The sequence below is a fragment of the Priestia taiwanensis genome (assembly GCF_014638355.1).
In the GTDB taxonomy this organism is placed as follows: Bacteria; Bacillota; Bacilli; order Bacillales; family Bacillaceae_G; genus Priestia_D; species Priestia_D taiwanensis.
The window spans coordinates 549847-606602 of the sequence record NZ_BMFK01000001.1 but is presented as its reverse complement, the minus strand read 5'-3'; the positions used below and the strand labels follow the sequence as shown (position 1 = coordinate 606602).

At 37.6% G+C, this 56756-nt stretch carries 72 protein-coding genes (2 of these 72 only partly in view); 13 read left to right on the top strand and 59 right to left on the bottom strand.

The genetic code is table 11. The features are described 5' to 3' along the window. Positions 1–67, top strand: partial view of a DUF3784 domain-containing protein gene (locus IEV41_RS03250; RefSeq protein ID WP_188387003.1) — the end only. The gene continues 254 nt to the left of window position 1, outside the view; 67 of the gene's 321 nt are visible here — the last part of the coding sequence; its start codon lies off the left edge, out of view; the stop codon is at positions 65–67. Positions 68–148: 81 nt separating this feature from the next. Here IEV41_RS03250 and IEV41_RS03245 read toward each other — a convergent pair whose 3' ends face one another. The 10 genes from IEV41_RS03245 to IEV41_RS03200 all read right to left on the bottom strand — a co-directional run bounded on the left by IEV41_RS03245 (position 149) and on the right by IEV41_RS03200 (position 10733). Further along, positions 149–706 (bottom strand): isochorismatase family protein, encoded by a 558-nt coding sequence (locus IEV41_RS03245; protein ID WP_188387002.1) that lies wholly within the window; start codon positions 704–706, stop codon positions 149–151. A gap of 49 nt (positions 707–755) precedes the next feature. Then, complete coding sequence (gene hutG / locus IEV41_RS03240; RefSeq protein WP_373284196.1) at positions 756–1694, bottom strand: formimidoylglutamase; 939 nt, start codon at positions 1692–1694, stop codon at positions 756–758. Between the two features lies 1 nt (position 1695). Next, a complete protein-coding gene (gene hutI, locus IEV41_RS03235; protein ID WP_188387000.1) occupies positions 1696–2949 on the bottom strand; it encodes an imidazolonepropionase in 1254 nt (417 codons plus the stop codon). 60 nt (positions 2950–3009) lie between these two features. Continuing rightward, positions 3010–4668 (bottom strand): urocanate hydratase, encoded by a 1659-nt coding sequence (gene hutU, locus IEV41_RS03230; protein WP_188386999.1) that lies wholly within the window; start codon positions 4666–4668, stop codon positions 3010–3012. Between the two features lie 5 nt (positions 4669–4673). After that, on the bottom strand, positions 4674–6182 hold the full coding sequence (hutH, locus tag IEV41_RS03225; RefSeq protein WP_188386998.1) for a histidine ammonia-lyase: 1509 nt from the start codon (positions 6180–6182) through the stop codon (positions 4674–4676). 120 nt (positions 6183–6302) lie between these two features. Beyond that, positions 6303–6719: a histidine utilization transcription antiterminator HutP gene (hutP, locus tag IEV41_RS03220; RefSeq protein ID WP_188386997.1), complete on the bottom strand. Its 417-nt coding sequence runs from the start codon at positions 6717–6719 to the stop codon at positions 6303–6305. Positions 6720–6954: 235 nt separating this feature from the next. Then, positions 6955–7914, bottom strand: coding sequence for an ABC transporter substrate-binding protein (locus IEV41_RS03215; protein WP_188386996.1), 960 nt, complete (start codon positions 7912–7914; stop codon positions 6955–6957). A gap of 97 nt (positions 7915–8011) precedes the next feature. Then, positions 8012–9025, bottom strand: coding sequence for a FecCD family ABC transporter permease (locus IEV41_RS03210; protein ID WP_229722132.1), 1014 nt, complete (start codon positions 9023–9025; stop codon positions 8012–8014). Next, positions 9022–10071, bottom strand: a complete 1050-nt coding sequence (locus IEV41_RS03205) for a FecCD family ABC transporter permease (protein WP_188386995.1) — start codon at positions 10069–10071, stop codon at positions 9022–9024. The genes IEV41_RS03210 and IEV41_RS03205 overlap by 4 nt, the downstream gene beginning before the upstream one ends. A 317-nt stretch (positions 10072–10388) precedes the next feature. Continuing rightward, on the bottom strand, positions 10389–10733 hold the full coding sequence (locus IEV41_RS03200) for a hypothetical protein (RefSeq protein ID WP_188386994.1): 345 nt from the start codon (positions 10731–10733) through the stop codon (positions 10389–10391). Positions 10734–11020: 287 nt separating this feature from the next. Between IEV41_RS03200 and IEV41_RS03195 the strand changes: the two genes are divergently transcribed. Continuing rightward, entirely contained in the window at positions 11021–12274 is a 1254-nt protein-coding gene (locus IEV41_RS03195; protein ID WP_188386993.1) for a serine hydrolase domain-containing protein, read from the top strand. Between the two features lie 45 nt (positions 12275–12319). On the opposite strand, the gene IEV41_RS03190 is transcribed toward IEV41_RS03195, so the two are convergent. Continuing rightward, a complete protein-coding gene (locus tag IEV41_RS03190) occupies positions 12320–12772 on the bottom strand; it encodes a DinB family protein (RefSeq protein WP_188386992.1) in 453 nt (150 codons plus the stop codon). 123 nt (positions 12773–12895) lie between these two features. Here IEV41_RS03190 and IEV41_RS03185 point away from each other — a divergent pair, with 123 nt between their 5' ends. Next, complete coding sequence (locus IEV41_RS03185) at positions 12896–13294, top strand: DUF3888 domain-containing protein (RefSeq protein WP_188386991.1); 399 nt, start codon at positions 12896–12898, stop codon at positions 13292–13294. Next, positions 13284–13556 carry a hypothetical protein gene (locus IEV41_RS03180; RefSeq protein WP_188386990.1) on the top strand — a complete coding sequence of 91 codons (273 nt, stop codon included), beginning with the start codon at positions 13284–13286 and terminating at the stop codon, positions 13554–13556. The genes IEV41_RS03185 and IEV41_RS03180 overlap by 11 nt, the downstream gene beginning before the upstream one ends. A 93-nt stretch (positions 13557–13649) precedes the next feature. On the opposite strand, the gene IEV41_RS03175 is transcribed toward IEV41_RS03180, so the two are convergent. From IEV41_RS03175 to IEV41_RS03135, 9 genes are all read right to left on the bottom strand, one after another. Further along, positions 13650–14624, bottom strand: a complete 975-nt coding sequence (locus IEV41_RS03175) for a phosphotransferase enzyme family protein (RefSeq protein WP_188386989.1) — start codon at positions 14622–14624, stop codon at positions 13650–13652. Between the two features lie 81 nt (positions 14625–14705). Beyond that, positions 14706–15302, bottom strand: a complete 597-nt coding sequence (locus IEV41_RS03170) for a GNAT family N-acetyltransferase (RefSeq protein ID WP_188386988.1) — start codon at positions 15300–15302, stop codon at positions 14706–14708. 672 nt (positions 15303–15974) lie between these two features. Continuing rightward, on the bottom strand, positions 15975–16439 hold the full coding sequence (locus IEV41_RS03165) for a GNAT family N-acetyltransferase (protein ID WP_188386987.1): 465 nt from the start codon (positions 16437–16439) through the stop codon (positions 15975–15977). A 455-nt stretch (positions 16440–16894) separates the two neighbouring features. Beyond that, entirely contained in the window at positions 16895–17740 is an 846-nt protein-coding gene (locus IEV41_RS03160; RefSeq protein ID WP_229722131.1) for a hypothetical protein, read from the bottom strand. 119 nt (positions 17741–17859) lie between these two features. Continuing rightward, on the bottom strand, positions 17860–18195 hold the full coding sequence (locus tag IEV41_RS03155) for a hypothetical protein (protein WP_188386986.1): 336 nt from the start codon (positions 18193–18195) through the stop codon (positions 17860–17862). A 135-nt stretch (positions 18196–18330) separates the two neighbouring features. Continuing rightward, positions 18331–19569, bottom strand: coding sequence for an MFS transporter (locus IEV41_RS03150; protein WP_188386985.1), 1239 nt, complete (start codon positions 19567–19569; stop codon positions 18331–18333). 224 nt (positions 19570–19793) lie between these two features. Beyond that, the gene (locus tag IEV41_RS03145) at positions 19794–21614 is read right to left on the bottom strand and encodes a monovalent cation:proton antiporter family protein (protein WP_188386984.1); all 1821 of its coding nucleotides are present in this window, start codon (positions 21612–21614) and stop codon (positions 19794–19796) included. Positions 21615–21789: 175 nt separating this feature from the next. Continuing rightward, positions 21790–23679: an ABC-F family ATP-binding cassette domain-containing protein gene (locus IEV41_RS03140; RefSeq protein ID WP_188386983.1), complete on the bottom strand. Its 1890-nt coding sequence runs from the start codon at positions 23677–23679 to the stop codon at positions 21790–21792. Beyond that, positions 23676–24320 (bottom strand): HD domain-containing protein, encoded by a 645-nt coding sequence (locus tag IEV41_RS03135; RefSeq protein ID WP_188386982.1) that lies wholly within the window; start codon positions 24318–24320, stop codon positions 23676–23678. The genes IEV41_RS03140 and IEV41_RS03135 overlap by 4 nt, the downstream gene beginning before the upstream one ends. 79 nt (positions 24321–24399) lie before the next feature. On the opposite strand from IEV41_RS03135, the gene IEV41_RS20325 reads away from it, so the two are divergent. Continuing rightward, on the top strand, positions 24400–24849 hold the full coding sequence (locus tag IEV41_RS20325) for a hypothetical protein (RefSeq protein WP_373284147.1): 450 nt from the start codon (positions 24400–24402) through the stop codon (positions 24847–24849). Between the two features lie 1072 nt (positions 24850–25921). On the opposite strand, the gene IEV41_RS03125 is transcribed toward IEV41_RS20325, so the two are convergent. From IEV41_RS03125 to IEV41_RS02990, 29 genes are all read right to left on the bottom strand, one after another. After that, the gene (locus IEV41_RS03125) at positions 25922–26704 is read right to left on the bottom strand and encodes an N-acetylmuramoyl-L-alanine amidase (protein ID WP_188386981.1); all 783 of its coding nucleotides are present in this window, start codon (positions 26702–26704) and stop codon (positions 25922–25924) included. Next, entirely contained in the window at positions 26704–26928 is a 225-nt protein-coding gene (locus IEV41_RS03120) for a hypothetical protein (protein WP_188386980.1), read from the bottom strand. The genes IEV41_RS03125 and IEV41_RS03120 overlap by 1 nt, the downstream gene beginning before the upstream one ends. A 10-nt stretch (positions 26929–26938) precedes the next feature. After that, positions 26939–27217 (bottom strand): hypothetical protein, encoded by a 279-nt coding sequence (locus IEV41_RS03115; RefSeq protein WP_188386979.1) that lies wholly within the window; start codon positions 27215–27217, stop codon positions 26939–26941. A 38-nt stretch (positions 27218–27255) separates the two neighbouring features. Further along, entirely contained in the window at positions 27256–27564 is a 309-nt protein-coding gene (locus tag IEV41_RS03110) for a YomQ N-terminal domain-containing protein (protein ID WP_188386978.1), read from the bottom strand. A gap of 20 nt (positions 27565–27584) precedes the next feature. After that, positions 27585–28877 (bottom strand): XkdV family phage structural protein, encoded by a 1293-nt coding sequence (locus IEV41_RS03105; RefSeq protein ID WP_188386977.1) that lies wholly within the window; start codon positions 28875–28877, stop codon positions 27585–27587. A gap of 62 nt (positions 28878–28939) precedes the next feature. After that, complete coding sequence (locus IEV41_RS03100) at positions 28940–30046, bottom strand: siphovirus ReqiPepy6 Gp37-like family protein (RefSeq protein WP_188386976.1); 1107 nt, start codon at positions 30044–30046, stop codon at positions 28940–28942. Position 30047: 1 nt separating this feature from the next. After that, complete coding sequence (locus IEV41_RS03095) at positions 30048–30935, bottom strand: phage tail family protein (protein ID WP_188386975.1); 888 nt, start codon at positions 30933–30935, stop codon at positions 30048–30050. 11 nt (positions 30936–30946) lie between these two features. Beyond that, positions 30947–33955, bottom strand: a complete 3009-nt coding sequence (locus tag IEV41_RS03090) for a phage tail tape measure protein (RefSeq protein WP_420850759.1) — start codon at positions 33953–33955, stop codon at positions 30947–30949. Positions 33956–34010: 55 nt separating this feature from the next. Beyond that, positions 34011–34229: a hypothetical protein gene (locus IEV41_RS03085; RefSeq protein WP_188388785.1), complete on the bottom strand. Its 219-nt coding sequence runs from the start codon at positions 34227–34229 to the stop codon at positions 34011–34013. 5 nt (positions 34230–34234) lie between these two features. Further along, complete coding sequence (locus IEV41_RS03080) at positions 34235–34621, bottom strand: hypothetical protein (protein ID WP_188386973.1); 387 nt, start codon at positions 34619–34621, stop codon at positions 34235–34237. A gap of 11 nt (positions 34622–34632) precedes the next feature. Continuing rightward, a complete protein-coding gene (locus tag IEV41_RS03075; RefSeq protein WP_229722130.1) occupies positions 34633–35265 on the bottom strand; it encodes a major tail protein in 633 nt (210 codons plus the stop codon). 5 nt (positions 35266–35270) lie between these two features. Further along, a complete protein-coding gene (locus IEV41_RS03070) occupies positions 35271–35651 on the bottom strand; it encodes an HK97-gp10 family putative phage morphogenesis protein (RefSeq protein WP_188386972.1) in 381 nt (126 codons plus the stop codon). Continuing rightward, a complete protein-coding gene (locus IEV41_RS03065) occupies positions 35644–35976 on the bottom strand; it encodes a hypothetical protein (protein WP_188386971.1) in 333 nt (110 codons plus the stop codon). Before IEV41_RS03065 ends, IEV41_RS03070 begins: the two co-directional genes overlap by 8 nt. Beyond that, entirely contained in the window at positions 35966–36301 is a 336-nt protein-coding gene (locus tag IEV41_RS03060) for a hypothetical protein (RefSeq protein ID WP_188386970.1), read from the bottom strand. The genes IEV41_RS03065 and IEV41_RS03060 overlap by 11 nt, the downstream gene beginning before the upstream one ends. 1 nt (position 36302) lies before the next feature. After that, positions 36303–36542 carry a head-tail connector protein gene (locus IEV41_RS03055; RefSeq protein ID WP_188386969.1) on the bottom strand — a complete coding sequence of 80 codons (240 nt, stop codon included), beginning with the start codon at positions 36540–36542 and terminating at the stop codon, positions 36303–36305. 14 nt (positions 36543–36556) lie between these two features. After that, positions 36557–37885, bottom strand: coding sequence for a phage major capsid protein (locus tag IEV41_RS03050; RefSeq protein ID WP_188386968.1), 1329 nt, complete (start codon positions 37883–37885; stop codon positions 36557–36559). Between the two features lies 1 nt (position 37886). Continuing rightward, positions 37887–38471 (bottom strand): HK97 family phage prohead protease, encoded by a 585-nt coding sequence (locus tag IEV41_RS03045; protein ID WP_188386967.1) that lies wholly within the window; start codon positions 38469–38471, stop codon positions 37887–37889. Beyond that, a complete protein-coding gene (locus IEV41_RS03040) occupies positions 38434–39645 on the bottom strand; it encodes a phage portal protein (protein WP_188386966.1) in 1212 nt (403 codons plus the stop codon). The genes IEV41_RS03045 and IEV41_RS03040 overlap by 38 nt, the downstream gene beginning before the upstream one ends. 30 nt (positions 39646–39675) lie before the next feature. Then, a complete protein-coding gene (locus IEV41_RS20135) occupies positions 39676–39810 on the bottom strand; it encodes a hypothetical protein (RefSeq protein ID WP_268235125.1) in 135 nt (44 codons plus the stop codon). Beyond that, positions 39807–40058 carry a hypothetical protein gene (locus IEV41_RS03035; RefSeq protein ID WP_188386965.1) on the bottom strand — a complete coding sequence of 84 codons (252 nt, stop codon included), beginning with the start codon at positions 40056–40058 and terminating at the stop codon, positions 39807–39809. Before IEV41_RS03035 ends, IEV41_RS20135 begins: the two co-directional genes overlap by 4 nt. Positions 40059–40073: 15 nt before the next feature. Continuing rightward, positions 40074–41795: a terminase large subunit gene (locus tag IEV41_RS03030; RefSeq protein WP_188386964.1), complete on the bottom strand. Its 1722-nt coding sequence runs from the start codon at positions 41793–41795 to the stop codon at positions 40074–40076. Further along, the gene (locus IEV41_RS03025) at positions 41792–42229 is read right to left on the bottom strand and encodes a P27 family phage terminase small subunit (RefSeq protein ID WP_188386963.1); all 438 of its coding nucleotides are present in this window, start codon (positions 42227–42229) and stop codon (positions 41792–41794) included. Before IEV41_RS03025 ends, IEV41_RS03030 begins: the two co-directional genes overlap by 4 nt. A gap of 106 nt (positions 42230–42335) precedes the next feature. Then, complete coding sequence (locus IEV41_RS03020) at positions 42336–42710, bottom strand: HNH endonuclease (RefSeq protein ID WP_188386962.1); 375 nt, start codon at positions 42708–42710, stop codon at positions 42336–42338. Continuing rightward, positions 42697–42993: a Rossmann-fold NAD(P)-binding domain-containing protein gene (locus IEV41_RS03015; RefSeq protein WP_188386961.1), complete on the bottom strand. Its 297-nt coding sequence runs from the start codon at positions 42991–42993 to the stop codon at positions 42697–42699. Before IEV41_RS03015 ends, IEV41_RS03020 begins: the two co-directional genes overlap by 14 nt. A gap of 304 nt (positions 42994–43297) precedes the next feature. Beyond that, positions 43298–43516: a hypothetical protein gene (locus tag IEV41_RS03010; protein WP_188386960.1), complete on the bottom strand. Its 219-nt coding sequence runs from the start codon at positions 43514–43516 to the stop codon at positions 43298–43300. A 101-nt stretch (positions 43517–43617) separates the two neighbouring features. Next, positions 43618–43782, bottom strand: coding sequence for a hypothetical protein (locus tag IEV41_RS03005; RefSeq protein WP_188386959.1), 165 nt, complete (start codon positions 43780–43782; stop codon positions 43618–43620). Positions 43783–43835: 53 nt separating this feature from the next. Next, complete coding sequence (locus IEV41_RS03000; protein ID WP_188386958.1) at positions 43836–44516, bottom strand: hypothetical protein; 681 nt, start codon at positions 44514–44516, stop codon at positions 43836–43838. Positions 44517–44925: 409 nt separating this feature from the next. Next, positions 44926–45468, bottom strand: a complete 543-nt coding sequence (locus IEV41_RS02995; RefSeq protein WP_188386957.1) for a site-specific integrase — start codon at positions 45466–45468, stop codon at positions 44926–44928. Next, complete coding sequence (locus IEV41_RS02990) at positions 45465–45950, bottom strand: ArpU family phage packaging/lysis transcriptional regulator (protein WP_188386956.1); 486 nt, start codon at positions 45948–45950, stop codon at positions 45465–45467. The genes IEV41_RS02995 and IEV41_RS02990 overlap by 4 nt, the downstream gene beginning before the upstream one ends. Before the next feature lie 313 nt (positions 45951–46263). Here IEV41_RS02990 and IEV41_RS02985 point away from each other — a divergent pair, with 313 nt between their 5' ends. Beyond that, positions 46264–46506: a hypothetical protein gene (locus tag IEV41_RS02985; RefSeq protein ID WP_188386955.1), complete on the top strand. Its 243-nt coding sequence runs from the start codon at positions 46264–46266 to the stop codon at positions 46504–46506. A 782-nt stretch (positions 46507–47288) separates the two neighbouring features. Then, positions 47289–47738 carry a hypothetical protein gene (locus tag IEV41_RS02980; protein WP_188386954.1) on the top strand — a complete coding sequence of 150 codons (450 nt, stop codon included), beginning with the start codon at positions 47289–47291 and terminating at the stop codon, positions 47736–47738. Positions 47739–47826: 88 nt separating this feature from the next. Here the strand turns inward: IEV41_RS02980 and IEV41_RS02975 are convergent, their stop codons facing one another. The 6 genes from IEV41_RS02975 to IEV41_RS02950 form a co-directional block, all read right to left on the bottom strand. After that, the gene (locus IEV41_RS02975; protein WP_229722129.1) at positions 47827–48018 is read right to left on the bottom strand and encodes a DUF3954 domain-containing protein; all 192 of its coding nucleotides are present in this window, start codon (positions 48016–48018) and stop codon (positions 47827–47829) included. Positions 48019–48217: 199 nt separating this feature from the next. After that, positions 48218–48541 carry a hypothetical protein gene (locus IEV41_RS02970; RefSeq protein ID WP_188386953.1) on the bottom strand — a complete coding sequence of 108 codons (324 nt, stop codon included), beginning with the start codon at positions 48539–48541 and terminating at the stop codon, positions 48218–48220. Next, a complete protein-coding gene (locus tag IEV41_RS02965) occupies positions 48534–48746 on the bottom strand; it encodes a hypothetical protein (protein WP_188386952.1) in 213 nt (70 codons plus the stop codon). The genes IEV41_RS02970 and IEV41_RS02965 overlap by 8 nt, the downstream gene beginning before the upstream one ends. A gap of 3 nt (positions 48747–48749) precedes the next feature. Then, positions 48750–50060: a replicative DNA helicase gene (gene dnaB / locus IEV41_RS02960; protein ID WP_188386951.1), complete on the bottom strand. Its 1311-nt coding sequence runs from the start codon at positions 50058–50060 to the stop codon at positions 48750–48752. Beyond that, on the bottom strand, positions 50057–50392 hold the full coding sequence (locus tag IEV41_RS02955; RefSeq protein WP_188386950.1) for a replicative helicase loader/inhibitor: 336 nt from the start codon (positions 50390–50392) through the stop codon (positions 50057–50059). Before IEV41_RS02955 ends, dnaB begins: the two co-directional genes overlap by 4 nt. After that, positions 50385–51191: a DNA replication protein DnaD gene (locus IEV41_RS02950; RefSeq protein ID WP_188386949.1), complete on the bottom strand. Its 807-nt coding sequence runs from the start codon at positions 51189–51191 to the stop codon at positions 50385–50387. Before IEV41_RS02950 ends, IEV41_RS02955 begins: the two co-directional genes overlap by 8 nt. A gap of 75 nt (positions 51192–51266) precedes the next feature. Between IEV41_RS02950 and IEV41_RS02945 the strand changes: the two genes are divergently transcribed. Next, the gene (locus IEV41_RS02945; protein WP_188386948.1) at positions 51267–51623 is read left to right on the top strand and encodes a hypothetical protein; all 357 of its coding nucleotides are present in this window, start codon (positions 51267–51269) and stop codon (positions 51621–51623) included. Here the strand turns inward: IEV41_RS02945 and IEV41_RS02940 are convergent, their stop codons facing one another. From IEV41_RS02940 to IEV41_RS02925, 4 genes are all read right to left on the bottom strand, one after another. After that, complete coding sequence (locus IEV41_RS02940) at positions 51624–52082, bottom strand: hypothetical protein (protein ID WP_188386947.1); 459 nt, start codon at positions 52080–52082, stop codon at positions 51624–51626. It abuts the gene before it with no gap. Positions 52083–52506: 424 nt separating this feature from the next. After that, the gene (locus IEV41_RS02935; protein WP_188386946.1) at positions 52507–53022 is read right to left on the bottom strand and encodes a helix-turn-helix domain-containing protein; all 516 of its coding nucleotides are present in this window, start codon (positions 53020–53022) and stop codon (positions 52507–52509) included. Between the two features lie 65 nt (positions 53023–53087). After that, complete coding sequence (locus tag IEV41_RS02930) at positions 53088–53387, bottom strand: helix-turn-helix domain-containing protein (RefSeq protein WP_188386945.1); 300 nt, start codon at positions 53385–53387, stop codon at positions 53088–53090. A 27-nt stretch (positions 53388–53414) separates the two neighbouring features. Continuing rightward, positions 53415–53633 carry a helix-turn-helix domain-containing protein gene (locus IEV41_RS02925; protein WP_308420332.1) on the bottom strand — a complete coding sequence of 73 codons (219 nt, stop codon included), beginning with the start codon at positions 53631–53633 and terminating at the stop codon, positions 53415–53417. Positions 53634–53783: 150 nt separating this feature from the next. Between IEV41_RS02925 and IEV41_RS02920 the strand changes: the two genes are divergently transcribed. The 5 genes from IEV41_RS02920 to IEV41_RS02900 all read left to right on the top strand — a co-directional run. After that, entirely contained in the window at positions 53784–54128 is a 345-nt protein-coding gene (locus tag IEV41_RS02920; RefSeq protein WP_188386943.1) for a helix-turn-helix domain-containing protein, read from the top strand. Next, positions 54125–54499: a helix-turn-helix domain-containing protein gene (locus IEV41_RS02915; RefSeq protein ID WP_188386942.1), complete on the top strand. Its 375-nt coding sequence runs from the start codon at positions 54125–54127 to the stop codon at positions 54497–54499. Before IEV41_RS02920 ends, IEV41_RS02915 begins: the two co-directional genes overlap by 4 nt. Positions 54500–54694: 195 nt before the next feature. Then, the gene (locus tag IEV41_RS02910; RefSeq protein ID WP_188386941.1) at positions 54695–55303 is read left to right on the top strand and encodes a hypothetical protein; all 609 of its coding nucleotides are present in this window, start codon (positions 54695–54697) and stop codon (positions 55301–55303) included. Positions 55304–55480: 177 nt separating this feature from the next. Continuing rightward, positions 55481–56650 (top strand): helix-turn-helix domain-containing protein, encoded by a 1170-nt coding sequence (locus tag IEV41_RS19925; RefSeq protein ID WP_229722128.1) that lies wholly within the window; start codon positions 55481–55483, stop codon positions 56648–56650. Positions 56651–56754: 104 nt separating this feature from the next. Continuing rightward, positions 56755–56756: a 2-nt sliver of a DEAD/DEAH box helicase gene (locus IEV41_RS02900; protein WP_188386940.1), read on the top strand. It continues 2008 nt past the right edge of the window; a 2-nt sliver of its 2010-nt coding sequence is all that appears in the window; its start codon straddles the right edge of the window (only 2 of its three bases are visible, at positions 56755–56756); its stop codon lies beyond the right edge, outside the window.

Below are 56756 nucleotides of genomic sequence, written 5' to 3'. Positions count from 1 at the left end.
AATTCTACTTATTTTCACATTCGTTTATCCTAATACAGGAAATAGATTTAAAAAGAAAGTGAAATGAGGACTTCATATGGTGAAGTCCTCCACTACATTTAAGTGCTTTAAGACATTTTCTTCGCATACACTTCTTCTAGAATTGATTTTACCGATACGTATCATGAGTCGGCTCGAATAAATCTTCTTCCACAGCACGTACCATAGAAAAATTATCAACATTATAATGGCCATGAAGTACTTCATTATGATGTGCGATTATTTGTTCTGCTGATAGATTAGTAGAATCAGTCGTAGAGTGACCGTCTTTTACTAACGTAACATCGAAATGATTTACCGTTGCAGTTCTCACCGCTGTATCAATACAATGCTCCGTTTTACATCCCATAATAACGAGATGTTTAATCTCATTTTCTTTTAGCACATCCATTAATGATGTTCCGTAAAATGAATTTGTCGCCAATTTATCTACTATTGTTGCGGTAGCTGGGACGTTTATTGCTTCGTGTATATGAAATCCTGGACCTTCACCACTAGCGATATCTTTGTCTCTTACAAGCACAATAAGAGCTTGTGCCGCCAATGCCTTCTTAATGGCTACATTAATGTTGTTGAGTAATACTTCCTTCCGAAAAACACTCTTCTGTTCATGATTTCCCTCAATTAATTCTTGCTGTGCATCAATAACTAGTAATGCTTGCTTCAATAGAAAGACTCCCTTCTTTTTCTACTAAAAGTCTTTATACAAAATATCTTCAACCTTTTTTATGCAACACAAACTCCATTATAATATGCGCCGCTAACCGACTCGTCATGTTTCGGAAATCGAGAGTTGGATCAATCTCAACGATATCCATACCCCCTACCATTTGTTCCGATGCTAGTAATCGAATTGCTTGGAGAAGATCATCACTCGTCATACCGCCTGGTCCAATAGCTGGACAACCTGGGGCAAATGCTTGGTCGAGTACGTCCATATCAACGGAAATGTAGACCGTATCTACTTTCTCTTTTAGATATGCGATGCTTTCTTCAATTATGTTATCTATCTTGCGTTCACGAACGTCTTTCATTGTATAGACCGTCACGCCGTGCTCTTTCGCGTAATCATGGTATGCTTTACTATTTGAAAAGTTACGTAGTCCGATTTGAACGAGATGTTCGCCTTTTATTACGCCAGACTCTAATAAACTACGAAATGGTGTGCCATTTGATGGACCGCCGTCTTCTAAGTTACGAAGGTCATGGTGCGCATCAAATTGAATGGCGCCGACTGTTTTCTTCGTTTTAGCGAAACCTGTGATGCTTGGATAGCTGATGGAATGGTCACCACCAAGTACAATTGGAATGCAGTTCGGATGTTTCTTCGTTACTTCTTCTAAGACATTTGCAATGCGTGTTTGGGATTCGAGTATATTTGTGACATGCATTTCGATATCACCTGCATCGTATATGTACGCATCCACGTCCCTCTCCTCTTCAATCGCATACGTCGAATACGCTTGAAGTTGTTGGCGAATCACACCCGGCGCGAACGTAGCGCCGGAGTGACTAATTGATGACTTTGATAACGGTGCACCGATGATAACGAATCCTTTCTCCTTTTGGCAACACCAATCATGAATAAGCTCCCCAAACTTTTTCACATGACGGTCGTTGAATGTTGCTTGCCCTGCTTTTTTTAAATATGGAATGTTAGATAAGTTGTTCACTTCGTTTCACCACTTTCTTTCCTGCTTTAAATACGGTATTTACATGGTTCACGCCGTAATGATACGGAATGTAGGCGTAGTTCGGTGCATCCCAGATGATGACGTCTGCTTTTCGGCCAACTCGTAATTTACCAGCTACGTCACCGCGCCCAATTGCATACGATGCATTCACCGTCACTGCGTTCCAAATTTCTTCTGGCGTCATTCTCAATTTCAACATCGCTACGCTCATAATGAATTGAAGATTCTCTGTCGGTGAGCTTCCAGGGTTAAAGTCCGTTGCAAGTGATACAGCTACACCACTATCAATCATCTTTCTTCCACGTGCGAACTCTTCTTTGTTTAAATAAAATGTCGTGCCCGGTAATAAAACCGCTACGGTATTTGATTCCGCTAACATACGAATACCTTCGTCCGATGCACCACAAAGATGATCTGCCGAGATACAGTCAATTTCTGCGGCTGCTTCTGTTCCACCTAATGAGTCAATCTCGTCTGCATGAATTTTCGTGCCAAAGCCTAACTCTTGTGCTTTTTGTAAATAACGTTTGGATTCTTCTACTGTAAATACATCTGTTTCACAGAAAATATCAACAAACTCCGCTAAGTTACGCTCTTTAATTGTCGGTAATAGGTCGAGCATTTCTTGTAAAAATGCTTCTTCTTTTCCTTTATAATCTTTCGGCACAGCATGTGCACCTAAGAATGTTGATACTAAGTCAATTGAGTGCGTTTCTTGTACGTGTTGCACTACTTCTAATTGCTTCATTTCTGTATCTACATCAAGGCCGTATCCACTCTTCGCTTCTGCCGTTGTGATGCCGTATGACAGCATGCGGTTGCAGTGGAAAATTGCCTTCTTTACGAGTTCTTCTGTCGTCGCTTGTTTTGTAGCGGAAACAGTTGAATGAATCCCACCACCACGACGTAAAATTTCTAAGTACGGTACACCTTGTAATTTCAAGGCAATTTCGTGTTCACGAGAGCCACCGAATACTAAGTGCGTATGCGGATCAACAAGCCCAGGTGTTACAAGCTTTCCTTCACAGTCGATTACTTCTTTTGCTTCTAGTTTCACATCGTCCATCGAACCGATGAATGTAATCGCACCATCTGTAAAACCAATTGCACCGTTTTCGATAACAGGTAACGTCTGCATTGCCTCTCCGCGAATAAGACCATCTTTATGATCCATCGTAACTAATTGACCGATATTAATGAGTAATGTATCGAACATATTAACTCCCCCTTTGTTCATTGTTGTAGCCTCAAGCGTCACTTGAGGCTACGTACATATTTAATCCATCATCGGAATGTTTACGCCTTTTTCTTTCGCTGTTTGGATTGCCAAATCGTATCCTGCATCAACGTGACGAACAACGCCCATACCAGGGTCTGACGTTAATACGCGCTCCAATCGTTTCGCAGCTTCTTCTGTACCATCTGCAACGATAACCATTCCAGCATGAAGCGAATAACCCATACCAACACCACCACCATGATGTACACTTACCCAACTTGCGCCGTTCACACTATTAATCAGCGCATTCAAAATTGGCCAGTCTGCTACTGCGTCACTACCGTCTTTCATGCTTTCTGTTTCACGATTTGGTGATGCGACAGAACCGCAGTCTAAATGATCGCGACCGATAACGATTGGTGCTGACAATTCCCCTTTTGCAACCATTTCATTAATGATACGACCGAACTTCGCACGCTCACCATATCCTAACCAACAAATACGTGACGGTAAGCCTTGGAACGCCACTTTCTCACGTGCCATCTTAATCCAATTACATAAATGTTTGTTATCCGCAAATTCACGTAAAATCACTTCGTCTGTTTTATAAATATCCTCCGGATTTCCAGATAACGCCACCCACCGGAACGGACCTTTTCCTTCGCAAAATTGTGGACGAATGAACGCCGGTACGAAGCCAGGGAAATTAAAGGCATCTTGTACGCCTTCATCGTGTGCCACTTGGCGAATATTGTTGCCGTAATCAAAGACGATTGAACCTTGTTTTTGCAAGGCCAGCATCGCTTCTACGTGTGTCACGATACTTTGTTTTGCTTTTTCGATATAAAGGTCTGGATTTTCTTTACGTAATACGTCCGCTTCTCCCATTGAATAGCCAACTGGTACATAGCCATTTAATACATCGTGCGCTGATGTTTGGTCTGTTACTAAGTCTACTTTAATACCACGGCTCACGATTTCTGGTAAAATTTCTGCGGCATTACCTAATAAACCAATCGCAAGTGGTTCTTTCTTCGCTACATATTCTTGTGCAAGCATTAACGCCTCATCTAATGACTCGACTAATACATCGCAATATCTCGTTTCAATACGGCGTTCAATGCGTGTTTTGTCTACTTCAATCGTAATGACAACACCACCGTTCATCGTTACTGCTAATGGCTGTGCACCACCCATACCACCAAGTCCAGCTGTTACTGTTAATGTACCTTTTAACGAATCGTTGAAATATTGACGAGCTGCTTCTGCGAACGTTTCGTACGTTCCTTGTAAAATCCCTTGTGTGCCAATGTAAATCCAGCTACCGGCTGTCATTTGGCCGTACATCATTAAGCCTTTTTGTTCTAACTCACGGAAATGCTCCCAATTCGCCCAGTTGTGCACTAAGTTCGAGTTCGCAAGTAAGACACGTGGTGCGTTCTCATGTGATTTGAATACCGCAACTGGCTTACCTGATTGAACAAGAAGCGTTTCGTCGTTTTCTAACGTCTTCAACGTTTCGACGATTTTATGGTAGCTCTCCCAGTTACGCGCCGCTTTTCCGATACCACCGTATACAACTAACTCTTCTGGCTTCTCTGCTACTTCGTTATCTAAGTTATTCATGAGCATACGAAGAGCTGCCTCTTGTACCCACCCTTTCGTATTTAACGTATTACCTCGTGGTGCTTGTATGTTTGTTTTCACAAATTCCATTCTCCTCATCCTTTCATCTCTTCATATATTGGATAGTCATACCCTTTCAAATACATCGCCATCTTCTCAATATCTTCTGAGAACACACGGTCCCCTTTAATCGACGGTACGATGTCACGTGCTTCTTTATAAAACGTTTTTGTTGCGCTTGCCATTCTCTCTACACCACGATATTCGACCGCTTGCAAGGCACAAATCGCTTCAATTGCTAGCACACGACGTACATTTTGAATAATTTGATACGCATGGCGTGAACCGATTGTTCCCATGCTTACGTGATCTTCTTGGTTCGCTGATGATGGGATTGAGTCTACACTCGCTGGATGTGCCAATGTTTTATTTTCTGAAACGAGTGCTGCAGCAACATACTGCATAATCATCGCGCCAGATTGTAGTCCTGGCTTTGCGCTTAAGAACGGTGGCAAATCACTTAATTGTGGGTTAACCATACGTTCAATGCGTCGCTCCGAAATATTCGCTAATTCGGCTACCCCAATTTTCAAGAAATCCATTGCAAACGCAATTGGCTGTCCGTGGAAGTTTCCACCCGAGATGACTTTGTTGCCACCGTCAAAAATAAGTGGATTGTCCGTTGCTGCGTTCATTTCAATTGTTAATTTTTCTTGTACATAATGAAGTACTTGCCACGATGCACCGTGTACTTGCGGGATACAACGTAACGAGTATGCATCTTGTACGCGCATTTCTCCTTGTTTCGTCACTAACTGACTATCTTTCACTAACTCTCGTATTCTACGTGCGACATCTTCTTGCTCGACAAACCCACGTGCTCGGTGTACATCTTCATCGAACGCATCAATAATGCCATGAAGCCCTTCCAATGTCGTTGCGGCAATTAAATCTGCTTGAAGTGCTAACGCTTCTGCTTCGAGATAACCAACAACGCCCATCGCTGTCATCGCTTGCGTTCCGTTAATGAGTGCTAGACCTTCTTTCGCTTGTAGTGTAATTGGTACAATTCCTTCTTGCGTTAATGCTTGTAAAGCTGGCATGCGTTCTCCGTTGTAAAACACTTCTCCTTCACCCATTAATACAAGTGCAAGATGCGAAAGCGGTGCTAAATCACCACTTGCACCAAGTGAACCTTGTTGTGGGATGACTGGATGAATGCGATGATTCACTAAGGAAATTAATGTGTCAACAACAACTGGACGTGCCCCTGAGAATCCTTTTAACAATGTATTCGCACGAAGGACAATCATCGCCCGTGAGACGATTTCTGGGAACGGTTCGCCGACACCACATGCATGGGAAACGATTAAATTGTACTGTAATTCTTCTGTATCTTCCTTTGAAATCACAACATCACTGAACTTTCCAAAACCAGTCGTAATACCATATACAACTCGTTCTTCTTCCACAATCTTCTCGACGGCTTGGCGACATGCGAGTACAGCTTTCATGCTTTCTTCACTTGCTGTTACTTGTTCGACTGCATATAAAATGCGCTTCATTTCATGAAACGTTAAATCATTACCCGTTAAAACAACCATGATGCACCATCCTTTTCTCCTATTCCCTTAAAAATAAGCAAAAAGAGGCCTCATACGTACACACCTATCCCTGTGTACGTACAAGACCCCCTCATTTCTACTCATGTCTATAGGTCGTTGTTATATGTGATTAATACCTAATCCCATCGTTTCGTGCTCTAATCCTTTTACCGGAGCACCAATTGTTCCGTATAACGCGACTGCAATCCACTCGCCTTCACTCGCTTCCTTGTACGGTGTTCCTCGTACAATCGCAAAGCGTAGACCAACAGTTCTGAGCACATCTCCAAGCTGGAAATGTCCACGAGTTACACCGTGAAGCGCTTCCATAATTGCATGATACAAAGCATGTGTTTCCCGATATACGTTACTGCGAATAATGTGATTACTTCGTGCTGCTGTTTCGATTGCTGCGACAACTTTCTGTTCATCCATTGCACCAACTTTGCCGATGCAGTATGACCAACCTTCTGGTAATGGACGTTCTCCTTCTTCAAGTAAGAGTAACATCGCCAACCGGCCAATTCGATTATCCATCACGAAACACCTACTATTAAAAAATTCTAAATATACTAATAACTACTTTTAGTTTACTCTCTTCCTACCTATCCGTCAAACATTTCTTTTTACACATTTAACTTGGTATGATTTGTCGCACTTGTTTCAATCTGAATGGTAACATGTTCCAAATTGAATTTTTCCTTCATTATATGATCAAACGAAAAAAAGCTAGTACAGACTTTGTGGGTCTGTGCTAGCTTTTGTGCTTACATTATTTTTTTAATACTAACTTCCCGATTTCGTCTACTAACATGTCTTTACCGATTGGGAAACGTCCTAATCCCCAAGTTTCGTTATTCATTGAGTATACGTTACCGTTCTTCACAGCGTTTAAGTTTTTCCAAACTTGGCTGTTTTGCATGTCATCAAGTTGTTTTTGAGCTAACTCTAAGTTAGAACCGTATAAACCTAAGAAGATATGGTCTGGATTAAACTTGTAAAGAGCTTCTAAATCAACTACAGCAACTTGCTTCGGAGCATCTCCAGCTGGACCACCTTCAGCAATTGGTAAACCTAAGTCAGAGAATAATACATCACCTAATAATGCTTTACCATAAATACGGTAGTCTTTACCATTTGTTACGTATGAAGCGAACTTCTGGTCACCAGTTTTCGCTTTGATTTCGTCACCGATTTTCTTTGCTTTTGCAGTATATGCGTCCATCCATTTTTTCATTTCTGCTTCTTTACCGAAGATTTTCGCGATTTCTGGGAAACGCTCTTTCCACGTATAGAAGTCACCTTTTAACATAACTGTTGGAGCTACGTCTTTTAACTTCTCATATTGCTCTTCTGCACGCTCACTAAGAATAATTAAATCTGGATTAGCAGCGATAATATCTTCGGCCTTTACTGTTTCTGGCTCAACGAATTGTGTATCTGGCATTTTTTCTTGTAAGTACTTAGGAGCTTTCCCGCCTACTTCAGAACCTGATGCGATAACTGGCTTAATACCTAAAATGTGTAATTCTTCTTGTGCATACGCTAAGTCTACAACCTTTTTAGGGTTTTTCGGAACTTTCACATCACCTTTAGGTGTTGATACTGTAATTGTTTCTTCTGCTTTCTTATCTTCTGTTTTGCCTTCTGTTGATGCTTTGTCATCTTTTGTACATCCAGCAAATGCTAATACTACAACTAATAATAGCGCTAATCTTGCGAATAATTTCATGATATTACTTCCCCCTATCTATTTTTTGTTACTTATTTATGTAGGACAAACCTCTACCTCTATTTGAGGCATCACCCCTTTCAACATCCATTTCCTCTTATGCTCTTGCTTTTGTTAATAAATATAAGAAGTACGGTGCACCAACGAACGTAATAATAATTCCGACCGGTAGTTCTCCACTTGGCAAGATATTTCTTGCTAAGAAATCTGCTGTTATTAATAGAAGAGAACCAATTAAAGCTGCTGTTGGAAGAAGAACTTGGTGCTTGGAACCAACAATTTGTCTTGCGATATGCGGTGCCATTAATCCGATAAAACTAATACCACCCCCGGCTGCAACACACGCTCCTGCTAGACCGACACTGACCATAAGTAATTTCATACGCTCTCGCTCTACTCTAACCCCAATACCAATCGCTAGCGGATCACCTAAGTTTAAAATATTCAAGTATCGAGATTTCCAAATAGCATATGGGACTAGTATAAGTACCCACGGTAAAAGAGCAAATACAAAGTGCCACGTCGTTCCCCATAGACTACCTGTTAACCAAATCGTTGCGTACATGAAACTAGAATTTGATAACTTAAGAGATAGAACTGTATTAATTGCGCCAATACCCGCAGCTACTGCAATCCCGACAAGAATTAATCGAATTGGTGTAACCCCTTGCTTCCAAGCAAGGGCATAAATGATAAGGGCTGTTACAAATGCTCCTGCTATTGCAGATAAAGGCATCGCAAAGATAGAATAGAACCCTTCTACTTTACTAGAACCAAAAACAAAGTAGATGTATGCAACAACTCCTAAGCCCGCTCCAGCGTTAATCCCCATAATTCCAGGGTCCGCTAGTGGATTTTTCGCAATCCCTTGCAAAATAGCACCAGAGACAGCTAATCCTGCGCCAATTAAAATGGCAATAATCATACGTGGTAAGCGTAAATTAAACAGGACAATTTCATGCTTTGGAGAACCTTCTCCCATCAATGTTCTAATTACTTCCATCGGAGAAATTGGGATTGTTCCCGTATTCACTCCAATAAAGAATACAGCGATAATAAGTGTAACTAGCGTTGTCATCACAATAGATGGACGTTTCAACGTATTTATCATAAGTCTCTCCCTTCTTTACGAGCTAAGTAAAGGAAGAACGGAACACCAATCATTGCCGTAATAGCTCCTAGTGGTGTTACATATGGTGCATTCACCCATCTTGATACGATGTCTGCATACACAATTAATACGCCACCAAGTACCGCTGAACACGGAATAATTAAACGATAATCTGTACCGACTAGTGAACGAACGATATGTGGAATAACTAACCCAACAAATCCTACTCCACCTGCGACGGAAACAGATGCACCTGTCATAAGCAAAATTAAAATAACGCTCCCAAGCTTTACTAAACCTACTCGCTGTCCGAGTCCAATTGCTACTTCTTCCCCGAAACTAAGTAGTGTAATATAGCGCCCCATCGCTATAGAAGCAATGAGACAGACAACCGCTATCGGAAGCAACATTTCAATCGCATCCCAGCGAATCATCGTTAATCCACCTGCTGAGAAGAAACTTAAATCTTGTGCGATTTTGAAGTAAATCGCAAGCCCTGATGAAATAGCACCAAACAACGAACTAACGACTGTTCCCGCTAATACGAGTTTAAGAGGTGATACCCCACCTGGTGTCATTGCTGTAATGCCATACACAATCGCTACCCCAAGCGCTGCTCCAATGAACGATGCAATAACTAATCCGTTATACCCAACAGCTGGCATGACAACCATCATAATCGCAATCGCTAATCCAGAACCTTGTGTTAATCCCATAATCGATGGTGTTGCTAACGGATTTCGTGTAATCCCTTGCATAATGGCACCCGATACAGCTAAGCACGCACCAATGAGAATCGCACTAATTGCACGTGGAATACGCAATTCGTGAATAATTTGTTGATTCGGATCATCTGGATTAAAAGAGAAGATGGTGTTGATTACTTCTCTCGCACCTGTGTCAACTGCCCCATATGAAATCGAAAAAACAAATCCGATCACTAACAAGATTATCCCTGTTATTAATACAATACTCGCTACTAGGAAGCGATGTGGCTTCGTATCTTCAGGAATCGGTGCTGTTTCTACTACTGCTTCTGCCGACATCCTAGCAATCCCCCTTTTTTATAAACAATGAAAATAGTATAATACTACCATTGATAATGATTATCATTTCAGATTATCCTTCTATATAATACCAAATTACTAGGAAGTGTCAACTATTTTGATGTTTGTTTATGAATTTTCTTAAAATAATTCCTATTTCTATTTTCTACAATAATTTACCATCTATTGCTAACATTTGTACACGAAAAAACATACATATGCTCATATGTATGCTTTTTCGCTATATAGTTCAGTTTTTCTCATTCTTCAAAAGTCGATTTTTTACGACAGTTAGATAACAATATTATTTCGCTATCCTAGCCTTTGTCTCGGCCTATTCTCAACTCTTTCGCTACTTGCTCCATGAAATCTGGACAAAAATAATAACCATTCGGATAATCCTCTATGTATATATCCTCTTCTACACAAATGTTGTCCTTGTATCGTGTTTCCCACTCTTGTTGCATCTCTTCCTGGGAGATCAGCTGAAGTTCAGTTCTTGTTTCTGTTTGTTGTTCCGAGATGAAAATTGTTACCTCTTCATGAAATAGTATGTGTCTCATCTCTTCTACAGACAAAGAAATTGGTTTTCTTTTCCTCGCGAGGATCACTTTACGAACTAGTTCATTTCGTTTGTTATCGATGCAGAATTCTTCTTTCACGTATATTTTTATCTCGTTATTTTTTATGCTTATCAACCTTTTCTATCAATCTTCTTTCTCTTAACTTTATACTAGCATACCCTTGTGAACTTTCGGAATATGGGGTTAATAATTTTGAAATAGCTTATGAATATAGAAGAATCTATGTTTTTCCCATAAAAAAGGGACTTATCTCGAAATAAAAGAGTATATCTTTTTATCAGAAAAATGAAAATTGTTACTTATTGTAACTTTCAAATCATAACAACCCTATGGTAAAATAATCCTCTGAGGGAGGGGTTTTGATTATGACTGTTCTTATGCAGAGTTTAGATGAATATTTAAGTGAGTACGAAAACAAATGGCCACTTAGCGGAACGATATTAGTAGCACAACACGGGGAAGTCATCTTTAAAAAAGCATATGGATATGCAAACATTGAACACCTTGTACCAAACAAAGTAGATACGAAGTTCAGAATATGGTCGCTAACGAAATCATTTACGGCGATGGCCATCATGATGTTACATGAGCAGAAGTTGCTAGATTTTGATGATCGTATTCGTATGTATTTGCCAGAAACAGCACATCTGGAAGATATAACAATTGCACACTTACTAACACATACTTCTGGACTACAAAACTACACAGCACTACCTGAATACAACAAAACGTTAAGCAAATTACGCATGACGAAACAAGATGTACTGGCACTATTTATCAATAAGCCACTTACATCGGCACCTGGAAATGCTTTTGAGTACAGTAATTCTGGGTACTTCTTGCTTGGCATGCTTATCGAGCACATTACTGGTGTTACGTTTGAAACGTACATACAAGATAACATTTTGACACCGCTTGGGATGACAAACACGGGCATTGATACAAACAAAACAGTCATCCGTAATATGAGTTCATCGTATCATTCCACATGGGAAGACTTCATCCAGTGTGAACATATGAACATGAGTTCCAGCTTCTCGGCAGGTGCTATGTACTCAACCGTAGATGATTTGTACAAGTGGGATCAGGCGTTATACGGGGAAACGTTAGTATCGAAAGCTACGATGAAACTAGCTTTCACATCGAACAATTTCAACTACGGATTCGGATGGTTCCTTGATGAACATTGCAATCGTCGCAGAGTGCATCACGGTGGTGCGTACCGTGGTTGTCGCAGTCAAATGCATCGTTATCCAGATGACGGTGTAACCGTTATCGCCTTAACGAATTACGATTTCGTACCTATCTTGAAACTAACGGAATCTGTCGCTACAATCTTTTTCGGTGAAGACGTACACATTTCAGATCGTCCCGCAGCTTATCCTCTTGACGATGATATTTATGCAAAGTATATCGGAACATATGAAGGATTCGGGTGCCAAGCAGTTGTCGAACGAAACGGTGATCAGTTGTATTTCATCTGGAATGCAGAAGAAGCAATTCCTTACTATCCAATATCCGAAACAAAATTCCACCATACTTGGTATGATTGGGAATGTGAGTTCAAATATGATAAAGACGGGAATATTTCGTTCCTTGGTATGAAAAAAGTAAAGTAAGTATAAAAGGAGTTGTCATCGTGACAACTCCTTTCTTGTATTATCTTAACTACATATAAAGATTTGTTTCTTCAAATGTTGTTCCATATGTGCTACGTAGTCTTCAATGAGCCATTCAAGCGTGACTAACTCCCCGTCGCTTGTCACACTTTGATATGCTAGCTTTTCACTCGGTATTTTTCCAATAGCACGCACAATTTTCCTGTTTAAGCTACACCATAACTGAACAATTTCTTCAATTGGCATATCTTCGTAACCTTGTAAATCCACCCATTCCTCTTGTTTATAGGTCGTAAGGATGAATGGTTGCGCTTCGTATTGAATCTTGATAAACCGTGTTAAGTTGTTAACCGCAGAGTCACATAGATGACCTAGTACTTCTTTCTGTGACCATTTGTTTAGTGCTGGTCGCTTTGATACGTCCTCTTCAAACATGTACATACATTCTTGTTCAACGATATAAATCCACTCATTTAAATTACTAATAACACGTTGCATATCCTCATCCCCCCTTCCTTTATTTTACGCAATGCTTCTTCTAGACACCTCGTATGTATACATACATTTTCCGACATGAACGAACAATAATGACATTCTTATGATTGGAAAGGTTATATAAAAATGAAAAAGCTATTCCTCATTTGCTTTCTTTTCTGTTTCGTATGGTCCCCTGCTTATGCGAGTGAAAAGCAACCTACGTATGAACTTCTACACGATACGTCGCTCACTACACTTCATCCATCGATAACAGAACAAGTCGTGAACCATTACGGTTACTTGAAACTATATGATGCGACAATTATTACACACATCAAACGCCAGCACGAAGGTGGCTTTAATTTTGACGTCGCAGTTGTCCTACATACATTTGAACATGCCCATAATCCACCGTATGGAAAAGAAACGATTGTGTTTAACGTTCGTCCATTCGGTGTAAAAGCATTATATTTCAAGCACGAAGGCGATGCAACAGAAAAAGAAAGTAAAGCAATTTCACGAAGAAACAATCGTGGACATTAAACAGTCGTTTCATTTAACGTTGAACGAGTACCGTTCCTATACGTCTGAACAGTTATTTTTTCCTGCGGAGAAACAAAAAGAATATGCATCCTTGAACAAACTTATCGAAGCCATTACAAAAAAACTATCCGCCACTACAAAAAATACGATAAATCCCTTCACATTCATCCACGGTCATGACGGATACATTCTGCCAAAAGAGGCCAACAGAACAAACATTATGTACCATGTGAAAAAGGAGAAAACAAATGGATTATCGTAGATAAAAAGAGTAAACCTAGGAAAAAAATGAAGAAAGTATTGTTATGTTATATGTGAAAAAGCATCCTTCCCCATTACGGAAGGATGCTTTTTCTTACAACTCACCAAATCTTCTCTCCATCTCCTCGCAATGCTTCGATAACCATACCATCTCTGCGGCAAATCGAATCGGTGCAGGTCCAATCTTGTACATATTGTTGTGAATCCACCATTTCCCTTCCATGTAGAGAAGCATCCACATCGCGCGTACTAATTGACCTTTTGGAAAAGGGCGCTCGGTGCGATATCCAACAAGAAACGCTTGCACATTTTTGATATGAAAAACATCCCCGTCTAACGAACACGAGATAATTGCCCTAGCAACATCAAGCTCTGGATAATCGACGTGTAAACGATCAAAATCTAAAATAGCTGACAAGCCGTCTTCTGTAAATAAAATATTATCCACCCATAAATCACGGTGAGCTAATCCTATTTCCGCTCGCTCAATAAGTGAATAATCAAGTATTTCCGTCGCTTTCATCTGCAATTCAACTAGTGGTTGAAGCCACTCTTCTGCTTCCTTATGCACTTGTTCCCAATAATTCATGCGTGCTTCTTTACTCGGTGGAATGAAATGTGGCGTGGCTCCAACAAATGATTTTCCTTCATTCAACAACCGATGCATCTTACCCGTATGAATGCCTAATTCATACATTTGCGCGGCATTTACTTTGCCAGCTTCCACATTATATCCTTCACAATAATGCATGACTGTAAAATTCTCCCCTTGTTCCGTCGTATGCATCACCTTTCCTTCATACATAAGGAAACTTGGACAAGCAACTCCTTCGCGACGTAACTGTTGTTGTGTGAATAAGACATGGATCACTTCATCCCAGTCATACTTCTTAAACCGTTCTTTATCATACTGCTTCAGCAAAAATGTCCCTTTATTCGTACAAATTTTCCATTTGAAGTTTAAATACCCTTTGTTAATGCGTGTCGCCTCATATATATCTAAATCAAAACGTTTCTTACACTGTTGCGCCAAATCTTCATATACCCGCTCAACCGTTGATGCAATCATACGTTCCGTTCCTTCCTAAAAAAGAAATCTCCACGCCAAGCGAGAGATTCTTTTTTATGTGATTTAATTTTTTATACAAAATCAATGACCGTTTTTGGCGTATTTCATATAGACAAGGTAGTTAACACCACTTCGCTTACTATGTTTTTGTTTCACGCGTAGAAATTCCATATAGCCGATTTTTTCGTATAATTTTACAGCGTTCGTATTCGTGTCGGCAACTTCTAACGCATATGTACGATATGGAGTCGAGGCAAAGATATGATTCATGATTGCCGTCGCAACACCTTTTCCTCTATATGTGGAGGAAGTAGCTACAAACTCCACCATTCCCATCCCACTTGTTATCTCAAATGGATATGATTTCTCTTCAAATTCGCGCTTTAAAACAGCGTATGCGATTGTTCCTCTGAAAAAGCCTAGATGCTTCCTCAATTCTTTACGCTCAAGATGTACAGAAGGTACTCTACCATCCGTACATGCAGCAATTCCAGCAATCTCATCGTCGATGACTGCAACGTAAAACACGTCTAGATTAAACATATGACAAAACGCTTTTGTCAGTTTCTCTTTGTCTTTCGAGAAAAACGTCAACCACTGGAAGAAGCCATCCACAAATATTTTACTCATTTTCATTTTTATCTCATTGTTACATTCACTAGCGCGAATAACTTTCATTCCGATATTCCTCCATTTAGCACGATATATGAAATATAGTAAAGTATATCCCTTCGCTTTTCCAGCTGATAGAAGATTTATTTTGCAAGTAATTTACGCTTAAACACCCAGCAAAGTGTAATCGCAACGTATATGATAAATCCTCGCATTTCCCCGCCCCATGAATGTAATACGTAAGCTATATCAACCCAAGTCTAGATACCATAAGTATTACAAAGAACACACTTATGAGACTCGCTCGTATGTATTCTTTCTCTTTTATTTTCATCACTATGATTGCACTACAAACAATAATCGTGACAATATCCCATAGTGACCTCGTAACCATAAACCAAGATATCAAAACAGTAACAAATAGTAGAATGAGAACAACGTCTTTTGCTTTCATTAAATCCTCCTAGTTTATATAAAAATAAATTTTGTAAAACCAAAAACACTAACGCAAAACAGGCCATACTAGCGAAAAGATAGCGCTTTTTCTTTGAAAATGATGCGAACATAGCAAGCCAACAAATAACCAATACTATATTTGTTACGGTATTACCAAGCGATGTGATTACTAAAACCAATGTTAACACACCAATAGCGAAAAGAAGCAGCATAACAGCATTTTTTCTTTCATCGAATCCTCCTCATCCCTATCAAGCTAGAGTTTTATCGGGAATGAGCGGATTATCTACCAACTTTTAACTTGTATATAGGTTGCTGATAACTATTTTCTTTATTTTGACTTATAAATCCTGCCCTCTTATACATACTAACAGCTTGCTCGTTCTCTTTTTCTACTGTTAAAGATATGACCTTACATGTACAATGTTTCTCTTTTATAAATTCAATAATTTTATCTAGAGACTGTTTTCCATACCCTTTACCTTGAAGATCCTTATCAATCTGGAATCCTCCAATCCAATAATTATCCTCACTATTTGGTGTATAAGTAAGATAAAACGCTCCAATTATTTTATTATTTTCGCATAAAACATAAGGGACTAAAGCCTCATCCCAAGGTTTTATATAAGCAAACGCAAGTGATTCTGCAATACTTGGAACAAAGGATTTTTGGCTTTCGTGGACTGATAATTCAAACGCCTCTTCCCAATTGTCTTTTGTAATCTCTTTTATACTAATATCGTACATTTACGTATCCCCCTAAACAATCTGTGTATAGATAAGAATTACCAACATCACACATGCGAAACTACATAGAAGATATCGTTTTTGCTTTAGAAATGCCACAAACATGACAAGCCAAGCAATAATCATCATCGTATCCCTTATGCTCTCAGCAAACGACTGCGTTATAAAAACAAAGACAACCACGAAGATAAACAAAAACAGCAGCATGATAATGTCTTTTTCTTTCATCGGTCCTCCTAACGTACTTGTGTAAACATAAAGACTACTAAAGAAAGGCCTATCATCCCCGCTCAGGCATAGTCTTTTCTCCTTATTGTTAGCACGAACATGATCAGCAAATAAATAATCATTATCACATTAATCGCTGTGTAACCGACGTATGTGATAAGCGCTGTCTCGATTGGTTTAAGGAAAATGACGACTAGTATGATACCAACTCCCCATCCAATCCTCCTTTATTCGTTCTTATACAACCACACCTCTACCTCTTCTAAAAAATCCGGTTCCCCCCACGCTACAATTGCTCCTTGCTCCCCTATCTTTTCGATTTGGTCTTGGAAGAATAAATCGCCGAGGAAGTAAGCGAGGCCTGTGTAGCCATACTTTTGGCCTCCTCTTATGGAAAACCACTCATGAAATAATTCGCTCGTATCGTTTGTTTCATAGTCTTTCACAAATGCTTGCTTAATTTCTTCTTTATTCGCTGTCGCAAAAGCTAGCCAACCATTTCCTGTATCATGGGACATGAAGTACAGAGACGGTTCTAACCCACTTGCAATTTGACGGGAGAAATGCGTCGCCGCTCCCTCTTGATTCATCCAAAGAAGCGGACTCGTCCAAGGCATCTTCGACCAATCTGTGCCCGCTTTATCCGTGATAATATTATGCGCCGCATGACCAAACTCATGGGCGACAATCGATTGAAGCTGTCCATGCTCTGGTGATAACCTCTCCATTGTGAACGTAATATTCGGGATAATTTGGCGATATGTATACGCGTTCGAACCAAATCCACCTACGATGAGGTTCACATCAATAGGGAATTCTACTCCATATATATGTGCATATTTCTCTACTGTTTCCTCGATAATAGGTGGAATACGTTCATGTACAAGCTGAATTATAGATACATAGTCCTCGTATTTCTCAATCACTTGGCTTAGTCGCTCGTCTGTATCTTGGCAATGATGAGCAAAATAATGAGAAAATATTTCTGGGTACATCTTATGGTACTCTCTTAAGGATTTAACGGAATGTGGACAATACTTTTGAAAATCTGGAACCGTGTCAATTAGCTTCACTTTATTTCCTCCTATAAAAAACAACACGAAACAGTATAATACGTCATGTCTCGTGTTGTTCACTTCATATGTGTTATCACATAGATAAAATCCCCTCTATAGACAGAGGAGATTTCATATTATTTAATCCAGTTCACAAATGTTATTTTGCGACACTGCTTGCATAGATAGTGCTCCGCGTTTGATTTCACGGCTCTTTCTGTATCACAATGTGGACAAGCTAATTTGTACTTCACTCGTGCTAAATCGAGAATTTTGATAGAAAGAAAGAATAAAGGAATTGCGACAACAATACCTTTGATGGTCATAAATAATAACCACGATCCTACTACTCCGCATGCTCCTGCTATGTACATTAAAATTCGTATAATTATTGTGGTAACTGATATATGTTTTTTCTGTACGTCTACAGCTACTGATTCATCTCCCATTACATCCTTTAATACGGATTCCATACGTGTCCCCCTTCTCCCATTTCACCTCTCATTTCCTATTATAAACCTATCTGAAAAAATATGGATACTATTTTGTTTATTTTTATTTAAATTTTCTGTAAATTAAAACAAGAGAGTCAAACTGAATTGACTCTCCTACTTTTTAGACCATAACACCACAGGAATAAGTAATAGCGCCAATGCTCCGCCGGCTAATGATAACGCTGTGTAACTAGAACCAGCTACAACCATACCAGACATCGCACCACCAGAAGCCCCCGCAAGTGCAACGAATACATCAACCTTTCCTTGTACCTTTGCACGTGTGGATGGTTCTGTCGCATCCACAAGTTGTGCCGTGCCACTTATTAACCCAAGATTCCATCCTAAGCCAAGCAACGAAAGCGCAACAATAAGAAGGAGTAACGAATCGCTTGGTGCAAAAGCAGCTAATACACCCGCCATAAGGAGAATCACACCTCCCGCAATACTCATTGTCATTCGGCCAAGTTTATCGATCAGTACCCCTGTCACAAGCGAAGGAAGATACATCGAACCTACATGAAAAGCAATAACAATCCCTACTTCTTGTAAGCCATGACCGTGATGCGCCATATGTATTGGTGTCATTGTCATAATAGATACCATAATCATTTGCGTAAGAATCATCACGATTGCGCCGACCATAATACCTCTTTTATTTGTACTAGGTATTGATTGGACAGTTTTTCCTTTTGGTTGCTTATATGCTTCAAACTTGTTTGCGATAAGTAATGGATCTGGGCGAAGCATGACAAATAAAACAAGACCAGCCAACACGAATGCTACCGCTGATAAAATAAATGGCCCCGAGAGCTGCGGCATACCAATCGACACCGCGAAGTCACCCATGACGCTAACTAAGTTCGGTCCAGCAACTGCTCCGAATGTCGTCATTACCATGGTAAGACTAATTGCCGTCGCTCGCTGCTTCTCATTCGCTAAATCTGTACCTGCATAACGCGCTTGTAAATTTGCCGCTGTACCGGCACCGTAAATAAATAAAGAAGTTAATAAGAGCACGATACTATTCATAAATGTTGCCGCAATAACACCCATTGCTCCAAGTCCACCAACAATAAATCCTGTTGCGAGTCCGATTCGACGACCGTAACGTTGCGAAAGCCTTCCTATCCCAAATGCAGCAGCTGCCGATCCCATCGTCAACATCGCCGTTGGTAAACCAGCGAATGCATCTGTACCAAGCATTTGCTGGGCAAGAAGTGCTCCTACCGTCACCCCAGCAGCTAATCCCGCACCGCCAAGCATTTGCGAAATACTTACAATTGTTAACGTTCGTTTGTACAATGTTTGTCGGTCTTTTTGTGTGTATCCTACATGACCAGCTTCAAGCATTTCTACACCTTCTTTCCTCTTTTACTGTACTATGATTAATGTTTTTTGTTCAATTAATTGGACTTCGTAAAAAAAGAGACGACCTCATTGAATATGTCGCCCCTTTGACTACTTGCGTTATCTTAACACCTTATCAATCAATTGTGTATGTTTTATTCGTATGTTTATCAAACTAACATGCTGTGGCATTGACCAAATTACCTATTCATCAGTTAGTCACAAACCTATAACGTCTTCTTTACCGCATTAATGTATTCTTTTGAACCACTTACAAGCAAGCGGTCGCCAACGCGTAGTTCCGTATCGCCGTGTGGAACAATTGCTTGTTTGCCACGGTAAATTTGGATAACTAAGATATCGCCGAGTAATGGTAAATGCCGAAGTTTCGTACCATCGTATGAACCATTTCGCATCATCACTTCTTCTAATGCATTATCGGCTTGTGTAATGAGTTTTACTAAGCTTGGATTATGAATGAGCGCTTTTAATAAAATCCGTGATGAATGTAATGTTGAGAAGACGTTTAAGCCTTCTTTCGCAACTCGTTCATATACAACTGGATCTTCAACGCGCACGATGACATTTTCCACACTTTCTTCTTCCGCATATTTCGCAAAGGCAATGTTTTGCTCATCATCACTCGTCGCAAAGACGGTAATGTTTTGATTGAAAATCCCATGTCTATGTAACATTTCTTTTGATAAATCATCAAGTACGACAAGTGGGAATTCGTGATCTAGTTCACCGACGTTGTCTTTTGCTTCTGTATATAAGGCAACTTCATATCCTTCTGTTTTCAAATAAAGTGATAACGGTAACGTCATACGATTTGCGCCGATAATTGCGACACTCTTCGTTTCTTCCTCTTCTGGTGGTTCCATTTTTTTATATAAAATTGGACCGATTAAGCACGTAATAATCGCACCTAAAATGAGTGACGAAGCAACCGTAGACGAAATAACGCCGATTCCCTCTCCAATGCTTGCTGCAGCAATAACTAACGATAATGTTGTCGTTAATAGGAGTGAACTGCTGATTACTTTCTTCATGCCGTACCACTTTTTGAGTAGGAACAATGGAATGAATTTTGATAAGAAGAAGCAAACGAGTAACACTGGAATGAAGATTAAAGCGCTTGGCTCTTGGAAAATAGCCTGTACATCTAAATCTACTCCAACCATGACGAAGAATACCGGGATAAAGAACCCATATCCAATCGCATCTAATTTACTTACTACTTCATGATTTGGTGATAGTAGCGATACTAACGCCCCCGCTAAGAACGCCCCTAAAATGCTTTCTGCTCCGACATTCTCTGATAATACGACTAACACCATGATTAAGAAGAAAATCGCACGTGTTTGAATTTGGACACTTCCTGTTGATAATGCGTCAATTAAATCCGAGCGAACGAATTTTTTTGCTAGTAAGTAGAAAACTACCCCCGCAAAGAATAGAAGTAGTAACAACCATGTTTCTGCGCCGTCTGGTGAATTGACACTTACGAATACCGCTAGTAAAATCATCGTTGCTAAGTCAGCAATAACCGCAATTAACAACAAAATTTGTCCGAACGTCTTCTTCATTAAATTGTTTTCTTTTAACGTTGGGACGACAACTCCTAACGAAATCGTCGAAATAACGAGCGTCATAAAGAACGCGCTATCGACAAGACCGAACTGAACAAATAATAACGAGAAAATATATGACAAGATGAATATCCCCGCAAATATGATACTCGCTACTTTGAAGGCGTTCGGTTCGCCCCCCTTTTTCACTGTTGTTTTCTGCTTAAACGCAGAAAAATCAATCTCAAGTCCACTTAAGAACATTAAGAACAGAAACCCTAATGTGGATAAGACTGTTAGCCACATACCTTCTTGTATAATATTGAATCCACTTTTCCCAATCACCATACCAGCGATAATTTCTGCCACGACGACAGGAATCGCATTCATTCTAGAACGGTGTAGAAAAATCGGAATGAAGAATGCTATCGCAAGAACAAGTAATAAGCCATTTAATTCCCCTTGCCCTCCATGCATACTCTTCACACCCCTTTCTTTATGTATAGTGTCCCATTATAACGAAGTTCTCCTGAAATACCAATGTCTTCTCTAGTATTCCCAAAAGCAATATATTTCTGTAAATAACGAAAAAAGAGCCTCTCTTTTAACATATGTAAGAGAAAGGCTCTTTTATTACGGTAAAATAATATCTCTATCCTTCTAAGCTTTCTACTAGCTCAGATAACTCTTCCCAGCGCACCATTTTTGCTTCTAACTGTGCTTCAACTTCGCTCTGTTTGTTCATTAATTCTTGTGCTTTTCCGAAATCACTGCCAATCGCTTCTAAGTTTGTACCGATTTCTTCTAACTGTTCTTCAAGAGACGCAATTTCGTCCTCGATACTATCCCACTCACGTTGTTCGTTGTACGATAACTTCTTTTTCTTCGCTTTCGGTTTCTCCACTACTTTTTCAACTTTCGCTGCTTTTTCTTGCTGTACTGCTTCTTCTTTCGTCTTCTCTAAGAAATCTGTATAACTACCGAAGTACGAAGACAAATGGCCCTCTCCTTCAAAGACGATCAACTCTTCTACTACTTTATCAAGGAAGTAACGATCATGGGATACGGTAATCACAACACCAGGGAATGTTTCTAAATAGTCCTCTAACACGGTTAATGTTTGCGTATCTAAATCGTTCGTTGGCTCATCTAATAGTAGAACATTCGGTTCGTCCATTAAGAGTTTTAATAAGTATAGACGACGACGTTCTCCACCCGATAACTTACGAATCGGTGTACCATGTGAATGTGGTGGGAATAAGAAACGCTCTAACATTTGTGATGCTGAGATCGTCTTTCCATCTGTCGTATGTACGATTTCTGCCACTTCTTTTATGTACTCAATCATACGTTGGTTCATATTCATTTCTTCGTTCTCTTGCGTATAGTACGCGATGTTTACCGTTTGACCAACTTCTACTTCACCGCTATCTGGCTGGATTTTGTGCGTTAATAAGTTCAGTAACGTTGACTTACCAGCACCGTTCTTTCCGATAATACCAAGGCGGTCGCCAGGCTTAATGACCTTGTCAAAATGAGATAGCACAACTTTGTCGCCAAACGCTTTGCTTACGTCTTTGAACTCCACTACTTTTCTACCTAGACGGCTTCCACCAAGCGACATGTCTACTTGTTGCTTCGCTGCTGGGCCTTCTACTGCTGATAATTCTTCAAAACGTTGAATACGTGCTTTTTGTTTCGTCGTACGTGCTTTTGCGCCGCGACGAATCCATGCTAACTCACGACGGAATAAGTTTTGACGCTTCTGCTCGCTTGCTTGCTCTTGCTCTTCACGCATTGCTTTTCCTTCTAAGAACGTACTGTAGTTACCTTCATATGAATATAAGTTTCCACCATCAAGCTCAATCATACGGTTCGTTACGCGATCTAAGAAATAACGATCATGCGTTACAAATAAAAGCGCACCTGTGTAACGTGCTAAGTAGTGCTCTAACCATTCAACCGTCTCATGGTCTAAATGGTTCGTTGGCTCGTCCAAAATTAGTAAATCCGGATTCTGTACGAAACACTGTGCCATCGCGACACGCTTCTTCTGTCCACCAGATAACTCCCCGATTTTTGCTGTTAATTGTGTAATACCAAGCTTCGTTAACATCGCTTTAATGTTCGCACTAATGTCCCACGCATTCATTGTGTCCATTTTTTGTTGAAGCGAGAATAACTTATTTTGTAGCTTCTCATCTGCTGGGTTGTTCTCTAGATCAATTAATAGACTTTCATATTCACGAAGTAATTGCACAAGTGGGTTATCTCCTGCGAATACTTGCTCTAGGACTGTTAATTGTTCGTTGAACTGTGGGTCTTGTGATAAGTAACTAATTGTGTAATCTTTTGATGTGACAATCTCTCCACTATCTTGGAACTCAAGCCCTGCAATAATTTTTAGCAATGTTGATTTCCCTGTTCCGTTAATACCGATTAGACCGATGCGTTGGCCTTCAACGATACTAAACGAAATGTTATCAAATAACGGTTTCTCCCCGTATGACTTACTTATATTTTCAGCTGTTAACATTTTCATTCGTTTCCATTCCACTCTTTCATAAACTGGTGCACGAATTGTTCCATGAACATATGACGTTCCTTCGCAATTCGACGACCGGCATTTGTATTTATCGTATCTTGTAACTTAAATAATTTCTCGTAAAAATGGTTCAGCGACGTGCTTTTCCCATTGCGATACTCTTCTACAGACATTTTATCACGAATTGGGATCTCTGGGTCATACATAAGGTCACCTTTTTTCCCACCAAATGCGAATGTACGGGCAATTCCAATTGCTCCTAATGCATCCAGGCGGTCAGCATCTTGCACAACCTTCCCTTCAATCGTTGTCACCACTCCGCCGTTGCCACCTTTGTATGACATGTTCTTTATAATAGAAAGAATATGTTCCTTCGCTTCGTCCTGTATATCCACCGAGTCAAAAATACGCTCCAGCTTCGCCATTCCTACCGCTTCACTCTCATTTAACTTCTCATCTGGCACATCATGAAGTAACGCTGCCATCTCAATAATGAATGCATCTCCGCCTTCTTCACACTGAATTTGCATCGCTAATTTTCGTACACGATCAATATGATACCAATCATGACCGCTTGCATCATGCTGGAGTAATTCTCGCACTTGTTGTTCGACTTTTTCTATGATCACTTTCTTCATCCTTCCTGCTATGTAGTGTAACCTTTGTAGGCACGTCACCATATGATATGCTGACTACCGTAAAAAAGGAGGTATGTATATGTACAATCCATTCGACTCCCCTTATTACACGCATCAACATTACCACCATCCAACGTATGATGTCCGTACGCAATATCACCATAAACATACGTATATACCGTATGATCCAAACAATTACTCTTATCCTCAAAACACATACGAATCGTATGATGCACGTAACCAATTTTCCCCTCAAGATGCGTATGAATCTTATAATATGCGAGAACCATACACACCACAAGAGCCAAAGCAAGTTCCAGCCCACTATAAAAAATATATGTACTTAAAAAAACCTACTCTCAATCTTGTTAGACCTTGGGTTCGATACGGCCTGAACGAAGCCAAATATACAAGTATGCAACATGCTATGACAGAAGTTGCCGCCATTACGTACTTAATTGGAAAAGGTTACAGCCAGAAAGATGCACATTATATTGTTGAAAGCTGGGAGAAAAACGAGCAGTTTTAGTGGTGTTCATTTCGTACTGCTCCAAAAAGAAAAAAGTGCTGAAAAACCTTGATATGAAAGGGTTTTCGGCACTTTCTTGTTTACTATGATTTATTGGGATATAGTAGCTATTTTCTTAGATTTTCGGAGGTTTTTATATAAAATGTGGTCAAAATGTGGTCATATTCTTGAATCAACTTCAACATCAATAAGAGTTTAAATTACACGTTTGATTAATGAGGTACATATATATTCATAATTGTTCAAATGTGGCTATAATTCTATATTTCTGAGGATAAGTCAATTCACTTCTTCTATATTTTTTCGTTATTTTTCATTCAAATTGTGGTCAAAAATGTGGTCATTTCTTCCGTTCTGAATTAAGCAACACGTATAATATGTACACAGCATTACAATTCCAAATTTAGTGCATAATCCATTAACAATGTGATTATAATAATCGTACATCAGGAATGTATTTAAGAACTCCATGATAAGTAGTAAGTAATGAATGAAGGCGACATGTAATAATAGTCGTCTTTATTTTATTTTGTCACACAATAGTCATTACAAATAAAAACAACGTTCCCACTGTAAAGAACGTTGTTTTTATGCTTTTCAACCAGATAATAATTGCAAGCCATCTTTTTACATGAATGTTTGTGTACTAGAGATAAATACAACAATTATTATCATGTTTCTTATTATTAGAATTAAATAAGTAATATATACATGATTCTTATCCATTTAACTTTAAATTCAACATATGGCTAGTTCCAAAAGATGAAACTACCATATTATAAAAACATGGTGATGCCCACACCATTATATAAAATATATTTAGGAGGAATTCATTATGTGTCAACGTAAGCAAAATTATGATTGTAAAAAATCTTATTCAAACAAAAATGATCGTAAAAACAAACAAAAAAATAAATGTAGCTATTGCAAGGATTCCTATTCTTACTAATCAATCGCCCCTAACAAATTAACATTCATTTGTTAATTAAAACGTTTTTGTAAGGAAGTCATGTTCTTTTCTCCATCAACATTAACAAAAGGGCGACGTGTTACGGCAGCACGTTGCTTAATTTTATTCTATAGGTTGAATCCACTTGCCGTAACCCGGGAAGGCTTTTTCTAACTTAGCTAATGTTTCATCACCCCACTGCTTAGTGTTGAAATCACCGATAACGATACGATGGCTTCCACCTTCTAGACACAATTCCCACACACCGTAATTAGGTAATAGCGTTTTAACTTTCTTTATTGTGTCTGCTGCCCATTCTACTGTATCAAAATCACCCATGAAAATACGATAGCTCTTCTGTTCTTGAACAACTGTTTTACCTGTCACACCTTCTACAATTGCACGTGCAACCTTCTCTGGGTCATTATTATAACGTTTTACATCTGCTGCGTTATCAATAAAGAATGATTCGACTAAAATAGCACGCATACGTGTATTATTAATCTCGTACAATGCTTTTGTTCTAGCACCACGATTATCATAACCAAACTTTGCAATTTGATTACACACACTTTGTGCAAGACGCTTCCCTTCTGCATCGCCATTATAATAGTAAACTTCTACCCCATCACCTTCACTGTTTGAAGCATTTAAATGTAAGCTAATAAATAAGTCTACTTTATTACTATTAGCTTTATTGACGCCATACGCTAACTCTTGACCTTGGTCACGACATGTGCGATCAGGTGGCGTACAATCAATAACAGTATGACCTTGCGCTTCTAGATATTCTTTCACATATCTGCCGATTCGTCGCACTTCCGTATACTCATTTACTAATCCTACAGCACAAGTATTTCTACCATTCGTTAAAATTGTATGACCCATTCTTAATCCGATTTTCATTATTTTGTACCTCCATCATTTTTATTTTCTGATTCTGTATCGACGAACCACTTACCAGCGTTTGGATTAGAAATAACACCTGCACCAACTAAAATCATTAAAATAACATCTACATACTGCTCATAACGCCCTGCATCAAAATTAGGTACAGTATCCATTAAAATCATTCCTAACAATGCGAATAAAGCCAGCCATAAACCTTTGTTCCTCAATTTCTCTCTCATATCATTTCCCTCATTTCATATAGTTTAAAACACTAAATACTAACGTAACTGCCAAAGCGCACCAGCTAACAAAACGAGCTTCTTTTGCACTTCTCTCCTGTTTCTTATCATTCTTGATTTCGTTAATTTCATCTTTCATTTGTTTGAACTTCAATTCTGCTTCACTTCGTGGCAGTGCATTTTCTTGGTTACGAAGCAAAAAACTTTCAATTCTTTCTATTGAATTACTAAGACTTTTAAGTTCGGCTTTCAATACAGCAACCGCAACTTTTTCGTTTCCTTTCTCCACTGTCCCCCACCCCTTTCAAGACAAAATAAAAAAGCCTGCTACTGCACGCTTCCATTTTTTAATGTTTCTACTTCGCTTTGAAGTCCTAAAAGTTTAAGTTCCAAAGCTGTTATATATTTCTTCATGATTTGCTCTGGTGTAGGAGTCGGTGGTGTATTTAACGCTGCATCGATTTCAGCTTGCGTCATATCTTCTTTCCATTGCTTACTCACAAAATCATACTTAGGTCTAAACATTCCTTCCGACCATGCGAATGTAATGTGTTTATCTATTACTATTTCTTTTTCTTCTATTGTTTGTGTTTCGATAAAATAACCATTTTCATCAATCACATATACTAATATCATATTTATCTTTCTCACCTCTCTTAAGAAATATCTCCTGCATTCCATGTGCAATTAATAATTATCCATGTGTTCCGAACGTCTCCTCCTGCAATTACATTTCCGTTTGGATGTATCTCAACATCGCAATGGAATCGTTGCCCAGTTGCATCCTTCGATTGCGTTGGATGCCAAACGATGCCTTTGGGACGGTATTCCGCAGGTACATTTGTCATTACTGTACCGAAGGCAGTCCCTCCATTTTTGAGAACTCCATAAAAATGAACTACTCCGTCTGAACTTCTTGTTACACGAATCGGATCGGTGCCTTGTCCAAAATTCGCCCATCCGTTCAAGCCAGGCAACATCGTTGTTGTAGTCGGACTATTCATCACTGCTACTTTTTTACCTTTCGAATAGACATCACCAGGCACTTTTAAATCTCCGTTTACTTCTAGTGCTAGATGCTCTAACCATCCCATCCATGTTCCGCCACTTAAGTGATTAGTATAGAGTTTTCCGTCCGTCCCTTTAAATATCACAAAACCTACGGTTGGGCCTGCAACGACCGCAATCCCTCGATATATAGATGTACCTGGGTTATCTTTTACACCTTGTCCGCTGCTTATAGTGTGTACTCCTGGTCCTCGGTTGTTTATCTCTGTAAGTATGTTTATATTTTTATCACTAATAACGATGGATGCATGGCCATTGTCTTGTGTTATTTTCTTCATCTGTGCAGATAAAATATCTGCTTTTTTATCAATCTGATTTTGTAGATTACCAGCAACATTTCCATCCAAAATGTCCTTTATTCGGTTAAACCAAATTAAAAAATCACTGTCGTATTTCTTAGTTGTGCTGGTGTACCAATCTTGAAACTGGTCAAAAAATCTTGTCCAATCTGGGTCGATGACACTGTGCACCATACCGCATAAGTTATTGTTCATCCGTAAATCTGTAATGTCTTGTTGCCTAATCGACGTAGCGCCAGCAGAAATATAAACATCTGCAATGCCTAATTCGTACATATCGCTATTGCGCGTCAGTGTTGGAGCAACAGGAGAACTTGCCTTCACTCCCTTCTTTACATATGAACGAATTTCACGATTTATATAATCACATCTAATTACAATACGATCTCTACGATGTAACAAGCCATCTGCTGCATCTACCTTTAAATTTAAATCTGAAGTGTTACGGTAATGTCTGCCTTCAATCCACGCCATTCCAGATTTTAAGATTAAATTCAAACCTGTTCCAGCTACTACTTGAAGGTTATACCCTTCATTTGGGTAATAACCGTTTCTCAATACAGGATAAAAATGGTCAGCCATGCTTTGAGAATTATAAAGTCTATCTTTATTTATGCTGTCAAAAAAACTACTTTTCTCAGGCATCATTTCACCATCCTTTTTATTTTTTCCGTCAACGTAGGAATGTTTGTCCCGAATTTGATATCCAATTCTTTACCCTGTTTGTTGTATGTTTCGAGAGTGCTAACTATTCGAGGATGCATGATAATGCCAAGGTCATCATTTTTGACACTAACAATATCACCCATTGCATAATCCGTGCCAAATACGTGATTGGCATACAAATCCACTTCACTTTCAAACGTCGTGATTTTTTGATATTCAGATAACTTACTCTCCCCACGTTCATTTAGTAATTTTGTATATTCAGCATCAGGAAGGGTAATTTCGTCGCCATTTTCATTTTTATATTTACTCTGTAAATCGCGTGCATCGACGAAAGCTTCTATTCTATCAAATCCTTTTAGATTATCGTTCACAGTGGCATATTTCCTCATTAATCCTTCGCCTTCACCAGCGACAATTGCTACGTTTTTATAATCACTAATACTCTCTACATAGTGTTGACGTATTACATTTTCACGCTCTTTTGAGAAAATGACATGCGAGTTAATATCTTGTTGCGTGCTTCGGTCAGTTCCCTTCCACACGACTACATGATATTTCTTGTTCGGTATATCAAAAATAACGTCGAAAGATACGTCATGTTTTTTACAATTTTGATATGTCGCATCATCTAAGTATTTATTACTTATAGAAATTTCATCATTGCTTAATCCGCATCTTTTCACATTGTCGATATAGAAGTTTGGCAATACTCGATTAACACTCGTTGCAATTGCATTGTTATTAATAAAACTGTAGATAACATCTTCTGCATTGCCTTTATAAGTCTGTTGACCTGTGATGAGTCTTCTATTCAGTAGAATATTTAAAGATGGTGCAATGATATTTAATTGACTAGATTTTTGGTCTTGATATTCATCCGTCATAATTAAATAACCATGCTTTAAATCATTTGATTTAGCTAATATATGGCCCGCTTTTAGTAACTTAATAGCATCGCTATTAGCATCTATAGACATTTCTAACTCACTCAATTTATCATAATTACGTTCAATCTTTAGACTAATAAAATCATCGATTACGCCCAATCTATTGAAATAAAGGTCAAATACAAAGATTTCCATGTTACACCCCCAACATTCGAGGTGTGAAATTCATGGACACCTCTAAATTATCAATACCCGTATCGGCATTATAGCGAAACAGGTTATCGCCTGTTTCTAGTTGTAAGAATTTACTCTCTAAGTCCAAACGGTTGAATATGTTCGTTTCAATGTTATTTCTAATTAATTTAACTGACTTTTTCCGCTTATACGTCGATACCTCGATGACATCACCCGACAACATAGTAGTATTAATTTTTAATGATTCATAAGTATTAACGTTTATTAAATTAGGATTTTTTAATGTTCCAGTCGCTTTAAAACGAATCATCATACCTGTAGAATCTTGTCCTTCATTCAGTACATTGACAATCAAAGACGGTGAACGGTATCCAAATTCTATACCTGTTACTGGTGTCTCTAATGGAAATTCAAATGAAGAGTTCCACACTGCAATATCTACTTTGGTTTCCGTTTGACTGTAGATATATGGATCATTAGCGCTAAATTGAAGTAACCCATCTTGCCAAATTTCATTACTATTTTCTTCCCCTTTTGGAAAGACAGGTGTTCCTTCTAAATTAGCATTCATATAATACTTTTCGCCTGCTGGTGTAACGAGATCTAAACGCATTGGATTAGACTTAGGATTAAATACTTTGTGGGCTAAGTTGCGTTGTTCTTCAATCCACCAAGCTTCAGAAACTGTTTTGTGTATAAAGAAAGGAACATCAAAGTCCCTATTTTCCAACTTAGTATTTTGATAATTAGATCCATCTTCTGTGCTATCTGTATAATTCACAGTTGCACCCAATGCATTTAAATCAAAATCATCATTTAGACGAAAGTGATTATTAAATTCGATTGATTCGCCTTTAGCATTGGTTATTTTCAATCCCTGTATAATCAAGTAATTACCTCCTACATTCCGAATGATACACGTCTAAGTGCTCGTTCCATGGCTCTTTCGATAGCTTTTGGATCATCGTGAGTGTTAATTGTTATATGAGTTCCACCCATTGATTTAGCGATGCCCTTTCCAATCTCACCAAGAGTTTTTTCGTTTAGTGGAAGCACAGCTTCCGGCCCTGCTTCCCCAGCACCTTGAAGTTTCCCATTAGTCATTCCAAAGATTGTTGGTCTAGTGAAAATACCACCTTTTGCACGCCATTCCACATCAATCCCAGTTGGATAAGTTATTTCCTTACCAAAGAAACTTTTTGTGTTTGTTTCTAGTGAAAAATGTGGTAACTTCGGCATTTCGGGTGTAGGTATTTTTAAAACAAGGTCACTAAAGAATCCTTTAACTTTATTAATCCATTCTTTCACAGTTTCGTAGGCGCTTTTTATTGGATTTATCATGGCATTCTTAGCATCTTCAAACTTCTCAGATGCAGCATTCTTAATAGAATTGAATTTATCGACAACTGAATTGTACATATCACCGATTTTTCCAACCACACTATTGTACGCATCACCAATTGGATTGATAATATTTTCTTTGACCATAGACCACGCTTGAGATGTTGCTGATTTTATCTCTCCCCATTTTCCAGAAAGCCAGCCAACTAATTCACCAAGCTTTCCGCTTACCCAGTTAAATGCATCACCTACAGGGTTAATAATGTATTCCTTAAATGCTAACCACGCAATTTGCGCCCCCGCTGTAATAAGTAACCAAGCACCTTCTAGTATCGTAGTTAAAAACGAAATCATAGGGTCTAATACTGTCATAATAGTAGACCATGTTTCTTCCCATGCTAAAGTTAACTGTGACCACCAATCGGTTGCAGTTGTAACAATATCCGACCACAATTGACTAAAGAACTCAGCAATAGGTATCCAATATTCCATAAATTTAGCTGCTGCTTCTTTAAAAAATGAAGAAATAGAAGACCAGGCATCTTTGCATAATTGTTCTATTTGAACCCACAATTCACTGAACCATGTGGAAAACTCTTCCCATTTTTCAGAAAGCCAGTCAGTTATTGCACCCCAGTTTTTTATTACTAATATAACTGCTGTTATAGCAGCCGCAACGCCCATTGCAATTGCTATAAAGGGAACTAATGCAATATTTAACGCTCCAAATGAAACTACGAGAGCCGCAACAATCGGTATAAGTATTGCCGCTGCAACTGCCATTACTCCTAATACACCAACAAATATCTGCGTTGATTCTGGTAACTTACCAAATAAGTCAGTTAGCTTGCTAAGTCCATCAATAATAGGGATCATACCTTCTGTTATGGTTTTTCCTACTGGCTCAAAATTTGATTTTAAATCCCTTAATGAAGCATCAAGACTTCCAACCGGGTTCTTTTCTGCCATTTCATCCAACTTTCCATTTGTTTCACCAATCTTTCCATTAACGAAACCTAAACTTGTAATTGCATCACCTCCAGCTTCATTCCATACATCACCAAATATTTCAGCACCTAATTGATTTCTTTTCGTTTTATCATTCATATCTCCAAGTTGCTGAGCAGTCGCAACAAACACGTCATATGCAGTTGCTCCACCTTTTTCAAACTCTTTGAAGGTCTTGTTAGCATCACCGCCCAACGATTTAAACAAATCCTGTATGTCTTCTCCACCAACTGAAATATTGTCAGTGAATCCTTGTGTAAGGGATGAAAGTGCATCGAAGTTTTCCATTCCGGACTCTTGTGCTGCAATCATCATTTCAAAGGCTTCATCTGCTGTTGCACCCATACCCTTGAACGTTGGCATAAGCTCCGTTAATGCGTCCGCAAAATCTACACGGAATTGACCTGTGGTACGCTGTAGAGCAAATGTGATGTAGTCAAGTGCTTCTTCTCCTTCCATGCCAAAGTTTCTTATTAAGCTACCTGCCCCCGTCAAGGCTTCCGTTACATCTAATCCAAATACATCCGATAACCTTAATACTCCTTGTGATAGCTTTTGTAAGTCTGCATCAGGTGTTTCACCAAGAAGTCCATACAACTGACCTACAGCATCTGTGGCTTCAGATAGCTCAGTACCAAATCCATTTTTCCACACTTCTTGCGCTACTTTACTTAACTTAATTGCCTCTTTCTCAGTCAATCCAAGGGACAATTTCATGTGCTTTTGTGATTTAGCAAAGTCTTTTGCAACTTCCATAGCCATTTTGCCAATTTCAATTAACTGATCACTAATACCTTGCAGTATTTCACCAGCTTCCATAAGGTTGTTTAGGTCCATTTTTTTACCTAATTGTTCCATATCATCTCCAGTGTCTTTAGCTTCTTTCCCAAGATTATCAAGAGAGCGCTCGAAACTTTTAACGGAACTCTTCGCATCATTCAATTTAGCTTCCAATTGCCTTACTTCCACACTGTTCTCGCCATATGCGCGCTTTGATTGCTCAAGTTGATTCTCTAAATTATCAACAATACGCCCAGTCAATTGCATTTGTTGTTGCAACTGTTTTTGCGCTAATTCTAGCTGTTCAGCTTCATCTGCGTTTTCATCCATTTCAGCTTTTTGTAACTTGAATGAGCTTGTAAGGCTCTTTTGTTCTGCTTCAAGTAACTTGATTCCAGACTGTAGATTATTCAATTCAACCTTGGCTTCTCTTGCCTCTAGTGCTTGATCAGATAGTCCATCATTAACTCGTTTCATTGCATTAGATAATGCCGTTTCAGCGTTTTGTGCATCAAGTAGTTGTCCATACATTTTATTTAACTGTTCGGAAGTCGTATTTGTATCTTTAGACATAGCTTCAAATTCATCCGAAAGCATCTTAGTACGCTTTGCAGCACCTTCCATCTGTATTTCTAACTTTTTCTTTTCTGCAGCAAGCTTATCTGTCATAGATGCATCCTTACCCATTGCAGCAATGTGATTCTTATACTCTTTGGCGGCTGTATTCATGACCATATTTATTTGCTTTAAAGTTTGTGCATATTGCACCTGCCCATCCATCTTGAAATTAAGGACAACGTTTCTCGCCTTATCTGCCATTTTCTCACCTCACTTTTCAATAGAATGGCGTTTGATCTAACGTATATACTTGCTTTGGTTTCTTCTCTATAATCGCATCTGGATGGTTATATCTAAGATGCATGATGTATTGTTTCAAAAAATGAGCAGGTGTTATTTTAAAGAAGTCATCCATGCTCAAACCTAACAATGTGTTCCCGACATAAAAGTAAAAATCCCAGTCTAATTCACTAGACTGAGATTCTTCGGTAAACACATTTTTTACTTTTTTTCCTTTTTTATTTTCTCCATGTCGGATTGTTGGAAGTTTTGGTTGTTGAATATATCTAATGTTGCTTGGAAGATACCAGGTACATCATTTAATGGAATGGCACCTTTGATTTCTTCTAATGTACATTCTGTTCCAGCAGTTCGAATCATTGCGTAAATTAAAGCATACATAATTTTCGTTTCACTTTTACCCATCACTATATTCTTTTTCGTCATAGTTTTATGCAAATCTTTTTCGAAAACATGATACTTCTTCCCATATGCTTCTTCGATATGCGCAAAAGATTCCATTGTAAAAATAACAGGGATTTCAGCCCCTTGTACTTTAATAACATTCCTATTTATATTAACGTTTACTAAATCACTTAAACGTGCCATATTGTCACTCCTCATAAAGTTGGTGGTGTTGCAGTTCCTAGTACAGCCAATTGTGATTCATCACAAATTACTTGTTTCATAAAGTCTTCCACAGTGACACCTGTCGCACTATCACGCACTTCCGAGAAGTCAACTTCTGTATTGTCATTAAATAATAATGGAGTTGCTTCCATAACTAATGATTGATCTTTTACTTCTGCTTCGTCCCCAGTAGTAGAAAACGTTTCTTCAGCCGGTGCGATTTGTACTCGTGGATACCAACGTGCAATCTTTGATCCATCGCTTAAAGGTGCGATAAATCCAACTGCAAACATTGGATACTCTTTTACTGTTGATTTGTTAAACACAACGCCCTTTTGGGCCATATAACCGTAAATTTTATCTTTAATTGCTTGTGGTAACGATACATGTGTAAGAGACAATGTATATTTTGAATTTTTACCAGCATTAACAAACAACTTATTTGATGCCCACTTAACTAAGGTAGTACGATTCCCTGCAATCCCTAGTTCTACAATGTTATCTAATTGCTCAATAGCTTCATAAGTAGGAATAGCACTTCGAGAATCTTTTCCTCCAACCATCATTGCGAGGAATAAAGATTCAATACCCACTGGATACAATAATTCTTTTGATTTAACCACTTATATCATCCTTTCATTTCATCTAATATTCTTTGGGCCATAATATCGGCTATCTTGTCGCCCTCAGCATCGAAAGTGTTTCGTGTAAAATGTAATCCTTTCACACGACCTTTTCCGTTTGCTTTCTTATGACCTTTATCAGCTAGATACCAATACCAAGCCTTGTCATCAAATTCAACGGCCACATGGTCATCTTTCACAACGACCTTTAAACTATCTCGTAAATGTGTTTGTTTGTCTCGATCTGACATATTAATATGTGGCTTCAACTTATCTATGAAGTATTCAGCCGCTTCTTGTAGCACATTCTTTTCCACTGTTTTATTCACTTTTAATAGTGTATTTATATCGTTCAACGCTTCAGCAAAGCCGTTTTTATTAGCCATTAATACACCTCACATACGTAGTAAATTGTGTGATAGTATCGTCGTTTTCGTCATATGGGAGACCCGTAAATTTAGCGTAAGAGACACCGGCATCATTAAATACCTTTTTTAACGGTGTAATATCTTCCTCAGTCCCTTTTGTAATCACCGCAATGTGGTATAAAGGCATGTCTTTTAGAATTTTATTTGAAGCCCTTTTATGGTTCTCATTCACGAACTCATACACAATATAAGGCTCTTTAGCATCAGTTGGCGCGCTATCACGGAAAACTAATAGCTTACTTTGCTTCATAATGCTTCTCAATTGTTCAAAATTAACTAACATAGGCTAAATTCAACTCCATAATACGTTCATCCTCACGTACATAAAGACGTTCAATATTGTACGTTTTATCTTTAATCCGTACACGATAGTCTTTTTGATTCTCTTCAATGACACGATCCAAGCGTATTTCTATTTTCTTCATCACTTCATTACCATCTTGTCTACTAAAATGTTTGTCAGTCACCGTTACACCAGCGTTATTATAGCGAATCACTCTAGAAAACAGATAATCAGTGATAACACGGTCTGTTTTTGGGTCAATTGTTTCGCCAATCTTTAATAAATCTGCCGCGAATCGCATTCTATTTGTAAAGCGCTTAGTCACTTTAATACACCTCCTGAATAAAGAAAGGTGTCATTGCGTCTAACGCTTGGCCAAGTTCTTTCTCAGACACACGATATTCGTACATAATACCCGCAACCATAAGTACTAAGTACTCGGTTTGTGCTCCTGTTGCTTTTTCTACATATCTTTGAGCATTTGTAATATAAAAAGAGAGCATAGTATCATCCATGCCCTCTTCCCATTGAATATGTGATTTTAGTTTATCGATTAAATCATTCATATACTGTCAGCTCCTTATGGAGTTGTTGGTTTAGCTATCCCAACCTCATATTTATAAACAGCAGGTTCAAACGGTGAATAGATTAATTGACCATCAAGTAAGTTATAAATCTGGAAGCCTGTCATATTTACACTAGCGAACTTTTCAATTAATTTTTGAATTTCCATTGCACCAACTACATCTTGAATGTGGAAGGCTTTGAAGTCACCAAAATAGAACACTGGAACTGCTGGATTATCACCGCTTGCTGCATCAGTAAAATCTAATTTATGACCAAGTAATTTGTAAGTTACACCATCTGTTGCATCCACATGAAGCAATGGACGGCCTGTTGTATCTGTCATTCCTTCAAGTAAAGTTAATGCAGCACGGTTAACAATCCACATGGATTTCTTAAGAACTTCAGTAACAACCTGACCTTTCATTTTCACAAGTTGTTGGTATAACTTTTGAGAGAAGTCAGCTTTCATAATATCGACCTTCTCTGACTCATAATACTTCACTGCTTTTTTAGATAATGAACCCGGGTTCTCATTACCAGTATCATCACCATTAAACATGTAATCAGTTTCCTTACGTACATAAGCTTTTTTCAATTCTTCAATGACAATCTGTTCGATTGGAGCACCCGTCATTTTAAGTAACTTCTTCGTTACAGTAGCAAGAGCATCGAACTCCGCTGGGCTTAATAGAATTTCATCGAATTGAATTCCTGTTTCCGGAATCTCATCATTCTTACCACGCTCGTTCTTGCGTACATTTGCTTCTGCTTTTTTAACTAAAACAGGATACTTCACATCACCTTTTGTCTTATGGACAGAACCATATTTACGAAGTAAGTTTTCTTCTTGTGCATACGTAATAATCTCTGAAGCAATAACTTCTGGAACTGTAACGGATCCATTACCAGCTTCGATACCAAGTGAACGTGCTTCAACTTCAGTAATTTTACCCACTACATAATTTGCAAATGCAGAGCGTACTTCAACTTCCTTTTTCACTGTGGAAGAATGTCCCTTTGTAGAAAGACCGCTTGAAATAGCTGCTAGAACTGCTGAACGTTTCTCTTCACTGATTTCCTCTTTTTTCTCTTCTTCCTTGTCATCATTTTTCTCTTTTTCTTCGTCCTTAGTTTCATCTGTCTTATCAGCTCGTTCTTCAGCTGCATCTATCTCAGCCAATTCATTAGCTACTTCTTGTAATTCTGTATTAATACTTTCAATCTCAGTTTCTACATTTGCTAACTCTTCAGAACGTAACTCTCCACCCGTTACTTTAGAACGTAATTCTTCTAAACGTTTGTTGTGTTTAGCTTGTAACGACAATAATAATTTTTTATTCATGTTATTTATCCCCCAGTATTTCGTTAATTTTATTTACAATGGCACTTCTTTTCTCTATATCCAGCTTATCTTCTAGCACACGAACTTTCTCATCATGACTTCTATGTTCCACAAGACTAGTATTTTCACCGCGTGCTTCAATAGATGTACCTACATATGCAGGTGTCTGATCTAATATAGATACTTCCAATAGTTCAAGTTCTTCAATAGAACGTAATTGTATACCATCTTGTCCATCAGACCAGTTATCCTTTTTAGAAATGAAGGCAAATGACCAGCCTCGTAACTCCCCATTTCTAGCTTTCTGAATAACTTCTTCATCGGTGACAGTTGCACTTGCCCTTAATCCAATATTGTCCTCATACAATTCCAAATTCCCATTGCCAATTGAACCAAGGTTTCGGTCTTTCTTATGATTAAAGAGTAGATCAACATTTTTAGAATCAGATAAAGCTTTCTCAAATGCTTTAGGAATTATTTTTTCTTTAAAATATCCACGTGGTGAAGGTAAAACCCGGCTCTCTCTATCAACTGCATTGACATAGCCATCAATTAGAATTTGATTCCCTCTGATCTCCACTTTCATTTTCTTTACCTCCCCCTAGAGAATCATCAGTTGCTTTCTTCTCACCAATTTTAGATAAATCATTACTGATATAAATTGCTTGGCTCTCCTGTGTATTTTGCTTTTCAAAACCTAACATGTCCGCAACATTATCCGGTGACGTAATACCAGTACGAACGATGTTATAACCGATATTTGTTTTCGTACTATACGTAACAAAATCAAGAATATTAATCTTAAATTTAATACGTTCACGCGAATTTGGACCGAAAAAAAGAAGACTCAAATGGTCTTCAAAATTCCTCATTATCGGGCGTACTGCCTTGTTATGCAGATACATCATTGCCTTTTCCAAATCAACTTCCATCAATGCCGTATATGTATCCACATTTACACCCAAGAACTTACCTAAATCCTTCTTATATACATTTAGATATGCAAGTATCTTCTCGTCTTCCACAGGTGATTTCAGCCCATCAATAGAGTAACCTTTACCAAGTGGAATTAATTTGACAGAACGACTTTCATCGATGGATTCTAATTGATCTAGTATTGCTTTAATAAGTTTAGACTGAGCCGCATTCTGTGGATTGATATGGGCATCCAATTTAAGCAAAAAAGCCAGAAAACCACCTTTCTTATATTTGTCAGTCAATACTTTTTCAGCATTCATAACACCTTCAAGTGTATCCTTACCCAAATCAAGAATTCCCTTTCCCTTTAAATGATCGGTACCAATGTTTTTCACATGTCTAATCATAAACGGCGGAATTTCAACACTACCTACTTTATAATGTGGAATCATATTTCCATCTAGTTCCGTATACACGTTGGAAGCCAAATGAAGTTGGTCAATATTTAGAAATGGAAAGACTTCGCCTTCCAATAGATAAGTATTTGTCATCAACTTAATGAACTCTGATTGTGTTAGGTAACTATTCGGATTCCTTAATATATTTAATGATTGATGGTCCGTAATTTCGTTACCGTCTTTGTCTTCCACAACTATTGTGGCCAGCATCATTTGATTACTTATATCCTGCATCAACTCGTATACATCAGATGATTCTAAAATATTCGTATCACTTATATACCGTCCACCGTATCGGATTGAATTGCCGAAAATATCATCTAACAATCCTCGTTTCTCCACCTGTCGGGCCACAAAGTTAGAAAACCTATCACGTAATCCCAATACTTCACCGCCTTTCACCATCACCTTAAATTACTTATGATTTTTAATATGTTCTTTCACTAACTCCAAAATCTCATATGCATCCTGCTTATTATTTAAAGCTCCGTTAATTATCAATTCCTTATAAATAAGTTTAGACACTAAGAAACCCACTCGCTGATTCATAACTTAAAACCTCCTATCAATTGAAGAAGTATGCCTTGAGAATCAATGGAAGATTTCTCTTCCGAAAAAACTTGAAGGTTAACCACTTTGTAAAATGGATAAGGTTGTCTCTCCTGTTCTACTGAACACATAAGAATCCCATTACCAGTCTTACAATTTCCAACTACCACATCGAACATTGTAGGGCTTTGTTTATGAACTCTAATATCCATATCGCCAAAGCGAATCCGGAACTTTTCACTATCCATCTCTACATCACCTTTCTATCTATAGATTTCATTAATTAAATCATCCATGCCATCACCATCTATATCTTCCATCTGCATCATTGTTTCTTTATGAGCAACTAAAAAAGCTACAAACCCATCAATTTTCTTTTTAGATTGTTTTTTACTCGGAACTTTCATGCCATTAAGATTCGTTACAACAACAACATTAAGAGCACAATAAACAAATAAAGGATTATCAGTAAATAATCTTTCTTCATAAATTATCATCTCAGCATCATCAAGTGGAGCGTTCATAACATTTGCGTACTGATCCACACGAATACACTCTAATCCCAGGTTTTCACACTTCTCAATAAGTTTCTGAGACATCGCTGGATCATAATTTATTTGTTGCACATCGTATAAATCCATACATTCCTTGATGTATCCCATTACTTGGTCTTGGTCAATCATCTTGCCATCACAAAATTGAACAAAACCACGCTCCACTAAATCGCTATAAGGTACGTTGTCTTCTTTTTCTCTAAATTCAATATCGGCATTCGGAATGAAATACATTTGTTTTACTTTTAATATTGCCCGTCCCTCTTCATCATAAGTAGGGAAATTAAGCGATACGCATGTTAAATCAGTTGTTTTTGATAAATCTAATCCAAGGTAACAAGTTTCTCCCAACAAGTCGCCTAAATCATCCACAAGTACATGCTCTACCTGGTCTTGTTCAAAGTAATTTTCAGCACCGTTTACGAATACATTCAAATGCTTAGAAAGAAACTCTGCTTTCTTATGTGCCGAACGTGAAGCAGTAATGAATTCTGTTTCAAGTGCGCTCATTGTTACCGATACACCGATATTCGGATTAACCATGGCCCAAACTTTTCTATCAGTCCAATCATAATTCCTATTCGGTTCGTAAATCATAACGAAACTTGAATCATTATCATCATTCTTCAATACTTCTTTTGCTTCGCGATAGACACGCATACCAACAGACGAAGAACCTTTACCAGCAGTTGATATATTGAACATAATTGGCTCAGCACGTGCAACCTGCGCTGATTTAAAGTTGTCATACTGATCCATGTTCTCTTGAGCATGAAGTTCATCATTCAAAATGAAATGTGGATTAGAACCCTCGATAGACTTAATGTTCTTTGACATAACAATAAATTGATTCTGATATGCCAGCCCATCACGTATATAATCGTATGTTACACCTGATATAGTTCCCTTTGGGCCTTTGAAAATCTGTGAACAATCCATTAATACATCATGATTCATGATTGTGGCAGCGAATGGTTTGGCTGCATATTGCGCCTGATTGAAGTCACTCGCGCAACAATAGCAATCCGCACTTAATACACCCTCGCCATACATCGCGTACCCTAACGCACCGACACCGACAAGAGTTTTACCATTCTTCTTTGGAACCTGTATATACGCTTCTCGAATGACACGGACAATTTCGCCTTCTTCATTCTTATGCATCCATCCATAAATATTCGAATAGGCGAATTTCTCCCAATCTTCCAGAACAAAAGGTTGTCCAGCCAGACTACCTTTGGTGTGGCGAACGAATGTCTCAACCCAATCCATCATTTCGTTTGTACGATCTACATCGAACCAAATATCTTTACGCTTTTTCCATTTATAATATCTATCTACCATTGCTCTAATGGTGTCCGGATACTTCTTAGGATTCTTCCTTACTTGTTTTGCGTAAATATCTGCGTAATTAATACCGCGTTCAATCATTTAGCACCACGCCACTTTTCACGATGCTTATCTAATTCAGTTATATTATCTTTAGGTTTTTCTACAATTTCATCCTTTCGAACCGAAGATCCACCCGTCACAATCTTTTGTGATTTTGATTTATTAGTTAATCCAAGTAAATCCAATGCCTTGGTTTTCTTATCCGCCCATGTTTCTACTTGTTGGGCCAATGGATGCTTGGAATTATTCGTGGCCCCAGCTTTATTTGTATGACGTTGTGTGGCTGGGAATCCCTTGTCCTTCCACTGTAAGTGCATGGTCATATAAATCTCATAAATATCTAAATACGATTCTATTAATGGATCTAGAGTAAGGGTGTAAATATCCGCATCACGCATGATCTTCAATATTCTATTTTTTTCAGCTTCCGTTTTCTCAGAAACTCTTTTTTGAATCTCCTTTTTCGTGGCCAAATTTCACACCCCCCTTTGTTTTTTAAAATTTTCGTCTAACGAAAGAGATGCCCCCATTGTTACCTATCTTTCCCGTACCTACTTTTTTCGATTTGACCAGGGGGGCTTATCCAAAGTAGCTTGGAAATACTTTCTTCGGTTTGCCTTCGTTTTCTTCTTCAATATGGCATTTCGGACATAGTAACATTAAGTTGTTCAGTTCTAACTTTAATGTTTGATCTTGTCTCACAGATATAATGTGATGCACATGTGCGCTACGTCCAAAGACAAACCTTCCACATCTCTGACACTTACCTTTCTCACGCTCGTATACTTGTGACCTAGCAAACTTCCATACATCTGAATTGTAGAATGATTTGTTCTCATGATGATAAATATTCTTCTTGTCTTTCTTCTTACGTGGCTTAGAGCGTTTGTGATTTATACAATAACGCTCTTTATCTATCTTGTTGATGCATCCATTAAAGTCACAATACTTCATGATAATGTTTAGCAATATGATTACGAATTGTCTCTTCCTTCTTCATATTACCTGGTACATCAATATTGTTTTGTTTAGCGAATGCAAGTAACTGTTCAGCATTCATTGCATCTAAGTCAATATCAGTAGATGTATCTGCTGAACCTTCATCCTCAAGCATATTCTTTAGGTTCACTGTTACTTCAAAATCTTCCTCATCACCTGTTGCCACAAACAATGTACGCTTCTCTTTTGTATCCCAGTATTCAGTTCCGCTTGCTGTCTTACGCATTTCTACTTTCATCTTAGCTCATCCCCCTATATACTTTTGACTTATAGACTGTTATTCCTAAAAACTTTAATGTAGTTATGAAATACGGATGTTTGAATTCCTTTGTTTTATTAAACATATCTATCGTCTCCTTTTTTATAGAACAAATTATATATTTGGAAGATTAGTAATATCACCCAAAACGGGGTAAGTATACAAACAGCTACTATTATTCCAATAAGTACGTGCGCCATGTTCGAAGGATTTTTTGCTACTTGTTTACAAAACTCTCAATACATGGCAACGACTGAATATACAACACCTATCGCTAAGTATCCTAATAGCCAAATGATTTAACCACCCGTTCCCACTCGATATACTTAATCTCACGAACTGGTATTATTGCATTGTCAAAGCCAAAGAATCCGGTGTTGCCATCTGAATTATTATCCAGTCCACTTAGTGCTTCATTAATCTCTTTATCAAATACTTCTTTAGATACCACTAAACTCTTGTTGCCGCCATGAACAAGGTGTACTATCACTTTTACTTCCACATCATTCACTCTCCTTCAATTACAGTATGTGAAACTTCACTATCTAATAATCACTATCTTTGCTGATACTCTTAAATTCAAACGCTTGGATTTCCACACCGCTAGCACCGCTTTAAAATAACAAGATTTTTAAAGTCACACGGTAACTCTACACGCTTATATGCCTTATTTACATACAAGACACTAACTTCTCCCTTTTTTTCCAACTCCTGAATTAACGATTCTGTTGAATAATCTTTAATATTGGTATTATTGTACTTTTTCAAATTGCGTCCCCCTTTTTATAGCACAATAAAAAACACACCAAATTCGATGTGTTTTAATGTGTTCTATCAATCCATTTTATTTTAAATTCCTTATGTACACTTATTATCTTCTCTATTGATTTAATAGTTATTTTTCTTGTAGTACTATAAAAAATTCTTAAATTCTCTTCATTTTGTTCATATGACAGACTCCCCCCACATCTAACTAAGTCAAAAATCAATTTCTCAATAGCCATGTTATCATCTGGTGCTACCAAATCAATAATATATGCACATCTATCACTATTATCCATATAAGATGAGAATTCATTATTAAGTTGTGCAAAATTCTTATTAACTATTTCAGCAATTTCTTGCTTATCAATTTCTTTACCCTCCGGTTGTTTATTAGTTATTTCTTCTAAAATCTTATTTTTTGTAGATTCGGTAAAGTCATTAAAATTCAAGTCATTAATTTTACCATCCATAGAATCTACCTTCGCTTCAATTTTCACCAGTGATTCTCTCATAATACTAGTAGTCCTATTATTATCACTTTCTTGCTGTTTAGCCATATAGATTGCTACTCCTGCAAGTGCGATTGAAACTGAACTAGATATAAAGGAAAATAGATTAACTACTTCTTGATTATCTCCTAACCTAAACGTCAAGATTAATATTATGATTCCCACTAAAATAGCAGTTAACCATCCCCAGTCTCTATTACTCCATTTCTCCCACTTATTACTCCTCATTACCCATCGCCTCCAAACCACATTATTCGTCATTGTACGCAATAAATCTACATAAAACGTTCGTGATTTTTCGACAAACAAAAAGAGCAACCGTGCACCAGTTGCCCTTTCATCAATATTCACACATCTCACAATACAAATATAACACGAAAAAACCAAATTAACCGGTACATTTGCAGTCATGACTCTGCCACATATTTTATCAGCCTCTTCACTACTTTTTCTTCCCTCTTTCTTTTAACATCTATCCAGCATATATCAGTATCAATGACTTACCCATATCTTATATTTTGTGTAACTCTCCTAAATGCTGTATCCCTTGTTACAACTAGTTTTATCCATCCTTCTATTCTGAGTTACACATCACGAAAAAAATGGTGAATTGTATAATAAAAAGAAAAGGATATTGCTAGATTCGGAATTTAATCATAGCCTTATCCATTGCATCTTGATTCACACCAATATACCTCAATGTAACTCTCTCTGATGAATGATTGAATATCTCCATTAATAGCGCTATGTTCTTTGTCTGCATGTACATGTGATAACCAAAAGTCTTCCGTAGTGTATGCGTACCTATCTCATCTAAATTAAATTCTGCTGCTACATCTCTAAGCACTTTATATGCCATGCTTCTACCAATTGGCTTATTACTACCTTGCCTACTTTTAATTAAATATTCATCGTCCTCTCTTTCATCAATGAACCACTTTAATTCTCTTCTTAATGAAGCATTTATCTGTGTACGTTTCTGCTTTCCAGTCTTCATCTCCCTCATAGAAATATGACTTCCCTTCATATCTCCAACTTTTAGTTTTAAAATATCGCTAATACGAAGCCCTGTATTAATCCCAACTACAAATAAGATGTAATTACGTTCATTCTTCACTTTGAGATACCCTTTTATTTGCTGTATTTTCTCAGGATCGCGTATCGGCTGAACAAAGTTCATGATTGGGCCACCTCCAATTGTTCTTGCTCGTAAACTTCTAATCTAAGTGCAAAAGCAAGATTATAGAATGCCCTAACTTTAACGCGACGGTATGTCCTTTCACTCATACCAATTTCGTTATAAACCATATAATCACATACATCTGCATCTTCTAAATATCGCTTCGTAATAATATCTCGTTGATTCCTTCCGGCAGTACCATTTCCAAACCGCGCTAAAGCTTGCTCAATCCGAAGTGACATTCTCTTTAACCATTCATCCCGTTTACTCTGTTGAATATTAGCAAGAGCCACATCTTCTAATGGATTACCAACTGTATTTGTTGAACCGTGATACCTTACTTCATAAGAAGGAGTTACTTTCATTTCTTCACGGATCATTCCAAATTGCCTATAAATACGTATTTCTTCTAAGATACCCTCTAACTTTTCCTGCGTTGCTTTACGATCAATCTTTGGTAAGAATGATAACTGTGCTGTCATGTAAACACACTCCTTTTCACTATCGAGTATTTTTGGAAAAATACTTTATCTCTTGTCAATAAAATAAAAAGGACACCAAAACACAGAGCAATTAACGCTCTATGCTTCGATGTCCTCCAGTTCTTCTGGTCAGACTATATTTTAGTATCAATTCTTATTAAACATTATAACAGTTAATCATCCCTTACTAATTAGTTACAAATAGTTACATTTTTAAAAAATAAGTAAATTTACTCATCCATGGACAAATTTATTTCTTCTACACTGTAAAAGTGTTTCCAAATCTAATATTTTGAAAGGTGACGATAAGTTGATGTTTAAAAAAATTCTTTTATCCAGTGTACTAATTGCCGGTTTCTTAGGAGTATCAACCACTCAAATAAATGCTAATAACGACCATGGCTGGGGAACTGACCATCCTTGGGAATCTGGCGGAGGTTCTCCTTGGATAATAACTGATGTAAACAATCCTTCTGCATCTGGTGGGGACCCTGGATGGAGTGCAGGCGGTCCGGTACTTCCTTGGGGCGGCGGCTTCCCTTGGGAATCTAAATAAGATATGGATTGGCTATTTAGACAGACTTTTCTTCTTAACAAAGTCTGTCTTTTAGTGTTTAAAATATCTTTTTTGTGTTAAACGAACATTTTCATTTATTTCGTTCACATTATAGCTGGACAAGCATATGTTGTTATAGATCGGATGATTAACCCCCACTATTGGAGCATGCTTATGTGTGCTCCTTTTTTGTGTCATTAAAATTATGTTTGCATATATTAAAATTACAAAAAAACTGCTCAATTTTGGTCAAGGAGCGCCTTGGAAAGCGCTCTTTTATTTTTTTGTTGCACATCATATTTTAAATAAGCATATATTGTAGTACCATTGTATTTATTGACATTTCACCCTTAGAGCATACTTTATGTGTGCTCTTTATATTTGTCACCACTCTTGTTCTTTTCACATATACTTGTACTATATCAACTTTCCTAGAAGTATTTCACATACTTCTCCTTTCAGAAAGGACCTACTTTGAGGCAGTGGGTTCTTTCTAACTTTTATAAAATTCAGGTTGAATGTCACACAAATCCTAAATGTCTACATAAACTATGGGTATACATAACCTTTGAGTATACATTTTAGTCACTGAGCGCCTTTAAAGGTGCTCTTTTTCTTATTCAAATAAAGATTTTATAAAGATTCTATAAAGATTTATCTTCCATCTCTGCACATAAATCACAAATAGTTACAACATTCAAATATAGTAGATGAACAAGCAAATCTTCTATACACTAGAGACGTATTATCATTCTAATTTCTTGAAAGGTGATGGTAAGTATATGTTTAAACAAATTATTTTATCTAGTGTGTTATTAACTGGTACTTTAGGAACTTCAACAGCGTTAGCGCAGACTAATAATTTAATTACACCCCCCGCATATAAAGAAACCGAGTTCCAGTACGGTCCAATCGATTTCCACTTTTCTTCTACGACACATACGCATACGATAGACCAGCTTCTACATGTAACCAAAAGCAAATTCAAAATAGATACATTCACGGCAGTCGCTATTTATAGTGATAAACCTTTTAGATACACAGTTGTTTTAAAAAACCTTTTAACAAATGAATTCCAACGTAATGTAATAAAGGGGAAGTTTAATGGTATTGAATACGCTGGCTTTGTCGAATTCGGTCCTTTAGAAACCGCAACTTACCAAGTAATTTTAGGAAATATGGCTGAGACAGAACAAAAAGGGCAAATCAGGATGTGGTCTTTCCAGGGATAAGTTATATTTTTTCAACAGGTGAACTTTATAGAAAAGCCCACCTGTTTCTCCCTCTAATTTCTCTATAAAATTCAAATCTTATAACACTTCAAATCTTCCTACTAGACCGTTCATCTATACGAATTACTTTCCCATTCTGCCAAACTGCTGTATGTTCACCGAATCCTGTACTTGGCTGCTCAACCATCTCTACATTTCCATCCTTGACGATGAAAATTCTATTCTCACTTACGTCTATCTCTGCTGTCATTTTCATAATGTCGACTTTAATTTGATTCACCAAGATCACTCCGTTCATGTTATAATTAATTTGTCCTAATTAATCTAGTCGAGAGCAATCTCGGCTTTTTTTATTTCATCATTCTGTCATATAACTGTTGAAGTTCTTTATCTGACAAAGACTGAAGGTAGTCCTTACTATATCGGCAACCTAGCCATAACCATTCAATCATTTCTTCACGCTTCATACTTGCTCCTCCTTAAATATATTGGACCACCTGCAACGGTATAAAAAACGCTTTTCCATCCTGTATCGGTACTCTAATTTCTACCGGTTCTTTATTAACACGGTGTTCTTCTAGCTTTGCAATCACTTCATCATAACTACACTTCACTTTCTTCCATAAGCAATAACACATATGATCCCATGTTTCATAATCTTTACTTTGAGTAGCATCATGTGGAACGCTGACCAAGACATCTGTATATACCTGTTCATTCACTTTCTTAACCTTAGCCTTTGATAAATCCAATGCGACAATTAATTCCTCAACATCGAAAATATTCAATTGCTTTTTACGCATTGGAAATTACCACTTTATCATTTCCAATTCGATAGATGTATGCTAGGTTCCACTCATCTATCTCAACTCGAATATGATTATCGCATTCCTCAAATGTGCTATCTGGTTCTAATTCTTTTACATACTCCACTGCCTCTTTTTTATATTGAAACTCTTGAAAACTTGGAGACATTCCATCTGTATATACCGTGATTACTAAATACATTTTCTACGCCCCTTTCTGCTCTTCAAAACGCCTTTCTAAGTTCACAAATTTATTAAACTCTTTAACAAATGCCAGCTGTACCGTTCCAACTGGGCCATTGCGTTGCTTCGCTAAGATAATCTCAATCATATTTTTCCGCTCAGAGTCCTTATGGTAATAATCATCACGGTACAAGAAAGCAATTAAATCTGCGTCTTGTTCAATTTGTCCCGACTCTCGAAGATCGGAAAGCATTGGACGTTTATCTTGTCGGGCCTCTACTCCACGAGATAGTTGAGATAATGCCACTACACATACGTTTAGTTCCCGCGCCATAATCTTCAACTTTCTACTAATCTCCGAAATCTCTTGCATACGATTGCCTCCGTGCTTCCTATCGCCAATGATGAGTTGCAGATAGTCAATAACAATCAAACATTGTTTGTCTTGATGCTTACGCTTGAATTTTCGAACCTGTGCGTAAATCTCTTGTATCGTAATCCCTGGCTTGTCCCATATCTCCATCTTCCATTTGTTAATCATTGCTACTGAATTGCTGAATCGTTCCCAGTCTCGTACATCGAAAAATTGACGTGCATTCTTCATCTTCATACCGTTTATATGACCTACACTTGACGCAATCCGTTTTAATAATTGCTGTTTCCCCATTTCAAGAGAGAAGATTCCAACTGCCGTTCCTTTCTCCGCTGCGTTTGAACCAATGTTTAATGCAAAAGCCGTCTTACCAACTGAGGGTCTAGCACCAACAACAATAAAGTCTTGGTCTTGGAATCCATTCGTTAAGTTATTTAACTCGTTGTAGCCAGTATCAATTCCCGTCAAACCACCTTTTTCTTGTTGCATATCTTCATATAACTCTAGTAACTCATCACTCAAATCAAATTCATCAACTAGACCTACTTCACTCAATCCTGTAAGTTGGTCGGTTATTTTATGAATTGCTTCAAGTTCTCCTACTTTCAAATGCTCGTTCAATTTAGAAGTTAATTTGAGAGCTTCCCGCTGTCTCCATCCCTCCAGAACTGATTCGGTATAGAAATTGAAACTAGCTGTTGATGGAGATTGAAAAGCAAGTTTATTAAGATATGTAGAACCTCCTGCTTGTTCTAATGTATTCCCTAATCCCATCATTACGGACACCAGTTCAATCGGTTCATTCTTCTCTTCCAACTCACGCATCTTTTTGAAAATTACTTGGTGTTGTGAGAAGTAGAAATGCTTTGGCATTAGAATTGTGTCTTTCATTAAATTCCCGTCTAGAAAGATACTGCCTAATACGGATTCCTCCGCAGCTCGAACTTGGTTTTCTATCATACTCTCGCCCCCTTCAATTTCAATTTCGTTGCGCGAATAATAGATTCCACATCTTCCAAACTTGCTGCATTATTAGACCATTTCACAACCTCTGAAGAATATATTTCTGATGATTGTTCTTTACGCTTCACAGGGATTAAGTCGCCGAGTGACGGCGGGTACTTATTGCCTGTATCGATATACCTTTTCAACATTTCGCTAGCATCATGAAAATCGTGATTGATTAGTGACTCATAAAATGCATCAATTCGATCTTGTGTGATTTCTGTATTCTTACTTGGATAAGCCAATGCAATCTTCTTCAGCAAATTAAACACTTGTTTTTTAGTCATCTAAATCAAAATCCTCCTCGTTGTATTTCGCTGGCTCTCTTTCCGTTTTCGCTTTGGATGCTTGTGTAATCTCAACATGGCGATCCAACATATACGGCACACAATAACTCACTGAACGTATCTTGTCGCGTCTATGTCTAGGTTGATAATTAACAAAACACTCTTCCAACCACTTCAAAGCATTCTCTAACGTAATACCATTCGCTAAAATTTCTTGAATGCTACTGTAATCCATTGGTGCAAGGTGTAATCCTGACTGGCGTAATTCGATAAACTTATTAGCAATAACATCAACAACATCAGCTTCTGAAGAATGTGGTATTTCATTCACGGTAGACGGCACCCCGCCACTTTCTTCACGTGCGCTAGATGATGATGCAATATCTGAAGTAATCTCTGGTAATGGCTTGTTCAATTCGAACTGTTCGTCTGCCCACTCTGAACACTCAGTCTGCTCATTTTGAACAGGTGGTCTGTCCAACCGTTCTAATCTTTTGTAATCAATTCGATACCATTTCGTATTATCAATTTTCATTTGATTGTATTTTGCTGTAATGATATACCCTTCTTTTTCTAACCGTTTCATCACTCTTCTGAGAGTCGAACCACTCCAGAATGGAAATTGTAGTATCCAAGCGTCGTATGTGTTATACACCCACTTATGACCATCGCGAATATTTTTACTATCTTGAAGCCAATAATGTAATTGCTGTAAAAGAATTGCTTCATTAAGACCTAATTTGCAAGCTAATTTCGGCAATACCATCAGCGGTTGCTCATTCAATAACAGCCTACTCATTTTTCATTCTCCTTTCTTAAATCAAACTTCCAACCTCTTATTTTGGTATAATTATCCTCAAAGGAGGTGTGATAAATGACAACAGATAACTTTGAACGCAACAGACGCTTCATGGCTGAAATGTTACATGATGGTTTTGATTCAGCTGAAAAGAGCCATAAATTACTTTTCAAATCAGATAAGAACCTAACTATTTCTCTTGCTTATTTAATGGAAGCCGATACGTTCTTCACCAACGCAAAGGTTTTCTATTTCCAAAAAGAAGAATTGTACCACAACGATATTGAGGAACTATTCCACCAGTTCCAAGTGTACAAAAAAGAATTTATGGATTGTGTTGCAACTGACCATCTTCATCAATGGACAGATATTGAATTTCGTAGATTAAAAGAAATCTTCGAAGGCCTAAACAGTTTATTAATTTTGAACTAGTTACTTAATAAGACGGTTGATAGCGATTTTTATTTCTCCAATGGTATGACTTATGTCTATCAACTTCTTACTTTGCCAAAGAATTTCCTTACCTAGATAGCTTTCTGGATTAATACCGTGTAACTTCTCAATTCCTTTCACTTTTTCAATTTCCTTTTCAATAATCTCCTTTGTACTCTCTGGCAAGGTCATGAGAAACTCATTCATAGTTCCTCCCACTTTCTTAACAGGCTCTAACTCCATTAAACATCTAGCCTCATTCCTTAACTCTTCAATCACAAGAACGGCTAAATCGTTTCTGTCAAAACGAGCTTCTTTTTCCTTTTTACGTAGGTACTTCTCTACATCCCCATAAGTCTCACACTCATCATCAATTACCTGTTTTAATTCTTCTTTTACTGCGTGTACATCCTTATGGAACTTTTCGATAATATCAAAAAATGTTTGTTTTTTATCCATTCTTAATCCCCTTTCTGACGCTATTCGCATCGTTGTAACCAAGAACCTAGTAACGTACTCTCGGGGGAAGTAGCTCTTGATTACAACGACAAGAATAAAAATCACTTGTCGCTTTTTCTATTCATTTGTTATAATTAATTAAATCGAAAACTTTTCTAGTGACTTGTTACAATGCCCGTAACAAGTCATTTTTCTATTTCTGAGACTTTTTCTAAGAACCACATGTAAAAAACTGCTCCACCGCCACATACCATACCGAGTATCAAACAGAAGAATTCCATGTAGGTCATTTGTTTATCTCCCCTCATATAGCTTTTGGCAATACTTACGAAAGATTAGTGCTTGCTCCAACGTCTCCAATTCTGAATAAGCAACCTTAATTTGACTTAATAGTAAAACTTGCTGCTTCATATTTTTTCTCCCTTCAACTATTCGTGTACTTTCTTGCTTTCAGTGACACTTGCCAATACTTGAAAATATCATTCATAGAAAATCCATATCTATCACATAGAATTGCAACTAGATTCATCATTGATGCTGTTGCGTCTAGTACCTCATGCATCGCCTGTTTCATCTCATCCTTCTCTCTGTCCGACCATGCATTCGCTGGCTTGAACCAACAAATACTTTCCAAATGCTCCAGTGCTTCTCCCGTTTCCTTTTGCACCATATACATCATGCTCGAAGGATGATGGTCCACATGTTCCCCATTCAATAATGGAATACTGACTGTCCCTGCTGCTTCTCTCCATATATGGAAGAATAGCTGTGGATCATCCATCTTTTCTGAAATGTGCTTGTGTAAGTCTTTTGGTAGAACTCGACTTTCTGTTTCGTATTTAGCTAATGACTCACGACTAGTAGGAATCCCTACTGATAGTGTTTCTTGTGTATACCCCTTTCGCTTTCGAGCCATAGCAATTTCTCTTCCTATGCTCATTCCTTCTCCTCCATCCGTACCTAAATGGTCATTTATTTGTGACAAATAAATATGATAGATTTACATTAGATGATGTGCTTTTCGTAGTAATCAGTATTCTCTTCCATCCAAGAAGTATGTTTCTCAATCCACTGGAAAAGTAAATGTGTTGGGATTAATACCCCTGCTTCACGGAATACTGGAAAGTCTGCACGACTTAGTAACTCGGAAGCTTTTGTACGTTTGATGTGAAGTAATTCCATTAACTGCGTTATCGTGAGCATTGGAGGTAATTCATTCTGCTTATCACGATGAAAGTTCGCTCTTTCCATTTCTTCACGAATAATTTGTCGCAATGGTTCTATGTCAAAATTAGCTGTAATCATATATCTCACTCCTTATTAATAAATAAACTAAACTTTGCGAACTGCGTAGCGAGTTGGTAAAAAAAATTCTTCTATCTGTTTGCCGTATAAGTGTGCTATTTGATTGGCTCGTTCAACACTTATCTGTCGCTTCCCGTTTTCAATTTGAGATAGATAACCAGCTGGGATACCAAGTTCCTTACCAGCCTGCTCAATACTTATCTCTAAACTTTCACGTAATTTTTTTAGTTCACTCAAATTCCTCACCTCCAAAAACTTTGCAAATTGCGTTGTTGAATATAATATACTACTCGTTACGAGTATGGTCAATGCATTTTGCAAAGTTTTTTCCAAAATATTTTAAATTCGCACTTTGCAAAGTATAATTGTAACTAGTAGAAAGGTAGGAGGATTCCTATGCTTGGAGAGAATTTAAGAAGATTAAGAAAGCAAGAAGGCCTAACTATGAAAGAATTAGGTCAAAAATTACATTTAGCAGAGTCAACAATATCCGGATATGAAATAGGAAATAGAACTCCTGATTATGAAACACTTGGTCGAATCGCAGATTTTTTTGAAGTTTCCATTGATTACCTTTTAGGAAGAAGTACAGATAAAGAGTTGATAAATAATCCTGAGTTAGGGTTATGGTTCAAAGACATCCAAGATGCTTCACCTGAAAAACAAGAAGAACTTCGAAAGTTTTGGGACTTTATTAACATGAAAGAAAAAGACCGTAAAACAGGAGAGATTCAAAAATGAATACACTCGGAGAAAGAATGCGTCATATACGTAAAGTACATGCCTACACACAAACAAGGGTTGCACAAGCACTAGGTATGTCTAATGTACAATTATCACGCTATGAATCGGGTGAAAGAAAACCTGAGCCTGAAATGATTAAAGCTATAGCATCTTTTTATGAAGTTTCTACAGACTATCTATTAGGAACCATTGATGCATATACACATAAGGATGACACAGCGATAGACAAAGCCCTTAATGATCCAGAACTAGGATTATGGTTTAAAGACATCCAAGATGCTTCGCCTGAAAGACAAGAAGAACTTAAACAGTTTTGGGAATTTATCAAAACGAAGGAAAAAGATCGTAAGTCTGGGGACAAGCAATAATAACACACGCTTTAATTGCGTGTTTTTATTTGCTTTAAACTGTATGAAAATTACATCAATAGAAAATATTAAATAAATATGGTTAAATAAGAAATTCATCTATCCTTTTCCATATCTAGTATTACTAGTTTTATATACTAATATGATTTTTTCACACTAATATATACTCTTTGGCTATTTTTAGGGGGATTAATCGTGGCAAAAAATGAAGTAAGGTTCTATGACAAAGTATGGTTTATTCTTTTAATGTGTGTTCTTCTTCCACCATCAATTCTTTATTATCTTACAAGACTAAAAAAGAGAAATGTGCAAATTGCTTTAGGAGCAGTTACTATTTTTATACTTCTCGGTTTCCCGTTCGCGACGAAGGTTGATAATACAAAAACAGCTTCACCAGCCGAACAAGAAACTAAAGCTGAGACCGAAGAAAAGGCCAAAACTGAAACTGCACAGGAAAATAAAAGTGAAGTTAAGCAAAACACAGAGCAGAAATCTACAGCTAAACAGACGAATGAAAATGTATGTACATATGACGAAGATGATGATGACTGTGACGATGATGTCACAGCACCAAAAGCTAAAACAACTACTGAACCAAAAAATAAGACGAAAGCTACAACTGAATCTAAGCCAAAGTCTAAAACGACAACTAGTCAAACAACCAAACCAAATACAGGATCCAATAAAAATTCAACATCCAACTATAATAAAGCACCAAGTACTAGCCGAAGTAGTGGCAGTGGCAGCAGTAACAATAGTAGTCGTAGCAGTAGCGGTAGTAGCAGTAGTAGATCTGGAAGATAATTAAAGCTACTTGTGTAGGCGTATTCTTTAAAAATAAGTAAAACAAGCTTTAATTGCGTGTTTTTGTTCGGCTTCAAATGCATGAAAATCACATTAATACTTTATTTTATACAAATAAACTAGACCTACTAAAAAATCCAACAAAATACAAACTATATAATTGGAAGTGATTACGTAATGAATATAATAAAACCGGAAATGATTGATAATATTATTGGCAATTGGTCTATAATAATCGCCATTGCTGCTGCTATTGGTACAGGATTCCTCTATGTATTCAAATACCAAGTGAAATCTGATTTTGAAGTAATATTTGAAAGTAGAATAACACTAAATCTCAGAAATTTGGCACAAGAAGCAGTTAATATATTACTTGTATATCTTTATACTTTAGTACTGTCTTTTTGTTTTTGGATACAAGTCCCTAATGAAAATACAGACTTGAAGAAGACATTAACAGGATATGCTTTGCTAGTATTTATGTTGATGTTTTCATTAATTGTTCTTTTGTTTTTTGTACAAGGACTCATGCATGTCATAAGAGCATACAGGTCACGACGTAAATTCTCTTTAAATAAAATTACTCTCTTTTTAGAAAGTAATTCTTTAAAAGTAACTGGTACAGTATTAATTGCTTTATTTGTTATGTCTGGAAGTGCATGCCTAGGTTTTATGTACCGCGATTCTAATGATTTACAGTCAGTCATAATATTCAATTTATCGGTAACAGTAATGGGATACCTAGCTCTCTCATTACATACGAAAAAAAAGTTATTTCAACAAAAATACTACTATATTAAAGATCAAATAACTGCAAGTGATATAGAAAAACTAGAACTAATTCACCTATACAATCTTAAAGAAAATAAAGTAGTTTTGACAGAGCGAAAATATGTAAAAAACTATGACATACTATACTTACATGAGCAAGAACAACTAAAAGATGATTCTTACTACAAATATACTAGAGTTTTAGTAGATGATCCGAATAAAGAAGAAACGATTCTAGGGTTCCCTAGACGTATAAAAGAACTTCGCTTAGAACGTAAACTTACTGAAAAACAGTTAGGTAAAGAGATAGGTGTCACTAAAGGCTACATATTTGGATATGAAAACGGCAACCGTACACCTGATATTGAGACATTACAAAAGTTAGCAGACTACTTTGACGTGTCCGTTGACTATCTTCTTGGTCGCTCAAATAAAAGAAATTTAGAAGATGATTCAGACCTTGAGTTATGCTTCAAAGATATCCGTAACTCCACTCCTGAAAGACAAGCAGAACTTCGACGATTTTGGGAGTTTATGAAAGCAAATGAAGATAACTCTGAGGTTGAAAATAAATAAAAATAAGACACGCCTTAATTGCGTGTTTTATTTTAGTTACATATGTCAGAACATTCATTCTATAAGCGAGATAAAAATTATTGATATAGAAAAGGAGACTAAACAT

Excerpts from the sequence above, each read along its gene's own strand:
- hutI (WP_188387000.1), bottom strand. The coding sequence starts at position 2,949 with ATGTTCGATACATTACTCATTAATATCGGTCAATTAGTTACGATGGAT.
- hutU (WP_188386999.1), bottom strand. The coding sequence starts at position 4,668 with ATGGAATTTGTGAAAACAAACATACAAGCACCACGAGGTAATACGTTA.
- hutH (WP_188386998.1), bottom strand. The coding sequence starts at position 6,182 with ATGGTTGTTTTAACGGGTAATGATTTAACGTTTCATGAAATGAAGCGC.
- hutP (WP_188386997.1), bottom strand. The coding sequence starts at position 6,719 with ATGGATAATCGAATTGGCCGGTTGGCGATGTTACTCTTACTTGAAGAA.
- IEV41_RS03215 (WP_188386996.1), bottom strand. The coding sequence starts at position 7,914 with ATGAAATTATTCGCAAGATTAGCGCTATTATTAGTTGTAGTATTAGCA.
- IEV41_RS03210 (WP_229722132.1), bottom strand. The coding sequence starts at position 9,025 with ATGATAAATACGTTGAAACGTCCATCTATTGTGATGACAACGCTAGTT.
- IEV41_RS03205 (WP_188386995.1), bottom strand. The coding sequence starts at position 10,071 with ATGTCGGCAGAAGCAGTAGTAGAAACAGCACCGATTCCTGAAGATACG.
- IEV41_RS03195 (WP_188386993.1), top strand. The coding sequence starts at position 11,021 with ATGACTGTTCTTATGCAGAGTTTAGATGAATATTTAAGTGAGTACGAA.
- IEV41_RS03190 (WP_188386992.1), bottom strand. The coding sequence starts at position 12,772 with ATGCAACGTGTTATTAGTAATTTAAATGAGTGGATTTATATCGTTGAA.
- IEV41_RS03185 (WP_188386991.1), top strand. The coding sequence starts at position 12,896 with ATGAAAAAGCTATTCCTCATTTGCTTTCTTTTCTGTTTCGTATGGTCC.
- IEV41_RS03175 (WP_188386989.1), bottom strand. The coding sequence starts at position 14,624 with ATGATTGCATCAACGGTTGAGCGGGTATATGAAGATTTGGCGCAACAG.
- IEV41_RS03170 (WP_188386988.1), bottom strand. The coding sequence starts at position 15,302 with ATGAAAGTTATTCGCGCTAGTGAATGTAACAATGAGATAAAAATGAAA.
- IEV41_RS03165 (WP_188386987.1), bottom strand. The coding sequence starts at position 16,439 with ATGTACGATATTAGTATAAAAGAGATTACAAAAGACAATTGGGAAGAG.
- IEV41_RS03155 (WP_188386986.1), bottom strand. The coding sequence starts at position 18,195 with ATGGAATCCGTATTAAAGGATGTAATGGGAGATGAATCAGTAGCTGTA.
- IEV41_RS03150 (WP_188386985.1), bottom strand. The coding sequence starts at position 19,569 with ATGCTTGAAGCTGGTCATGTAGGATACACACAAAAAGACCGACAAACA.
- IEV41_RS03145 (WP_188386984.1), bottom strand. The coding sequence starts at position 21,614 with ATGCATGGAGGGCAAGGGGAATTAAATGGCTTATTACTTGTTCTTGCG.
- IEV41_RS03140 (WP_188386983.1), bottom strand. The coding sequence starts at position 23,679 with ATGAAAATGTTAACAGCTGAAAATATAAGTAAGTCATACGGGGAGAAA.
- IEV41_RS03135 (WP_188386982.1), bottom strand. The coding sequence starts at position 24,320 with ATGAAGAAAGTGATCATAGAAAAAGTCGAACAACAAGTGCGAGAATTA.
- IEV41_RS20325 (WP_373284147.1), top strand. The coding sequence starts at position 24,400 with ATGTACAATCCATTCGACTCCCCTTATTACACGCATCAACATTACCAC.
- IEV41_RS03125 (WP_188386981.1), bottom strand. The coding sequence starts at position 26,704 with ATGAAAATCGGATTAAGAATGGGTCATACAATTTTAACGAATGGTAGA.
- IEV41_RS03120 (WP_188386980.1), bottom strand. The coding sequence starts at position 26,928 with ATGAGAGAGAAATTGAGGAACAAAGGTTTATGGCTGGCTTTATTCGCA.
- IEV41_RS03110 (WP_188386978.1), bottom strand. The coding sequence starts at position 27,564 with ATGATATTAGTATATGTGATTGATGAAAATGGTTATTTTATCGAAACA.
- IEV41_RS03105 (WP_188386977.1), bottom strand. The coding sequence starts at position 28,877 with ATGGCTGACCATTTTTATCCTGTATTGAGAAACGGTTATTACCCAAAT.
- IEV41_RS03100 (WP_188386976.1), bottom strand. The coding sequence starts at position 30,046 with ATGGAAATCTTTGTATTTGACCTTTATTTCAATAGATTGGGCGTAATC.
- IEV41_RS03090 (WP_420850759.1), bottom strand. The coding sequence starts at position 33,955 with ATGGATGGGCAGGTGCAATATGCACAAACTTTAAAGCAAATAAATATG.
- IEV41_RS03080 (WP_188386973.1), bottom strand. The coding sequence starts at position 34,621 with ATGGCACGTTTAAGTGATTTAGTAAACGTTAATATAAATAGGAATGTT.
- IEV41_RS03070 (WP_188386972.1), bottom strand. The coding sequence starts at position 35,651 with ATGGCTAATAAAAACGGCTTTGCTGAAGCGTTGAACGATATAAATACA.
- IEV41_RS03065 (WP_188386971.1), bottom strand. The coding sequence starts at position 35,976 with ATGTTAGTTAATTTTGAACAATTGAGAAGCATTATGAAGCAAAGTAAG.
- IEV41_RS03055 (WP_188386969.1), bottom strand. The coding sequence starts at position 36,542 with ATGAATGATTTAATCGATAAACTAAAATCACATATTCAATGGGAAGAG.
- IEV41_RS03050 (WP_188386968.1), bottom strand. The coding sequence starts at position 37,885 with ATGAATAAAAAATTATTATTGTCGTTACAAGCTAAACACAACAAACGT.
- IEV41_RS03045 (WP_188386967.1), bottom strand. The coding sequence starts at position 38,471 with ATGAAAGTGGAGATCAGAGGGAATCAAATTCTAATTGATGGCTATGTC.
- IEV41_RS20135 (WP_268235125.1), bottom strand. The coding sequence starts at position 39,810 with ATGAATCAGCGAGTGGGTTTCTTAGTGTCTAAACTTATTTATAAGGAA.
- IEV41_RS03035 (WP_188386965.1), bottom strand. The coding sequence starts at position 40,058 with ATGGATAGTGAAAAGTTCCGGATTCGCTTTGGCGATATGGATATTAGA.
- IEV41_RS03030 (WP_188386964.1), bottom strand. The coding sequence starts at position 41,795 with ATGATTGAACGCGGTATTAATTACGCAGATATTTACGCAAAACAAGTA.
- IEV41_RS03020 (WP_188386962.1), bottom strand. The coding sequence starts at position 42,710 with ATGAAGTATTGTGACTTTAATGGATGCATCAACAAGATAGATAAAGAG.
- IEV41_RS03015 (WP_188386961.1), bottom strand. The coding sequence starts at position 42,993 with ATGAAAGTAGAAATGCGTAAGACAGCAAGCGGAACTGAATACTGGGAT.
- IEV41_RS03000 (WP_188386958.1), bottom strand. The coding sequence starts at position 44,516 with ATGAGGAGTAATAAGTGGGAGAAATGGAGTAATAGAGACTGGGGATGG.
- IEV41_RS02995 (WP_188386957.1), bottom strand. The coding sequence starts at position 45,468 with ATGAACTTTGTTCAGCCGATACGCGATCCTGAGAAAATACAGCAAATA.
- IEV41_RS02990 (WP_188386956.1), bottom strand. The coding sequence starts at position 45,950 with ATGACAGCACAGTTATCATTCTTACCAAAGATTGATCGTAAAGCAACG.
- IEV41_RS02985 (WP_188386955.1), top strand. The coding sequence starts at position 46,264 with ATGTTTAAAAAAATTCTTTTATCCAGTGTACTAATTGCCGGTTTCTTA.
- IEV41_RS02980 (WP_188386954.1), top strand. The coding sequence starts at position 47,289 with ATGTTTAAACAAATTATTTTATCTAGTGTGTTATTAACTGGTACTTTA.
- IEV41_RS02970 (WP_188386953.1), bottom strand. The coding sequence starts at position 48,541 with ATGCGTAAAAAGCAATTGAATATTTTCGATGTTGAGGAATTAATTGTC.
- IEV41_RS02965 (WP_188386952.1), bottom strand. The coding sequence starts at position 48,746 with ATGTATTTAGTAATCACGGTATATACAGATGGAATGTCTCCAAGTTTT.
- dnaB (WP_188386951.1), bottom strand. The coding sequence starts at position 50,060 with ATGATAGAAAACCAAGTTCGAGCTGCGGAGGAATCCGTATTAGGCAGT.
- IEV41_RS02955 (WP_188386950.1), bottom strand. The coding sequence starts at position 50,392 with ATGACTAAAAAACAAGTGTTTAATTTGCTGAAGAAGATTGCATTGGCT.
- IEV41_RS02950 (WP_188386949.1), bottom strand. The coding sequence starts at position 51,191 with ATGAGTAGGCTGTTATTGAATGAGCAACCGCTGATGGTATTGCCGAAA.
- IEV41_RS02945 (WP_188386948.1), top strand. The coding sequence starts at position 51,267 with ATGACAACAGATAACTTTGAACGCAACAGACGCTTCATGGCTGAAATG.
- IEV41_RS02940 (WP_188386947.1), bottom strand. The coding sequence starts at position 52,082 with ATGGATAAAAAACAAACATTTTTTGATATTATCGAAAAGTTCCATAAG.
- IEV41_RS02935 (WP_188386946.1), bottom strand. The coding sequence starts at position 53,022 with ATGAGCATAGGAAGAGAAATTGCTATGGCTCGAAAGCGAAAGGGGTAT.
- IEV41_RS02930 (WP_188386945.1), bottom strand. The coding sequence starts at position 53,387 with ATGATTACAGCTAATTTTGACATAGAACCATTGCGACAAATTATTCGT.
- IEV41_RS02920 (WP_188386943.1), top strand. The coding sequence starts at position 53,784 with ATGCTTGGAGAGAATTTAAGAAGATTAAGAAAGCAAGAAGGCCTAACT.
- IEV41_RS02915 (WP_188386942.1), top strand. The coding sequence starts at position 54,125 with ATGAATACACTCGGAGAAAGAATGCGTCATATACGTAAAGTACATGCC.
- IEV41_RS19925 (WP_229722128.1), top strand. The coding sequence starts at position 55,481 with ATGAATATAATAAAACCGGAAATGATTGATAATATTATTGGCAATTGG.